This window comes from Mesorhizobium sangaii (genome assembly GCF_014207355.1).
Taxonomy (GTDB): domain Bacteria; phylum Pseudomonadota; class Alphaproteobacteria; order Rhizobiales; family Rhizobiaceae; genus Mesorhizobium; species Mesorhizobium sangaii.
The window spans coordinates 1-57154 of record NZ_JACHEF010000010.1; the positions used below are offsets into that span (position 1 = coordinate 1).

Consider the following 57154-nt stretch of genomic DNA (forward strand, 5'->3'; position numbering starts at 1 on the left):
CACACTAGGTACGACCGATGTGCTCACACCTTCCTGTCGGCGATCGCCTTCGCTGCAGCCTTCATCTTCTGGATCAATGAGTCCTGACCCTAGCTGACGCCCAACAGGCACTCTCATCGCGCATCAGCACCGTGGATGCGACATCTACTTTGTTGCCAGCGCGATATCGGAACTTGGTTGTGACGCAGGCTGTGCGCAAAGCGCACCGCTGTCAGCAGGTGGACGAAAGAACACTTGGAGAAGGTGAGAAGTCATGCCGCGTCAAGATTCCCCGCCCTTTGCGGCAACCACACTAATCCCTCTTCAGAACCCGGTCTTTCGTTCGATTTGGACAGCCACGCAGATATCCAGCCTTGGCTGGCTCGTACAGAGCGTTGCCATCAGCTGGCTCATGGCCACGATCTCAGCCTCCGATCTAATGGTTGCGCTGGTGCAGGCTGCATCGACACTGCCCGCCTTCTTCTTGTCGATTCTTGCTGGAGCGATTGCAGACAGCTTCAGCCGCCGCGGGGTGATGCTTGCCGGACATTGCCTGATCGCACTGGCATCCACAGCCCTGGCGCTCTCTGTGGGGCTGGGCTTTGTCAGCCCATGGCTGATCCTGGGACTGAGTTTCTTGGCCGGATGCGGCTTTGCCTTGAATGATCCAGCCTGGCACGCTTCCGTCGGCGATATCCTGGAAAAGTGCGAGATACCCGCTGCAGTGACGCTGATGTCGGTGGGGTACAACGTTGTTCGAAGCATAGGACCGGCGCTGGGCGGTGTAATTTTGGCGTTGCTGGGCCCCCTCACGGCATTCGCCTTTGCAGCGCTGAGCGACTTGGTCCCATTGAGCGCTGTCCTGCGCTCCAAATGGCAAGTTCGCTCTTCGCCTCTTCCGCGCGAGCGGATGACGACGGCCATTCATGATGGCATGCGCTTCACGGCGATCTCCTCGGAGATAAGAGTGGCGATTGTGCGGGCAACCCTGTTCGGGCTGTCAAGCATCTCGATCCTTGCTCTGCTCCCCCTCCTCGTTCGCGACCAACTGGCAGGTGGGCCAATTGTTTACGGGGTCCTGTTGGCCGGCTTCGGCACAGGCGCCTTCATCGCCGGCGTTGGCAATGGCTACTTGAGAGGCATCACGTCCCAAAATCGATTGATCACGCTCGCGTCCGTTGCCTGCGCAACGTGTTGCCTTTTACTGGCTATCACATCATCGGTGGCCGTGGCGGCGATCGCGCTTGCAATCGGTGGCGCTGGCTGGGTTGTCACCTGGACCGGAACCGACGTGTGTGTGCAGTTGGCAAGCCCAAGGTGGGTCGTTGGTCGCACTCTGTCGATCTACTACGCTTTGACCTACGGCGGCATGGCAGCCGGCAGCTGGATCTGGGGTACTGTCGCGCAGAACTATTCCCTGACGTGGGCTTTGGAAGGTGCTGCAGGGGCACTGTTGCTGGTTGCAGCTGCGGGAAAGCTATTGCCGATACGGCCGTGGGAAGAATCTGATCAAGGGGCCTTCGACTTCACGCCTCCAGAACTGGCCATCAATCCGAAGCCCAGGAGCGGCCCGATCATGATCAAGGTGGCGTATTCGATCCCCGAGGAGAATATCGCGGAATTTCTGAGCTGCATGCGCGAAAGGCGGCGCGTTCAGAGCCGTGCCGGTGCGCGGGACTGGACACTCCAGCGCGACCTTCAGAAGCCGACTCTTTGGACCGAGACATTCCGCACGCCGACATGGACGGACTATCTTCGTCTAAACCATCGACTAACTGTGACTGACAGGGAGGTAGGCGAGCGTCTTGCCGCTCTGCAGGTTGGTGGTTCTCCTCCTCATCTCGCACTTTCGATCGAGCGGTCGACAAATCCTGCCCCCGGCAGCCAAGTTCAGCCTGTGCCCTTTGTATCGCGCCCGTAAGGCGATCGGTAACTTTTCTGGAGTTGGACACGGGTTGTGAGGCTGGCGAAGCTGAATTGGACGGTACTAAAGGGGTCGCCGATCAGACGCTCTCGAATTTTGGTGCGAGAATAAAATCGAAAACGCACTCAGGTCGGTCAGCCACACTCCTGCCGAACAACCGGGCAAATTACGGCCGCTTCGGCATATTCTGCCAGCGCGAAAGAGGCATGCCTAGTGCGGTCAAATTCAAAGACCGTTGGAAGAAAGCCGGTCGCAAGCCGTGCCTGTGAGGTCATCAGGGGATGCCGAAAGCGGGGGCATACTTGCTGGTCGTCGAGCAACCACGTGATGCTGAGGGACAAGTGTGTTCTGCAGCTGAAAGGAACTGGTGTGGATCTGTCTCGGCATCTAGATTTCGATTTACACCGGGGATGCAGGCTCGCCAGTCTCAACGTCCACTCTATTCCAGACTGCCAATTATGCGACTTTTTCAGCACAAAGAGAGAACATCGATTTTGATAGCTAGGTTTCCACCGTGTGGAAACGCGGCCGTTCCACGAGCTCGGTGAGCCCTTGATTCTTTGAAGATCGAGGAACCCCGCACTAAGCGCCCGATCTTGTGAGATTGCAGCGGGGATGGGCAAGCGATCCAACGACGAGCTGGGGAGTTTTTCCATAGGTAGGCACGGAGGGCATCCACGCGGCGCGGAGGTAATCGTCTGGGTCTTGCCCACCACACAGCCAAAAACTTCGGATCGGCCAGCTTGACATCGTGCTCAACCGAAGGTCGTCCTACTGGAATTCGTGGTCTCGAAGGCCAAGAACTGCAGCCTGTTGATGACCAACTATCACAAGACCTTCGAGAAGGCGACCGTGCCAGGGATCGCCGCGCAAATCCTGATCGCCGCTACACTTGGGTATTACCTGGTTGACCGAGTTAAACGCTTGTTGACAACAACTTGGCGCGAACTCCTTATAGAAACATGGTGGGAGATTCAGAAATCTTGACTGCAAGCCGCGACGCTGATGCGCCGTCGATGGACGGCGCATCAGCGGATTTTGCCGAAATAGCGCCGCCGCTGCCGAGCCCGACGATGCTCTCACCAACGCAGGTGCAGAGCGGGCCGCCAATCGAGCCTCTGGTCCGCATCGTCATCTACGATCCGGCGCAATGGGAGACCTTCGTCGACGAGTGGGTCTCGTCCCTCAAAACCAAGTATCACAAGGTCCTGCGTTATACCGGCGCGAACGATCGCGGCATCGATGTGGCCGGGTTCGAAGACAAGAATTATCTGCAAGGCGTCTGGGACAACTACCAGTGCAAACACTATCGCGACGCCATCACACCCGGCACCGCGTGGCCCGAAATCGGCAAGATGCTCTGGTATTCATTTCGCGGCGAGTTTGCGCCGCCGCGTGCCTACTACTTCGTCGCGCCGCGCGGCACCGGAACGACGCTCACCCAGTACCTGACGAATAGTCCCGCGCTAAAGGCGGCGCTAATCGAGGCGTGGCCGAAAGCTGTCGCCGACAAGATCACCGCAACGCAGCTCATAAAGCTCGAAGGCAAGTTCGCCGAATATGTCGATGCCTTCGACTTCTCGATCTTCCAGCCAGTGTCGCCCCGCGAAATCATCGAGCAACATCGCACCACGCAGTATTTCATCGCACGTTTCGGCGGCGGCCTGCCGCCACGGCCCGTCGTTGGCGCACCGCCGTCCGATCTGGCGGAGCACGAGAGCGTCTATGTGGCGCGCCTGCTGGCAGCCTACGCCGACCACACCAAAACGGAAGTTCCCGGCCTGGCCGCGCTAAAGGCGTGGAAGCCGCTCGAAGATCACTTCAAACGGCAGCGTGAATGCTTTTACCACGCGGAAGCTTTACGCGTTTTTGTTCGGGACAAGGTGGAGCCCGGCACATTCGAGGGCTTGCAGGATGAAATCTATCATGGTGTAGCGGACACTGCGGATGGCGACCATGCTGACGGGTTTGAGCGCGTCAAGGCTGTAACACAGGCAGCGCAGGATGTTTTGCTCGACGCCCATCCGCTGGGTGGGAGCGCACTCGTGAAAGATAAGCGCGGTATCTGCCATCAGCTTGCCAATGAAGACCGTCTAAAATGGACGAAGTAGCGCGCGACCAGTTTTCGCTGACTTTCAACGGTCCCCTTGAGGCAGGCGTTCGCGCGGTCGCGGTTCTGGGCTTTGCATTTCCGCGCGCCTATGACATCCAGCGGCTGACAGCGTTCGACTATCTGCTGGTTCGAACGCATCAACTGGGTGGACCCGACGACCTTCATCCGGCAACGCCGATCCAGACGCCGGCAACGGAAGTCCGGCGCCGTGTGGTTCAGGACGCGCTACACTTGATGATGACCCGCGACCTGGTGGTGCGCGTCGTCGACGAGAACGGAATCTCCTATCGCGCCGGTGAGTCGGCCGCGATGTTCCTCGATTCTTTAGAGACTCCCTACCTGACTGCCCTGAAGAGCCGCGCGGACTGGCTTGTCTATCATCTCGCCGACTATACGGATTCTGCCCTTGATGCATTGATGCGCAAATTTTTCGATACCTGGGTCGTGGAGTTCCAGAACGTCGAACGAAGTCTGGGAGCACGCGCATGACAAAAGGTCTACGTCTGCGGCATCTCAGTTTTCACGGACCGGCGCGCGAACGCGCGACCATAGCCTTCGGTCCAGGCCTCAATGTCGTTCACGGCGCGTCGAACACCGGAAAATCCTTCATTGTCGACGCCATCGATTTCATGCTCGGCGGTAAGGGACCGCTGCGCGATATTCCAGAGCGGGTCGGCTACGACCAGATTCTGCTCGCAATGGAATCGCTGGACGGGCATCAGTTCACACTGGTGCGAAGCACCGAAGGCGGAGCCTTTCGCCTCTTCGAAGGTCTTTATTCCGACACGCTCCCCGAGGGCGAGGGCAAGACGCTCGCCGATATCCATAGTGACCGAAATGAGGAAAACCTCTCGGCCTACCTGCTCGCAAAGCTCGACCTCGCCCATAAACGCGTGAGAAGAAACAAACGCGGCGACACGAACAGCCTGAGCTTTCGCAATCTTGCCCGCCTTGTGATCATCAACGAGGAAGAGATTATCCAGCAGCGCTCGCCGCTCTCCGACGGCAACTATACGGCCGACACGACCAACACTGCCGTCTTCAAGCTTCTGCTCACCGGAGTCGACGACTCCACACTCGCGACCATGCAGCCGCGTACCCCGGAAGAACAAAGCCGCAGCGCCCAGCTCGACCTGCTCGACCAGTTGATTGAAAGCCACCGTCGCCAGGTCAAAGAACTGGCCGGTCCGCCCAATGAGCTGGAAGCCCAGCGCGAGCGGCTTGATGACTCCATGCGATCGCAAAGCGAGCTTCTTGCCGTCACCGAATCCGAGTTCAAGGACGCCGCCGGACGTCGCAGAGATATCGCGCGCCGCGTCGAAGAAGGAAGAGACCGGCTTACCGAAATAACCTCGCTCCTGGACCGCTTCACTTTGCTCGATGCGCACTATCGGTCCGATACGGACAGATTGCGCGGCATTGAAGAAGCGGGCAGCCTTTTTGCCGCCCTTGGTGCCGGCAACTGTCCGTTCTGCGGTTCGGCTCCGGAACATCATCGCAAGTCCGAATGCGATTTCGATGTCGACAAGGCGATCGCCGCCGCTCAGTCAGAGATACGAAAGATCGAACTGCGTCAAAGCGAGTTGACGCAGACGATTGGAACATTGCGCAAGGAAGCCGTGAGCTTCGAGCGCCGCCTTCCGGCTCTCGAGGAACAGCTTGCATCGGTGTCCGGCGAGATCGATCGCGTCGTCGCTCCCAATCTGCGCCAGCTCAGAACAGCCTACAAACAATTGGCCGACAAAGATGGTGAAGTGCGCGAAGCACTTGCGATTCATCGCGGCTTATCGGACCTTGAGCATAGAAAGGCCGCGCTGGAGCGAGAAGGCGATCAGTCCGGCGATGGTGGCAATAGCCTCAGCGATGTCGATCTGCCCAGCAGTACCGCCGACAAATTTGCGACGATCGTTCTATCCATACTGAAAGCCTGGCATTTCCCCGAGATCGACCGCGTTCACTTCGATGCCAAGACGCGCGACCTTGTCATCAACGGCAAAAACCGCACCTCGTTCGGCAAAGGCTTGCGCGCCATCACGCAGGCAGCGTTCACGATCAGCCTTCTCCAGTATTGCAGGCAATCCGACACCCCGCATCCCGGTTTCGTTGTCCTTGACTCTCCCCTGCTTTCATACCGGGAGCCGGAAGGAGACGGAGACGATCTCAGCGGCACCGACCTGAACTCACATTTTTTCGAGTTCCTTGCGAAACTGGAAGACGACAGGCAGGTGCTGGTCATCGAAAACACCGATCCACCAGCCGACATTCAAGCCTCAGAGCAGGCAGTGAAATTCACGAAGATCGAAGGCGTCGGTCGCTATGGGTTCTTCCCGGTCGATTCCGCGCCGCCGGCCCGTAGTCAAGGCTGGTCCTCAGAGCTGCCAGCATAATAGCCAGCGCGGCGATCATGCAGACCACTATAACCTTTGCAAGGTCAGTCCTTCTTGCGTAGTTTGTGATGGGGCTCGCTATGCAGTTCGAAGCAGCTTGGAGATTTGACTCGCCCGGAGAAATTCCGCGCGCCGTGGTGAACGAGTTCAACTCGCTCGTCGGCATCATCACGTCGCAACGTCCTTCGCGAACGTATCCTGGAGCATTTCAATAGCTATTTTTCCAACTCGTATGGAGCAACCGCATATTCGAGCTCGGATGTAAGTTGGGCAGAATCTGAGCTTTACAACAGCATGGTTTCTGCGAGGCAGAACGCACCGTTGTTCATTGATGCGTTCTACGAGGCATGCGAGGCTTGCAGCAACCCTGACATCGCTTTGCCGGACATAGCCCGCCTGAATCGGATACTCGCCGAACACAATGCCGGATCCCCGTTCCGGCGTGATATGAATCGCTCGACGAAAAGGCGCAGAAGATTATCAGCGAGTCCTTCAGGCGGTCGCAACTACTGCTTGCGGAAAACCGACCGGGGCAAGCGGTAGGGGAAATCCTATGGCCGATGGAATTAGTGATGACTGCCTTTCGCGGGCTGCAGGCACGCGAAGCAACCGTCGAAGGAAGATATTTCAACAAAATCGCGAATGAACTCAGGCGCCGCCAGAAGGGATGCTGGAGCAGGTTCTGAGCTCGCTTGGCGCAATTCACGGCTACCTTTCATCGCCAACGGGCGGCGGCGTCCGCCACGGCGCCGAACTCAAATCTAGCATCACCATCGGACCTGCCGATGGCAGGCTCTATTGCAATCTCATCCGCAGCTATATCATTTTCCTCATGTCCGAGCATGAGCGCCTTAGCCGCCGGTCGGGAGACCAGCGTTGAGCCAAACTGCCACCAGCGCCAGCGCTCGGTCCGAGTTTATCGCTCCGGGCAAAACAAAGGATGATTGGACGAAGTTTGCCAAGCAGCTCGGGCCCGGCGGCGACGGTGACATGTGGGCTGAAGCTTTCGACAAATTTCTGCTCGGCAGACTCCGTAGCGGCTATCTCCAGCCCATCGCGATGGTGCGGGATAAAGGTGAATGGGAGGGCGAGGGTTTCACCATCGTTTCGATTCAGTGCCCGCTAATAGAGCTTCTTGCGGCAACCCGCGCCGGCAAGAACTATCGTCACAGGAACGCGCAACCGCCGCACGAATATCAGAAGAGCGGCGAACTCTTTGTTGATTTCCTGCTTACGACGGCACCCTTCGACAAACTATTTTCAAAGGCACAGGCCGAGGATTTCTACACAAATATCCGCTGTGCGCTTTTGCATGAGGCCAGAACGAAGGATGGGTGGATTATCTGGGTGACCGGAGCCATCGCCGTCGATTGCCAAAGGAAGATCGTCTATCGCGACAGCTTCCAAGCCGTTGTCGAAGGCTACATCAACGATTGCGGTATCGCACTGACGGTCGACGTATCGCTAAAAGAGGCCTTCCTCAGAAAGTTCAATGATCTAGCTGCTTGACGGCGTCTTCCGCTGTTGCGGACCGGGCACCTCGCGCAGCTCTATTCGCATCATCAACAGCAAACCGTACAAGGCTCGTAATCAGTCAGCAATCTGTTCGCGCAGACTGGGTTCTATTGTGAGAGTTTCGTCAGAGAACCGGTGTTTCTCGATGTCATTCATAATATTTTAGCCGGTTTCAGCCGGCCAAACTTTGGATGCCATTCTCGATCCCGGCGGGATCTGATAGCAAGGTAGCGTCCAGACGCTGTCGTGGAGGATTGGATCGGGTCCCGGGTCTCTCCGGCCGAAGAGATTGACGCGCCAGCCCTTGTGGTCCGTCGAGGCGTCGTAACGCCGCTTCGGCACGAATTCCGCAACCCACCATTTCCAAGTCATGGAGTCGTGGATTGGAAGGTCGTACTTTTCGGCATCGGCCGCGATTTGTTGAAGCAGGTCGGCTTTGGCCGCGTCTTCTAGCAACAACCCATGCTTTTCCGCTTCCTCGAGCATCCAACCTAGTGCAATGCGTGACAGTCCGCTTTGACCTTCCCTATAACCGCCGCCGACGTCACCATGGGCGCCTGCAAACCATATCTGCCGAACGTCCTTACCCTCAGGCGTTGCGGCAAGGTTGGTGCGAAAAAATGCCCGCCTCTCGTCCAAAGCGACGGCATGACGCAGCACCGCGATATCCGGATTGTAGTGCGTGTATGGCAGAGCCGTGGGTGAACCGATCCATCCAACGGAACTGACCGTGTCCCAAACCCCGACGAAATGCGGCCGACAATCTGGGGTCGCAAGCTCTTGCCTGAAGTCGGCTGCAAGCTTGAAGTAGGCGTCACGGCGGTCTTTGTTTTCGCGTGCTTTACCGATTGCCCAAAACATATCCACCAAATAGGGAACCAGCGCGTCGTTGCCGGGCATCAGAAGGCCATACATCTTGATGAGGGCAACCAGCGCACGCGCAGTGTAGGCGCCGCGGCTGAAGCCGAAGACGAACAGATTATCCCCTGGGCGGAAATGCGTCATGATGAAAATATAGGCGTCGACGATGTCGCTCTTCAGCCCATAGCCGAAGGCAAGCCCGGCGACTTTCGCAAGCTTGGTGCCAAAACCCGTGACAAAGCCGGGTGGGGCCTTGGTGCCGACCCCAGGATGGTAATAGACGAGCTGGCGATCGCGATCCTTGCGGAGAATGCGGCACAGCTTGGCGACATTAGTACGGTCTTCGCTGAACTGGTTGGAGGTTCCGTCGCAGCAGATGACGAGGTTTCGACTGCTGGCCAGCGGACCTGCCGGAGGGAGGGCTGGCATCTCGCTCATGACAGATCCAAGGAGGTTTCGTGGAAGAGCTCGTTCTCATTCAGGCTTTGCGTTGTGAAGAGCGCGCTTTGGCGGTCAAGCGCCTGCACTAGTGTCTGGCGAGGAACCTCGGTGCGCCGTTCTTCGTCCCCATGCTTGTGAGCCATCGTCGACATCAAGGTCTGGAGCCGATCTGGATTGTCTTCGACAGACTTTCGGTCAAAGAGATCCCACAGCGATTTCGGTGTCGCGTTAAGGCTGCCGTGATGGCCGACTTTGTAGAGATCGACCTTTTTGAGTTTCTCCCGCACGGCAGCCTGGCCTAGCGCAAATGACCAATTTTCGATCTGCGCATCGCCCGGAAAAAGAAGGCTCTTCGATCCACAGCGAAACAGTAGGATCAGGCTCGTATTGTTCAACACATTGTCCAGGATGCGTACGAGTCTCAACATCTGGTCGGCGCGTAGGCGCTTCGCTTGACTGATGATCCAACGAGCATCTATCGGGAAACGGCCAGCGGTCCGGTCAACTGTAAAATCGGGAAAGAGTGGAGCAACCCTTTGCACTTTTGTTGGGCCGAGGGAGGACGCAGCATTAGCCATGAGGTGCCAGAATTCGTCCTGGTCACGGCTGCGCTGCTTGGTGATTTTTTCCGACTGCTCGATTGAGGGTGGTCCCAGGATGTCGATCTTGATCCCGGGCAGCAGGTCTTCAAGCGCAGTCTTATCGCCAGCTTTCGCATATTCTCGGGTGGCCGACATCGTCATCAGGTTTTCGACGGCATCGAGATTGGCGAGGTTGTTCTCGCCCATGAAAGAAAGCTCCTGGCGTAGCGAAGGCGACAGATAGCGTACGCGCTTGACCTCGCTGAAGATCGCGCCAGCGACCTGCTGCATGGCGGCCAGCGAGGAAACATGATGAGCGGAGAGCGATACTCCTGGCGGCAACGGACCCTTGGCATCGACGGCTAGTTTCGGATCCTCTGTCCACGGCTGCAAAACCAGTTCCGGTTTCAGGTCCGCGATCGTCTTTCCGGATGATGGTCGCTGCTTCTTCGTCGCAAAGCCGGAAATATGGTCCTTGTGGCGGTGGGTAGCGACGACCGCCAATCTCTGGTCTTTCGTCCGCTCGGCAATGTTATTGGCGATCAGCTCGAGCTGGTTTTTCGGGACGCCATCAGGCAACCCGGTCGAACCGAAATCAATCAGGACATGCCGCTGCTCGTTCGGGTATTCGAACGAGAGCAGGAAGCAGTCGCCAAAACCCACTTGGTAAGAAGTGATGACTACGCGGCTTGGCTTCATCCGGCCCTCTCCTGCACACCGCTTCGCGCGAGATGCAGAGCGGAGAAATTCCCTGCCCTGTCATTCTTCGTATCCATGAGGCCCTGCTTCCAGAGATAAGCGAGCCGGTCCCCTTGTCGCTTCTTGTCGCCTCGATCCTTCAACAGATGATTGGCGATCTGATACTTCAGCTGGCCATATTCGTCGAAGATCAGCGTTCCGCCGCCGAGCAGCCGCAAAGGACGCCAAAATCTTATGCCGTCTGGGACGTCGACGTTGAAATCCTGACGAAGCTCGCCGGCCGTGACTGTCAGGACCTGCACATATTCGGCGATCGTCTCGCGCAAAACGAAACCGTCGGGCGCGATGCGCACGCTCGGGCGCACCGATTGCACCTCGATGTAACCGATGTCGCCGATCTTTAGCGTTCTTCGGTTTTCCCACACGAAGCGGAACACCTCCTCGTTATCCCGTAGCATCGAGTCGAAATGCGTCCGGCTGTAGATCATTTCGTCGTCGCAACGCAGCCAAGTTCCGTCAGCGGCGGCCCGTTTGCTGGGAAAGATGCCGAAATCCTTGAAGTTCGCCAGCAACGCGCCCCGGTAGCCATAGCGGTCGTCGGGGACGACTTCACGGTCGACGGTTAAAAGAGCGGAGAGGTAGTCGGAAAATGAAAGATCGATGGGTGGGCAATAGTCGATGGCACGAATGGCCATGGTCAGAAGATGGTCTGCGGCACGCGCACCTTCCTCTATGACCAGGGACCGATCCTTTTGCCCGTCGACGATCGTACCGATGCGGCTCAGGCGACTGATCCAGATGTCGAGGAATGAGCGCAACATGGCTGCAACGAGCAGCTCCCCGCGTTTGTGAACCTCCTGATATTCTGGATCATCCATGTAATTCTTGCCGGGCGGCAGCTTGATCGAATGGCGCAGCGCGCAACCTCGGACGCCACTCATTTCTTGTCCCATTTCGTCTGCCAGGCGGAAGAGGACCGAATTGGCGAGCGTGTCCCTTTCGAGCAGCGCTTGGTCGATCAATGCTCCGCCGGCCATTCCATCGAGTGCAGCGCCGACGACATCAGGAAGCGCAAAAATGGAAAGCAGCGCGACGACGTCTGCAAGACCCTCATGAAAGGCGCCTTGATCCGGCGACGACGGTTCGAGATACCGCGAGCGCAGTCCATCTAGGATCGCGTGCGTCGTTTCGTGAGCGATGACATCGTGTGACAGACAGGAAAATACTGTGTGCGTGTTGTCCTGTTTGTCGGGAAAGCTTTCGAAATATCCGAAAAACAACGATCGATCATCGCGCGAGTAAAAAGCGTTTGGCTCGGCGAATGCGTGTGGCAAGATGTTGAGTTGATGGCCCTCGCATCCCCATTGCACCCGCCGGCCAAGGGCAAACTCGAAGCGAGCCAGAATACGCATAGCAATTGCATAGACGTTTTGAGCGTGAAACCGCGGATCAGAAAGAAGCGTTTCGTCCGGCGCTTCCTGAAAAGGGTCAGTGTACTCCCCTTCGAGCCCCGATGATAAGCTCGCCGGCTGATACAGGGCATTAGCCGTCGGATCATAGTCTACGACGACAACCCTGTAGCCGCGTGGACCCGGCAACAGTTCTTCGGCGGGAACATCAATCGATGCTCTAACAATCCGATCGTCAACTTTGACAGATGGATCCTGGGCAATGATTGACAGCTGCCGGCTACTACGAAGGCTATGTCGCGTCCCCTTCACATTGCGCATGCGCACCCCCCTTCCGCAAGACAAGATGGCGATAAACTTCTAAGAAAAGCAACTATCGGACTGCACATTGATCGCGATAAACTCCTCCCACTCGGAAAGCCTTGGAGGACACCGAGACGCTCCTTGCAGCCACTGTCGGTGATCCGACCGGCAACTTCGCAATCGACCGCAATTACCTTATTGCCGCATTGCCGCGTCGACCCAGCCGAATGGTTTCGACGGCACGGCATAGATCCTCTCCCGGGGCGCCGGAGCTGACTGCGGTTTTGGTACCGATGAGCGAACAGCGGGCGCCCAATTTCTGCAGCGGCGAGACAGCCCAGCAAAGGTGTGACCCTCGTGCCAATAGAGTTGTCTAGCAGGCGAATTCCATGATTTACTACCGCAGCCTGAAGTCGACTGCATATCCGAATGCAAAACACATATTTCTGTTCATAACCCTCAAAAGGGACCAAATTCATCCGTGCTGATTCGCCTTTTCAGCCTTCGTCATTATTAGATGCAGACTGCATATGGAAAGTACCGCTCAACTCTCTAAGACACTGCGACATGAGCCTATTCCCTACTTGGCGTGGCACCCTCAATTTCCCAGCACTGCCAGATCGCGGCCTGAAGGTTGGCGGCAATCGTATCGTTCAGCGCGTCTTTGGCGGCGCTTCCACGAAGGCACAAATCTCACCGTCACAGATCAAGGGGCACGATCTCATCACTACGGAGCTCCGTCCTCCGTACCGCGAGATTCTCTTTCGCCGAAAGGGGGCGCGCCGGGTATCCACGACGCTGCCAGTGGTCGTGGCACCAAGCGTCGACGACCCCGACAACCTTCCTGAGACCTTTGAGATCCAATGGGATTCCCAAGGCGAATTGGCGACATACGCCGACACGCCGGAAAAGGTCCTGCAGTCATGGATCAACAGATTCGATTTTCGGACCGAGGACGAGGAGCACGACCTCCCGGGCCTGCGCACTCCGCAGATCGGCGCGCTGCACGCGATCTCCGCCCACTTTGCAGTCGGCTCCAGTTTTGAACCAGCCTCCATCGTCCTTCCGACCGGCACCGGCAAAACAGAAACCATGCTGGCAACGCTCGTCTACCGACGGCTTGGACACACACTCGTCCTCGTTCCCAGCGATACACTGCGAAGCCAAATCGCCGGCAAGTTCATTAGCCTTGGCATCCTGCCCATGGCCCAGGTCATCACGCACGACCTCGCCAAGCCTCGTGTCGCAATCATCACCACTGGCATAAGGTCGGCGGATGAACTGGATTCGATCATCCAGAACGCAAATGTCATCGTTGCCCTTCCGAACGTCCTCGAGGCCTCGGACGCCGCGGTAGTCCGCCGTCTTGCAGACGCATGCTCCGACCTTATCGTCGATGAGGCCCACCACATCACTGCCAGGACGTGGCAGGGTGTTCGGGAGCACTTCGCTGCGAAGCGTATTCTCCAATTCACCGCGACGCCGTTCCGGCGCGACGGCAAGCGCGTCGATGGCAAAATCATCTTTAACTACAAGCTCGGTGATGCCCAGGCCGCCGGCTACTACCGCCCTATAAACCTCAAAACGATCGAAGAATACGGGGACGAGCAAGCCCGCGATGTCGCAATTGCCAATGAAGCCATTGCGACACTCCGCCATGACCGGGACGACCTGAAGCTCGATCACCTGCTGATGGCGCGGACGTCGTCAAAGGACCGGGCCGAAGCGGTGGGCCGCATCTACCAGCGCCTCGCTCCGGACCTCAAACCGGTCGTCGTATACTCTGGTCCCGGGCGCAGCTTGATCAATCGCGAGGCTATGGCCCAGCTCTTCGATCGAGGAGCCGATGGAGCCCGGATCGTCATCTGCGTTGACATGCTGGGCGAAGGATTCGACCTGCCATACCTCAAGGTCGCGGCCCTTCACGACACGCATAAGTCGCTTGCCGTAACACTGCAGTTCATCGGCCGCTTCACCCGCAAAGGTCCCGCCGACAAAATCGGCGAGGCCACGGTCGTGACCAATGTTGCCGACCCTAATGCAGAAGTAAAACTCGCCGACCTCTACGCAGAAGGAGCCGACTGGGATCTGCTCATCAAGCGCTTGAGCGAGGAGAGAATTTCGCAGGAGCTGCGGCTGCAGGACGTGGTGCTTGCCCTCAAGGAGTCTGGCGATCTCCATGCCAACCTTTCGCTTTGGAACCTCCGGCCGTCACTTTCAGCACAGCTCTTCCGGACGAGATGCGAGGATTGGAACCCCTTGGCCTTCGAGTCCGTGCTTCAGAAAGACTCAGAGAGTTGGTACGCGCTCAGTGAACAGGACAACGTTCTGGTCGCTGTGGTGTGCCGTAATAGCGATGTGGCCTGGGGCAACTACCAGAATGTGTACGACACGATCTACGACCTCTTGATTCTCAGGTGGGACAAGGTTGCTGGAGCGCTTTGCCTCTTTGCGAGCGACTACGACGCGTTACGGTCCGAGAAGCTCGCCAAGGCGGTCACGAATGACGAGACAATGCTGGTCTCGGGCACGCCCATCTTCAACATTCTCAACAATGTCGAGCTGCCACTTGTGAAGAGCCTTGGTTCGTCGCGTATCGGTGCGATCAGCTTCACCTCGTATTTCGGGCCTAACGTCACCGAAGGACTCGCCAGCATCGAAAAGGCCGAGTCCTCGCTCAACAACCTTGCCTGCCTTGGATACGAGAACGGAGAGCGCGTCCTCTGGGGAGGAACCCAGCGCCGCGGCAAGGTCTGGCAGCAAAAATCCGGGACGATATCGGACTGGATAGAGTGGACCGCCGCGACGTGGGCGAAGGTCTCGTCCGAAGTTGAGAGCGAGAGCAACATTGTCCGCGACTTCCTTCGTCCGGAGAAACTGGCGAAGCCGCATTCCGCATGGCCGATATCGGCCCAATGGGGCGAACAGGCGCAAATGCGCTTCAACGACCGGCAGTTCGTCATCTTTGGTTCGTCAGAAGTCCCAGTTTTCGCCGTCGATCTGAATCTCGGTGATGTAGGACCGAACGGCGAAATCGTTTTCCGTATCGAAAGCGACAGCGCGACATCCCAATACGCCCTCGTCATCAACGAGGAGATTCCAGGTGGCTACCGCCACGACCATATCTCCGGCCCCTCGCTCCGATTCCGTCACGGGACGCTGCCGGCGGTCCCGCTGGAGGAGTACCTCCAGAAGGATCCTTTCATCGTTCGCTATGCAGACGGGACTTACTCGTACAACTGCTACCACATTCCAGTGAGGCTGGACGCTGGTCTCTTTCAGCGCGACAAGCTGGAGGCGTGGAACTGGGATGGCATCGAGCTGAACAAGGAGTCGATGCACAAGACAGGCGACCAGAAGACTATTCAGTTCCGGACGTTCGAGCAGCTCAAGGGCGAGTTCGACGTCATCTTCAACGATGACGGTCACGGCGAGGCAGCTGACCTCGTGTGCTTGAAAGACGTAGACGAGAACACAATCCGGTTGTGCCTCGTCCACTGCAAGGGCGCTCATGAGGCGCGGGTGTCGCAGGATATCCGCAACTTTTACATCGTCTGCGGCCAGGCGCAGAAGAGCATCATCGCGAAGCATGCCGGGCTTCCGACACTCTATCACGACCTGAAAAGGCGGCAGGAAACCTGGGTTCGCGAAGGCTATAGTCGCTTCCTGAAGGGCGAGATGAAAGACCTTTCCTATTTCAAGGAAAAGTCGCGCCGCGCGAGACTTGAATTCGAGATGATTCTTGTCCAGCCAGGAGGTTCGGTTGCCTCCATCACCGATGACGTTCTGCGGCTGCTGGCAACGACCGAACTCTATCTGCTCAAGACCACCCAGGCGAAGTTCCGCGTCGTGCTCTCGCCCTAAGGGCGAGTCACCTATCGATCAAATGATGAAGGCGATGACCACGGAGCCTAGCTTCGAACAGCTGAACAAGCGCTGCGAGCGCAGCATCGCGAAGATGAGCGACGCTCAAGCGATCGTCCACATTGGAGAGTTGATCGACGACGCGTTGGACGCGTCTTTCGAGCGTGGCGCTAAGCGCGCGCTCTATCTGCTCGGCGACTTGTCCAATCGCGAACTCACTAACACTGATAGGGCACTGATCGAGTATTTCAGAGCCAATGCTTGGGCGGCGCTATCGCACATAGCGAACGTTCGACGATCCTGGTCGTGGGAGGCGCCGGAGCGGCAGGCGGAATTGCTTGCGTTGTCGCGAGCCTCAAACCATCCTGGCTTCGCGGGCCTCGACAAGGTCCGGCGGTGCCAAATTCTCACCAACCACGCGAACCTCCTCCACGAGGTCGGCCGCTCGATCGATGCGATCGCCATCTGGGATGCCGCTCTGAAGATCATCCCAAGCTTCGCAATGGCGATCGGCAATCGCGGCTCTGGACTCAAAAGCTATGCCGGCATGGTGGTCGATAGCCGCGAGCGCGCGATCCTGGCTCTGCACGCATTCGACGGCCTTCGTTCGACGGCGGTCGAGGGTGCAGTTTATGATTCAGCCGATCCACAACCCGCAATCGCCCATTTCGCCAATCTAGCGACGGAACTCGCTGCGGCTGTCAATATCGACGCGGTCCGGGCGATGCAGGACTTAGATCGTGGCGATGAAGGCCGGTCGAAGACCGAACGTGCCTATCGTCGCTGGTGCCTTAAGCACCGCCTCTTCCTGTGCCCCTTGAACGATATTGGACCGCATTTGGCCGCAGCGACCGACGACCTGATGCTGCCGGCCCTAACCGAAAAATTCGGCGAACGCCCCGACGGCCATCTACCTCCTCCGATCGTCGGCTTCTTCAGTCAGATGAAGCAGGAATATGCGTCCGCGCGCTTTATGCTATTCGAGGGGATGAGCAGCACGAGAGTCCATTTCTCTGACCGCGGCGTCGCGCTCACCGACACGCTTGACTATCCCCTATATTCATTGGCCAGTGAGCGGGTCCGCACGGCCTTCCGCACCGCCTATTCGCTACTCGACAAGATCGCCTTTCTCGTTGATCGCTACTGGGGTCTAGGCAAGGTGCCGGACAGGATCAGCTTCAAGAACGTGTGGATGGTCGAGAACAAGGCGCGCTTGCTGCCACAGTTCGAGAAGCTGGACAATCTGCCACTGCGCGGCCTCTTTTGGTTGTCGAAAGAGCTGTTTGACGATCAACTCAAGCAGACCACAGCGGCCGATGCCCGGGAGCTGCACGGCATCCGCAATGCGCTGGAGCACACCTATCTGCGGGTGAGCGAGGGGTGGGCCAAGCCATTTGTGATCAACGGGACGAGCAACAATGGCTTCGGCATCGCCATCGGAAGTGACGAACTCGAAGCCAAGGCGGTCCGCGTCATGCAGATGGCGCGATCCGCACTATTCTACATATCCTTCGCGATCGGCGTCGAAGAGCGGAAGAAGCAACTTGCGAAGCCCGGCCGGCTGGCTGGCTCGATGCCGCTCTATGGTCTCGACCACAGGCGGAAGCGGCGCGATTCATTCTAAGTCGGATTGAATAGTCGCTTAGAACGGCAGCTTTCGGTCGCCAGCACCAGACAGTCAGCTTTCGCGTTCACGAAAGAACTAAGCGGATTGGAGCGGTTCGGCGCCCAGTACTGAGGTCTCTGTCCCCTCGGGCACAAGAAGTTGGGTAAACGACCCCAATGGGAAATTGGATGGTATCTGTGAGCGAAGCGTCCCATCCTCCTCAAGCCAATGATGGGCGACGCCCGGTAGCAGCCGTGGGTCAAGAGGTTTCAGCGCGCGCGGGTTGTGAAAGATCGAGATGCCCTCTGCCCAACTTTCCCGGTACCTAGGGTCACGTATGTTTTGGCTCAGTAGCAGCGGCTCTGCTGCATTGGAGTCTGGGTTCATCCACATCCCCATGCGCACGATTTGCACCAGGTCGGAACCGAATCCAGCCAGCGCGCCCATTCGAGCGAACTTGGAAATGGTGCCGCTGTTGGAGAAGAGGACGGCTGAGACCTGTTCGGCATCCGGCAACCTGAAGAACCCCGACTCCACCTTCTTCTCGCCCCACACATGCCATTCCAGGGGTTGCGGGGTTACTACAAGTTTTCCGTTAGCGTCGTGGGCCCATTCATAGTCGTAACCGTAGAGGTAGCGCTGGAGCGCACTGCTGGTCCTGGTCATCGAAGCCGGAGACGAAAAGTCCTGAATCGCGAAGAGCAACGGTCGGTCTGCCACGTGCTCCTTCTCCCAGTACTTCTTCTTGAGCTTGCCGGTCAGCGGGCCAGCGAACTTGATCGGCATGTAGTCCTTCAGATGGGCGATCTGCTGCTCAGCTGTTTCCAGCGGCGGCTCGGGAACGACATTGCCTTGCTTGTCGCGAGTGGGATTGGCAGTCACTGCCTCTACGTTGAATTCGCCGAACGGACTCGCACAGCAGAAGTCGGGAACGGCATGGATGCGCCCAATCTCGTAGCTGAGCTCTGTGAACGCGGCGAACAGGTACAATTCCCAGATGCGTGCGTCGAACCCGGTCGTCTGGAATTGCTCGATGAAGTTGCCATCCGCGTCTTCGTACCAGCGCATCATTGGTTCGATGATGCCTCGGGCAGAGGAGTAGCCCAGCGCATCACTCAAGGAAACGAAGGCCGGGTTGAGGGAATGGACTTGCACGACGGGCGTGAAGAAATCCACGGGAGCGCCCCTCTCGTCAGCCTGGAAATACTCTTCGTCGGGTAAATGGGCTTGGCGCTCCATTTCGCGCCTCAAGTCGACGCGGCACCGATGAATGCTGTGGTGCCAGCCCGGAGTAGCCGATATCCAACGAAATCGACCACGCCGGTCTCGGCCGAACACCAAGCCGCCGAAATCGCCGTCGGCTTTGTCGCGAACGATCATCCCCAAGACGCGCTCGTCACTATGCTCATACCAAGCAACCTCATCGCCGATGAGGCGAGCCCTGGGGGCGCGGGCGTAGGAGGCCAGAGCATCGAATCGAAGGAGTGTTAGCGGCTTCATCTCAAAAGGGCGGGCAGATGTTGGAGTGATAGACTGGTCTTCTTCTGCAGGCGTAGTCGAGCATCATAGATGCCTGAACGCAACGCTGTGGCCTCACGCCGGTGGCACCAGCGAGAATCCTGATCCCGCGGGACAAGCGCGCCGGGTCACCCACGGCTTCACTGAAATCCTGAATGGCTAGGACTACGTCGCGACTCGAGGGAAGGTGCGCTGATACGCCGATCGACTTCTGCGGGCGAATTACCCTCGACTTAAGAGTTCCCTGATGTCGGCATCTGGCACGCGGCGAATCTGATCTCAACGTCCGACATGCGGCGCATTGCTGCCGCCAGCCGGCAACCGCTAAGAGGATGAGGAAGGACAAACAGGTCGCTGGGAGGCGCCAGGCCACTGTTCACTTGCTATGCGTTGGAATGTGCATATATTGTGCGCATGAGAGGTCGGAGATTTGTCATGGCCCACGCACAGCTCGCACATTCCACCGCGGTCTCAGGCTTTGTCGATAGCCTTCAGGAGCCGCGCACACCTTATATCTCGCCGAAGCGCCTGTCGCAGGCACTGGGCGTGAAGGTCGCCAATTTGGCACAGTTGACCGGGGTTCATCGCAACACGCTGCGCAACCCGTCATCGGAGCGCCTGCAGGGCCGGATGCGCGAGATGGTGAAGGTGATCTCGGCCGCGACGGAACTCACCGGCGACGTCGACAAGGCGATCTACTGGTACCGCAATGAACCAATCGCCGACTATGGCCATAGCACGGCTGCCGAACTCGTCGCAGACGGCCAGGTCGAAGCAGTCCTGGCCTTCATCCGGGATCTGGAGAACGGGGCGCGCGGGTGAAAGTCACCCGCGTCGGGCCGGACGAGATATTCCATCGCTATCTGACGCCCAAATGGGCCTTCCTACCCACCAGTGGTGCAGGCGCGGCGATCGACGGCGGCCGTTTCAACCGGTCCGGCGTCGAAGCGCTTTATCTTTCCCGTTCGACCCAGACGGCTCTTGACGAATACAAGCAGGGCGCCAGCATCGTCCCGCCGGCAACGCTTGCCGCCTACAAGATCACACTTGCCGAGGTGGTCGACCTTTCGCAGGGATTCGACCCGGACATCTGGGAGGGCGCTTGGCAGGAATGGGATTGTGCCTGGCGCCATATCGCTCGCATCGACAAGAAAATCCCGCCATCGTGGAAGCTCGCGGACCTGATCATCACGGCCGGGCTTCGCGGCATCCTGTTTCCCTCGCTGCGTCATGCCGGCGGCACCAATCTGGTAATCTTTCCGGCCAATCTTGTCGACGGCGACCATGTCGCGGTTCACGATCCGGATCACCGGCTGCCGCAGGACCAGTCGTCCTGGTCCTGAGTCATCGACTGTCCCTATGATCGCAACGCGACGACGCCGCTCACGGCACCTGGTCCCCACCGAGATCGTCCTCGCCCTCCCCGTTAGCCAAACCGACTGGAATATCGCCGGCCAGCAGCTTTTCCTTCGACAGCAGCCCTGCGTCCTCGAGCGCCTCGAAATCCGGCAGGTCGCGCAGCGTGTCGAGGCCGAAGTGGGACATGAACGTCCTGGTCGTTACATAAGTATAGGGGGCACCTTGAGTGGGACTGCGGGGGCCCGACGCGATGAAGTCTTGCGAGCGCAGCGCACCGATCAGATCGCGGCTGACTTCCTTGCCGAAGAAAGACGACAACTCGGCACGGGTAACCGGCTGGAAATAGGCGATACACATCAGCACCAGGCCCTCCGATTGCGATAGGGGCCTTTTTCCCCCACCGTCGGGACCCTGGCCGGTTGCGGTGCGGATGGCGTCGGCAAAACTCTTCCGGGTGCGGTGCTGCCAGCCGCCGGCGACGGAGACCAATTTGTAGGGACGTCCACGCAATTCGTCGCGGATGTCATCGATGATGAGATCTATGTTGCAGCTCTTTCCGACGACACGGGACAAAGTCTCGCGCGTCACCGGTTCGCTCGCGGCGAAGATGACGGCTTCAACCCGGCCCATCCATTCACGCCAGCGCAGCTCCGCCGGCAGATGCTCGAGATCGGTGTCGAGCAGACGGTCGTCTGAACGCCGCTGGGTATTTTCTGTCCTCCGGGCGGTCTGGTCAGCCATCGCTTAGAGGCCATACAGCCGGAATGTCGGCCGTCCGGACAGTTCGCGCACGGCGTCGAACGTCTGCAAGCGCTCGAACAGGCGGCGCGACGCAAATCGCGACAGATTTCCGGTTGCGAACGACCCGGAAACCGCATCTTCGTCGAGCAGTTTCTGGACAGCCTCGCCCGCTCCCTTGGTGCGCAGTTTTGGCGTCACCGCCACCAGTCGATCGGCGCGCCGACCGAGCTCTGCCCCCAGCTGGCAGGCCTCGGCGGCACCATGAGCCAACGCCAGGCACACCGCCCGTTCAAACCCGTCCCCGCCCGGCCGGAGTCTTGTTCCGCTCCCGCGCCCGCCCTCGGCGCGGAAGGCCGGTGTGAAAACCTGTGCCATCAGAAGCGGCACCGGCCTTTGCCAGCGCAGCTTTTGTGCCAGCACAAGATCGGCCAGCCACCAGCCAAGCGGCTCGGCGTCGGGACGCGCGGCATGGACGTGAGAAACAATCGCCGCGGCGGCATGCGGCGCCGGCGTGCCCGATCGCGCCAAGAGGCCATCCATTTCCTCACGAATGCCAGCAAAGGCGTCGCTCCAGCGCAGACCGAGCCTGTCAACGATGTCGGCGAGCGTATCAGCGTCTAGGCCGGAGGCCTTCGATGCCAGACGCCGCCAGGCAAGGAGAATACCGCCGGCGGGGCCGAGTGCGGACGGATCGGTTCCAAGTGCTCGCAGGGTCCAGACGTCGCGCAGCGCAGCCTCGTCCTCTGTGCGACCGGCAAGGCGCACCGCGGCGGCAGCACTTTTGAGCGCCAGGCGCTGCCGCCATGCTCCAGCCCATAGTGGATCGGAACGCAACAGCATATCCAGCGCATTCAGCGCCGCCCCCGCCATGAATGCAGCCTCGGCTTCGCCCGCAACCTGTCCACGCGGGATCGCTCAGCCAGGTACGATCAGCGGAGTGGAGGCGACAAGAGGGGATCCAGCAGCACGAATCATGCTCACGACGGTAAATCGCCTGTGCGCTTTTTACCATCCAGATGGCCGTCTTCCGCACAGGCTGTCGCGCATCTAAAACGAATGATAATCTTGCATTATCGTTCATTATTGACAAATCCCAAGACAATGGGTAGAAGCTGCCAGAAAGGTAGATTTTTGGAGCCTGTCGTGTCCCTCAACATCAAAAATCCGGCAACCGTCGCCCTCGCCGACGAGCTCGCACGCCGCCAGGGTATCAGCAAGACCGCGGCCATTCATCAGGCCCTAAGCGAGCGCCTGCATCGCATGGGCTTCGGTGACGCTGCGCAGGAGCGTCTGCTCGTGGAACTGCGCGCGATCCGGGAGAGACTGGCGCGGTTGCCTGAACTGGAGAACCGCACCGACGAGGAGATCATCGGGTACGACGAACACGGAATTCCGAACTGATGGTGATCGACACCTCGGCCATTGTGGCGATCCTGCGTAGTGAACCCGAGGCAGCAAGGCTCGAAAGAGCACTTGTCTCCGATCCAATCCGTCTGGTTCCGGCGACTTGTGTGCTCGAAGCACGCATGGTGCTGGTCAGCAGGCGCGGCGAACACGCATTGGCCGAGATCGATCTTTGGCTTCACAAGATCGCGGCCAACATCATTCCCGTTGACTCCGAATTGGTTGATCTGGCCACCCAAGCTTGGCTCTCCTACGGCAAGGGGCATCATCCGGCCGCCCTGAACTTTGCCGATTGCTTCTCCTACGCATTGGCAAAACGTTCGGACGAACCGCTGCTTTTCATAGGCAATGACTTTTCCAAGACAGATGTCGAGGCAGCATGACGATGGCTGATGACGCTCAGGAACCATCTGCAGGTTCGGGAAACGACAATCTCCCCGACATCATCGACCTGGTTATGGAAATGGGGCGGACACCAGACGAGCCGCAACACGCCCCTCCCCTGCCCGCGCATCTGGAAAGCCTCGCCGACCGCGCCCGCGACTATGTCAAGGCGGCGAGTTCAATCAACACCCGTCGCGCCTACGCATCCGACTGGAAGCACTTTGCCGCCTGGTTCAGGCGTCAGCATCTTGACCCCCTGCCACCGGATCCGCAGATCGTCGGCCTTTACATCACCGCCTGCGCGTCCGGTAAGGGAACAGGAGACAAGAAGCCGAACTCCGTCTCGACGATTGAGCGACGTCTCTCTTCGCTGACCTGGAATTTTTCGCAGCGTGGCCAGCCGTTGGACAGAAAAGACCGGCATATCGCGACTGTGCTGGCCGGAATTCGCAACAGCCACGCCTCCCCTCCCCGGCAGAAAGAAGCCATTCTCCCGGAAGACCTGATTGCCATGCTCGAGACCCTCGACCGCGGCACGCTGCGTGGCCTGCGCGACCGTGCCATGCTGTTGCTTGGCTTCGCTGGCGGCCTGCGCCGCTCCGAAATCGTCGGCCTCGACGTTGCCAGGGATCAAACCGAGGACGGCCGCGGCTGGATCGAGGTTTTGGACAAAGGTGTTCTCGTCACACTGCGCGGAAAGACCGGTTGGCGTGAGGTCGAGATCGGCCGCGGCTCGTCGGATGCTACCTGTCCGGTTGTCGCGATGCAGACCTGGCTCAAACTGGCGAGGATCGGTTACGGCCCCCTGTTCCGGCGTGTCACCGGGCAAGGCAAGGCCATCGGCGCCGAGAGATTGAATGACCAGGAGGTGGCACGGCTGGTCAAGCGCGCCGCACTTGCCGCAGGCGTCCGCGGCGACCTGCCAGAAGGCGAACGGAAGGTGAAGTTTGCTGGCCACTCATTGCGCGCCGGCCTTGCCTCGTCGGCCGAGGTCGACGAACGCTATGTGCAAAAGCAACTCGGCCACGCCTCCGCCGAAATGACCCGCCGCTATCAGCGCAGACGCGATCGTTTCCGTGTCAATCTCACCAAGGCGAGTGGACTGTAGGCCGGGAAAGCCCCTGCCCTGCCCGTCGGATGCCGAGAGTGCGTTATCGCCAAGACAGCTGGTCCTTCGGCAACCGGCCGTCGGGTCGAATACAGTTACCTTGTGCGGGAGACCCGGACCCCAGTCCCAAAGTACCAGGTTGCGATCCTCCATCTCGGCGCTCGGCGCGAAACTTGGGACCACAATGCCGGCAATATTTCGAGGCCGCAGCCGGTCATAGATGGGCCAGGACGCCGGACGCTCTCCGTCGCTGAGAGCCGTCGCCCAGGCGCAGGCCATGTCCTCGAGCGCGATAGAACATTCTCCCCTCGCCTCTTCCGTTGTCAGATCCGCGATGTCGTCGCAGTCGATCTCATAGGAACACAGCACGCAAGGATCGATCCGCTGCGCAAAGCCCTGGTTGGCTTCCTTGATCGCTGTCATCAGGGTCAACGCCAGATAGAGCGCCGGCACACCTTTGGGATTGAACCGTGCCCCTCTGATCGCCGCTCCTTCACCGGAAGTCGGCTTGAATGCCCAACGTGGATCGTGTGCTCGGTAGCAGGTTCTGACGAACCTCACGCAAAACCACCAACGGCCATGTGATCGAGATAATCACGCACCGCAGCGGCCTTGCCCTCCTTCACCAGCGCTTCAGCTGTGCGTCCGCCAAATGCTGGAAGCGGCTGAGCCCGATACCAGGCCATCGCCTGCTCCTTGCCGCCCGCCCAATCCGTCACGCGGCTGATGATCTCAAGCATCTCCCGCAAACGCCCCTGTGTCTTAACCGTGGCGCTGCGCTCTGACCGATAAAGGGTCTCGCGAGCAAGACCAGCGGTTTGGGCTAACTGGCCCTTGGACATGCCAAAACCGTCCGCGACCTGCTCGATCGCAATCTTCCCGTTCCGGTCCATATAGGACAAGATGAGAGGTCCATTCTGCCCGGGGATCTTGAGTGCATGGGCCACAGAAATCATCCTACCATATCGAGAGTCATATTTCCTGTGCAGAAGATATGGCACTTCTTGACAGCTTTCAAGCCAAGGATCGAACCAGCTAGTGTGCCGTCACAGTGATTATGACGGTTTAGTCGAGGCCGAGAATGGGCAGCCGCTGCGGTGGGACGAGGAGCTTGATGCTGCGAGCGACGCCGGGCTGCTTTTCGATCAAGCGCAACTGATCGAGCGTCTTGAGCATCTGGTGGACTGACGGGGCGGTGACCTTGAAGTAGCGCTGGAAGTCCGCCTCCGCTGGAGCGCGGCCGTCGATCTGCGAATAGGCCCATATGAAGGCAAGGTACTGGCCCTGTTTGGCGGTGAATTGCGCTGTCGCCGCCGTCGCCTCTCGGTCAAGCAATTGATTCATTGTCGTTTCACCCAGGGCCCTTCCCCACAGAAGGGCTTTGGGAATGAACATACGGTATCGGGTCGACCTCAGCCAATCCGAACGAGACGAACTCGGCGCTTTGGTGAGGAAGGCAAGCTGCCGGTGCGACGGCTCAAGCGGATGCAGATCCTGCTGGCCGCCGACGCCGGCGTCGGCGACGAGGCCATCGCCGTGGCGGTGCGGACCAGCGGCTCGACCATCTACCGCACAAAGAAACGTTTTGTGGAGATCAGCCTGGAGGCCGCCCTCAGTGAAGAGCCGCGGCCGGGGGCTGCCCGCAAGCTGAGCGGCACGCAGGAGGCGCAACTGGTGGCGCTGGCCTGCTCGGATCCGCCGCAGGGATGCGCCCGCTGGACCTTGAAGCTTCTGGCCAATGCCCTGGTCGAATTGATCGAACATTCGAGCGTCTCGCGCGAGACCGTGCGCCGCTGGTTGGATGATAACGATCTGAAGCCCTGGCAAAAGAAGATGTGGTGCATCGCCAACATCGACGGCGAGTAAATCGCCCGCATGGAGGATCTGCTCGATCTCTATGCCGAACCGCATGACCCCGCCCGACCGGTCGTCTGCTTTGACGAAAGTCCGATCCAGCTCATTGGCGAGGTCCGCGTACCCATCGTCGCGAAGCCCGGAAAGCGATACCGCTATGATACTGAGTACAAGCGTAACGGCACGGCCAACCTCTTCGTCATGGTCGACGCCAACCGGTCGTGGCGCAAGGTCAAGGTCACCGATCGGGGCGCCAACCAGGACTTCGCCGTCTGCATGCGCGACCTGGTCGATGTCGACTATCCCAACGCCGACAAGATCCGCGTCGTCATGGACAACCTATCGACCCACACGCCATCGGCCATTTATCAGACCTTCCCGGCCGCCGAAGCGCGTCGGATCCTGACACGTCTGCAGTTCCACTACACCCCCAGGCACGCCAGTTGGCTCAACATGGTCGAGATCGAGATCGGCGTCATGCGGCGCCAATGCCTCGACCGTCGCATCGAAAGCCGCACCAAGCTCGAAACCGAGGTCCGCGCCTGGGAACGCCACCGAACGCAAGCGGCGAGCGTATCCGCTGGATGTTCTCTACAGATCAGGCCCGCGTGAAGATGGCTAAATCCTATCCAACACCCTCGCTCAACGAGTCACAATCACTGTGACGGAACACTAGTGGCCGCATGGCAATTGCCGCGACACCTGGGCTGCATCACCCTGATCGGACGGATCACACCCCTGAGGCCGCGCGCCCCGCAAATCATGTATTCGCCCACGCTCATCCCGTCATTCGCGCTGTCACGCCATTGGCCTTCAGCGCGGCCATGAGCATGGGACCGACAGAAAATTGCCCTGCCTTGGCCTTTTCGGTCAGCACCCGCAGGTAACCGCCGGCCGAATTGATATGCTGGGCCCTTTGCAAGATGCAGGCAATCACGATGGCGGCGACTTCCTGGCCCATCACATGGCAGGCCTCCTCATACGCTGATGGCGAAACACCAAGGTAGCCCCGCACCTGGGCGGCCGTCATCATCAAGTCGCGCCAGGTTCCGATACCGTTGACGGCATAGTCCGCTATTTCGGGGCAGGCTTTCAGCACAAGTCCTATCGGGTAGCTTTTCGGTTTCTCGGCTGGAATAGATGTTGGCTCGACCGCCGCCCTGCTTTTTTCGAAAGCCGGTTCAAATACAAAAGTGGAGTCTGTGTTTGAATCAGATTGCTGCCGCTCATTTTGGGTCTCATTGCCGCTAGGATTCGTGGAATTTGTGAAGCTTTCCAGCATTCTATCCACTTCATCATGCAGCAAGGTCAGCTCTGCAACGATCCCTCCCAGTTCGGAGAGTTCGGCGCGACGCGGAATTGCATCCACGATCGCCCTAAAACGTCTCCAGATGGCTCCCCAGTCCCCAGGAACGCCCTCCTCGATCGCCGCCTCGACAAGCTTATGGATGTCACGGCGATGGAGTGTGATCCGCTCCCGCATCAATTTGAGCGCGCGGTTGTCGGCGCGAACCTGATCAGCTGCGTGCTGAAACTCCGCGGCTCGTGTCAGCAACGGCGCCAGCGAGAAGCCGAACGCTTCAACAAGAGTCCCCCCCTGCCCCTTGCGAGCGAACCTCTTGCCATTGGGGCTATCGCGGCGGATGATCAGGCCGCAATTGACCAGCTCAGCCAGGTTCCTTCGTAGTGTGGAATCGGCCATGCCGTGCGCGCGCAACGACAGCTGTGCGTTCGACGGAAAGACCATCAGGCCGTTTTCCTCGCTGATCTGGTCATCCGGGTAGAAGGTCAACAGCCCACTCAGCACGGCCAGGGCGCGATCGCCCACGCCGACAATCGACTTCCCCTCACAGAGCCAACGATAGACCTGCCATTTCTGAACGAGCGATCCTTCCGGTATCTCCCGCGCTGCCGTGTTCGCTTGCACTAGCGCAAGCGTCATCGGCCGCCGCCCGAAGGGCGTTGTCGCGTACCCACTCTCCATTTCCCTCACCTTTCAATCAGGCAAAAGAAATCTGCTCACCGAAACGGCGCCACGACTCTTGACAGTGATTCGGGGAAATGCGATTCTCAGCTTGCGACAGACGAGAAGGGCTTCCGCGACGGTGACGTTCGGGGGCCTTTTTCTTTTGCGGTTTCAGTCTCCTGTTGCTGTCTTCTCCGACTTCCTGAACGCCTCATAAAGGTCACCCAGATTATCGGAAATCCACGTTCCAAAGCGGCTGCCATCCCTCTCCTTCACGGCGATCGTGACGGCCTTGCCTGCCTTCTTGACGCTGACGCTAATTAATTTGTCCTCGGGAGCCCAGGATCGTGCCTCGGACTTCACACTTGCCTTGCGAACCGCCTTCCCCTTCGCATTCAAGGCCGCTATTAACTTTTCGAAGCGTTCGTTGCTTTCCAACTCAACGAATTCTGGTTCTGACAAGATCGCATCAACCATTTCGGATTTCTTGCCCGCGAGCAGGGACAGCTCCACCCAGCGCTCACGGCCGACAGACGCAGCTGATCCAATCCTGCCGATGACGGATGCAGGAATCCTGGTGACAACTGACACCATCTTCGAGACCGCAGCGGCGTTCGAGGCCAATGCCGACGAGATGACATCTCTGTCGTACCCTAAGTCCTCAAGGCGCTTTGCAAACATCGCCTTCTCAATGAAACTGAGATTTGCCCGAGCGGAATTCTCCTGACCCTGAGCAATGACATGGGTCTTGTCGTCGATCTCTTTGACGACCGCCCTCACCTTCCGCCCGAGTTCGCGGGCGACTCGGACTCGGCGATGGCCGAAAACGATCATGTAGCGGCCGTCGGAGCCCGGATGCGGGCGGACAAGTATGGGAGAATCCTGCCCCCTCTCCCGAATCGCTTCCAGCAGTTCTTGATACTGTTCCTTGTCGTCGCCCATGCGGTCGGAAACGAACGAGCCGTCGACTGCGTCTGGATCGAGTTCGACCACATGCTCGCCTTCAAGATACGCATCCGCTTGCTTTGCCAACTCGTTGACCGAGCGGATCATGGATTTCGAAGCGCCGCGGATTGGATATGCTGCAGTGGAGGTGGACGACACCTGGTCGCCGGTCTCCGCTTCTACGAGGCCTGCAAGAAGATTCTTACGTGCCATATTTTACCTCCAGATAGCGCATAGTCCGTTGAATGCGTTGGGGAAATATCTATTTTTGTCAGCGGACAAAGTCAGCGCCCCCATGCTTCATGAATCAAAGCTGCGATTTCGCCGTTTACGACGTCCAGGGCTTCCATTGCCCGCTCGTATGTGGAGCGGGTCATTGCATTCTTTTCGACTTCGTAGAGCGTCTGCTTGGTAATCCCCGCATCGGAAATCGCCGTTGATTTCAGCATCTGGTTCTTGAGAATGAATTCGCCGAACAGCGTATGCAGGAATGCCACCATCTGCGCTTGCGGCTGATCCGTGGGTTCAAATCGAGTAACAAGATAGCGATACCACTCCAGATTCACCTCGGCACCCGCCGCCCTGATCGGCTCCAGGATGTTCCCGAGCATGAGCAGAAACTGGCCCATGCTCATCACATCGAGCATCTGCGGATGGATCGTGATCAAGACTGACGTCGCTGCGGTGAGTGCGGTGATCGTCAGGTAGCCGAGCTGCGGCGGACAATCGATAACTATGACATCGTAGCGATCGTCGACCTCCATCAATGCCTTCGAGATGCGCGTGAAGAACGCCCTGCCCACATTCGAAGACTTGTCCGTCATAGCCAGAGGCGTGTCGTATTCGAATTCCTGCAGCTCCAGATTCGCAGGGACGATATCCAGGCCTGGGAAATTCGTCGGCTTGATGATGTCCGAGAGAGCCACCTTCTGGTCGTCATAGCGAATCGCGTCATAAAGCGATTTCGTCTGGTCGAGTTCGGGCTGAAACCCATGCAACGAGGAAAGCGACGCCTGCGGATCGAGATCGACAGCTAGGACACGGTGCCCCGTAAGCGCTAGATATTGGGCGAGGTGGGCAGCGGTGGTGGTCTTACCGCTGCCCCCCTTGAAATTAACCACAGCTAAGATCTGAAGCTTCTCACTCGGTCGACGATGGGGAACATACATTCGGGCGTCCGACCGCCCGTGCTGGTCAAGATACTGGCGCAGCGCAAGCATCTGTTCAGCAGTGTACGACCGCCTGCCCGACGTCGAGGTCTCAGGTACCGGGCCCTTGCCTTCCAGATGCAGTTTCTTCAAATGGCTCTGGGAAACCCCCAGATACGTGGCGACCTCAGCCAGCGAGAACGAACGAAGATTCTTCTTGGCGTGCGGAGGGAAGCGCTGCATCGACAGTAAGTGCAACTTCTTCGATATCTGGTCGCCCTGCTCAAGAATGCTTTTCTCGAACAGCAGCGGGATTTTCCTGGGAACGGTTGAACTCACGTTCATTCGATCGAGACTCTCTAAAAACGATTTTTAGCTTAAAGTCGCTACGCAAGCGTCATTATGTCCGATTCGCTCGATCCGACAAGAAGTTTAAAGTTAACAAAAGGTTAATGGTCGCAGCGTGAATTGCCGTGGCCTGATCCATGCGATTGAATATGCTACACAATTTGCCGATTTTGTCAGCGGACAACTCTGCTGAATGAGCCGCAACAGCTTCTCCCGGCCGCCGGGCCAACAATGCTGAGTCTGGACGTTTCCAATCCTGCTCAATGGCAAACCCTTGCCATGCCATTTAGGCATGATCGAAAGCTCCCGCTTTTGTGTGGACACGGAACTCGGCTGCAAGAATGCGGCGAGAGGTATTCACAAGGCGACGATGGCCTTGTTCGCGGCGTCCTCGAATGGTCCCACGCCAATGGCTATTCGGAGGTCGCGACCGTTACCGACCTTCGCTTCGAAAGGACCCTTGGCAGGCCAGGGCTGCCGTTCAGCCGGCTTGGCACGCCGCATCCGATGGAAACCACCACGGCGATCGTCGGTATCATTCCCGCCACAATCGAGAACGTCCTTCGCGTTCGGCCCAAGGGCTACGAACCATTCTTCGTCGACCGCGCCCCGCTTGCAGCGTGAGGATCGGCCATCACACATCGGATCCAGAAAACATCGCTTCATGATGCGCACGTCGCAATCACACCATCGCCTCGTCCGAAAGCTTCGTGAGGCCATGGGCAGTACGATCTGCAACACAGTCGATGATGCGCTCGTCGTCGAGATCATGCTCAATCCAGACGGTCAACTCTTTATCGAGCAGATCGGCGAGCCGATCACGCAGGCCGGAAAGTTGGCATCACAGGCGGCTGGAGACCATCATTGGCACGGTCGCATGCACTGGGAACGGAAGTGAACCGCAACCGGCCGATCATCTCGGGCGAACTACCAATCGGCGGCCATCGTTTCGAGGGGCTGCTGTCGCCGGTGGTCGCAGCACCGGTGTTTACGATCCGCAAGCGCGCCACCCAACTTTTCCAGCTCGACAGCTACGTGCCGGACAAGATCATGACCGAATACCAAGCGTCGGTGATCCGCAATGCCGTCGAGAACCGCATGAACATCATCGTGTCAGCAGCAAGGCGACGGGCAAAGCCACGCTGACCAACGCCGTGATCGGCGAGATCGTCAGCCTGACGCCGGAACACAGACTCGTCATCCTCGAGGACACCGCAGAGATCCAATGTGCGGCTGAAAACGCGGTCGCCGTTCATACGACCGACGCGGTGGATATGAGCCAGACTGGTCAAATCCACCATACGTTTGAGGCCAGACCGGATTATTTGGCGAGGTTCACGATGGGGCAACACTCGCACTTGTCAAGGCTTGGAACACGGGCCATCCCGGCGGCATTGCCACGATCCACGCAAACAGCTCTCCTTCAGCGTTGACGCGCTTCGAGCAACTGACGGCTGACGTCAGCTCAAACCCGATGCCAGACATCATGGCGAGGCGGTCAACATGGTCATCTCGATCGAACGCACGCCGAAGGGCCGCCGCGTTCGCGAGCTGATCGTCGTTGAAGGAATGGCCAATACCGCAACGAATCCTGTGGCAGCGAAAAGCGGCAACGCGCGCCGGCACGATCGCAATGGCGGCCGTGGCGGCTTCTCCGCAGCCAGCGCAGGGCGAAATGATGATGATGCATGGATCTGTGAGCCGCGCCAACCGGCCGTTTGCGTGGGGCAGCGAGTCGCTCCGGGCAGGGTGGGCTCATTCGTCGCCTGCGAGGCCATCGAACGCCTCAAGCAGCGCGTCGACGATCGCTTGGCCGAGCGCCTGTGCTGTCTCGCCGATCTGGGCTTCGTTTGCGTTGCGGACGGCGGTGGCGAGTTCCGAGGCCTGATCGGTCAGGATCGCATTGGCCCGATCTATCGCCCATTGCGCGAAATCGTCCCGGCTGTCGATGATCCTGGTTTCCATCAATGCGAGCTCCCGCGTTTAGCATTTGTTTAGCCTATTTGGGCTAAGATCAAGGTGCGCGATGAGTACTGCGTTCGCGCCACAACACTCCTCGAACCTTGCAGCGTCTGGCATCGCGGGCAAGCCTCCGCCTCAGTGGAGGCCACCTCGGCGGGCATGCCGTGTGCCCACATCCTTCTGGCGTTTGACGGGACCCCACAGGTGATGCGCGACGAACATTATTAAAAGCGGCTCCGGCGCTGGCCAGGAGAGAGAACAACCCACGGCGGCCTTGCAGCAGGCAACGAGGTAGGCGAGGTCGGAGGCAAGCGCGCACTGTGTTGTCGCGGATACCTTCCTTGGTGACGCAGCGCCTCGAAGCGCTAGGTTGAAATTTCGAACCACGGTTCCACCTTACGGCTTCAAACGGGGGAAGGGGAGGGGCTTTTCAGAGCCCTGTCGCCTTGGTCAGGTTGGTCCGGAATCTGTCGCGTCGCCGTTGACATTTGCGGGTCATCTCGGTCAAGGCATGGCCGAACTGCTTCTGCACGTACCGCTCCTCGATGTCGGCCGAGGAGGCAAGCCCGGCGCGCAGCGAGTGTCCGGCGAACAGCAGCGCGCGCTCCCCTTCGGGAAGATCGGCGCGGACGCCGGCGGCGAGCGCAGTCTGCTTGACCAGGCGAACCACATGCTTGTCGGAGAGCCGCTCGACATCGACGGTCTTGTTGTCACGAAAAATGCGGCGGAAGAGGGGGCCTCTGGCGATGCGGCCCAGCTGGATCCAGGTCTCCAGCGCGACGACGGGGCAGGAGAGGTCGCTGGAGCCACGGCCGACCTCAACCTCGCGGCAGCCGGTCTTTCCCCTGAGCGTGACGAGCACGCCCTTGTCCGGAAAGATTTCGATCCAGCCGGCGCCGTCGCTGTGGTCGTCGCGCACGACGTCTAGACCGACGATCTCGGAGCGGCGCAGGCCACCGGCGAAGCCGAGCAGCAGGATGGCGCGGTCCCGGAGGCCGCGCAGGTCATGGCCGAGCGTCGCAATCATGGCGATGAGATCGTCGCCGAGCACGGCTTCCTTCTGCCGCGGCGGCTTTGCGTGTTTTCTGCGGATGCCGGCGAGGACCGTGGCGATGTGGCGGTCGGAGCGATTCATTGGCACGCCGCGCTGGGTAAAGTTCCAGGCAAGGCCGGACAGCCGCCGCTCGATCGTCGCGACGGAGAGCGATGACAGGCCGCGTTTCGGATCACCGGCGGCGGTTCCTGTGGCACAGGCGCTGATATAGAGGCCGATGATTTGGCTCGAAGGCGGCAGCGAATCGAACCCTTCCCGGCGGCACCAGGAGGCAAAATGCCGCCAGTCCTTAGCGTAGGCATTTTGAGTGTTATCGGAACTGGCGGCCTTGGCGTAGGCCGTCGCGGTCTCGGCGAGGGCTTCCAAGCGAGCCGGGGGCGGCGCGGCGCCCATGTCCATCACCAAGTCGACGAGATCCGGCATCTCGCCATCGAGGTGGTCGACGGGCGGGAGGTCGGTTTTGGCGGGTTTCGATGGGGGATCTTCCATGATTTGGCAGGCTAGCGGCATATGTCCGATAAGGCAAGATTACCGGACATGATTGGCCTGCGACGCCCGGTGCGTTTTAATGCGTTGCAGATGGTATAAAGCGCACGCCTCATTTATCCTTGTCGCCATGATTCGCGCCGACCCGTTGCCCGCTGTCTCGCCCCTTCTGCCCCGCGTGCCGGCCTGGGCGCTGCCGGACGGGCCGGTCGAACACCAACCCGACGCCGCGTTCTATGCCGGCGCGGCGTTGACTTCGCTCGATCAGCTGGTGCGTAGTGATCCCCCTTGGGCCGGCGCCTGGCGCCAGCGGCTGGCGCTCAAATCCGCGGTTGCCGCAGTGCGCCTGGCCGCCCGCGGCGAGGACGAGGCGGCCCTGCGCGATGTCTGGCACCTGCGCCAGCCCGGCGCCGATCCCGGACCTGCCGGCACAATTTTGGACGCGTGGCGACGACTCGCTTCGCAGCCACCAGTGATCGATGGCGAGAGGCTGGTCAAAGTGATGGAACTGCTCGGCCTGCGCTGGGATGACGCCTTCGCCGATCTGCCTGGGATGATCAGAGACATGCTCGGCGAGCGCCGGCCGGCGCCGTTCGCCGCCGCGGCAATCGCCAGTCACGTTATTGCGCTGTCGCCGGGTTCGGAGGTGCTGGCCTGGTGGCTCGCCGACCTGGTGGTGGCGCAAAAGCTGCGCTGGCCACGGCCGGTGCCGCTGCTGATGGCCCAGGCTTTTGCGCCGGCATTGCGCTCCCAAGGGACGCGCGCGGCAGCGACAAAAATCCGGCCTGGTGAGCAAAAAGAATTCGAGCGCGCGGTGTGCCTGGCGGTGGCGCAAGGCGCCGCTGAGGCCTGCCGGTTGGGGACTGAGCTCGGCAGGCGCGCAGGTCGGTTGATGGCGGTAGCGCCAAAGCTGCGCGCCAAGGGCGCCGGCGAGGTGATTTTCTTGCTCCTCAATGAAGACGCCGTCTCAGGATCGCTGGCAACAAAAAACCTGTCGCGCTTTGGGGCACGCCGCCTGTTCGAGCGGCTGCAGAAGTTCGAGGCGGTGCGCGAGCTCTCCGGCCGCCCGACCTTCCGGCTGTTCGGGCTGTAGTGATGGCAGAACCGTCCGCCCGCCGAAAGCAAAGCGACCAGCTAGCGCTACTCGACACCGAGCTGGAAAATCTGCCGCCAGAACTGCGCTGGCGCGAATGGATGGGACGCGTCGAGGCGGTGATCTTTGCCGCCAGCGAACCGGTGACACGTAGTGTCCTCGCGCGGGTGGTTGGGGCCAGTTGCAACATCGACCTCCTCATCGACGACATTCGCGACGAGCTGCGCGGACGTCCCTACGAACTGGTCGCCGTCGCCGGCGGCTGGCAGCACCGGACCAAAAAGGCCTTTGCCGATGTCGTTCGCGCTGCACTCGGGGGTGCACAGCAAGGCAGCCAGGGCCAAAAAGACCTGTCGCAGGCGGAGGCTCTCGTGCTGATGTGCATCGCCTATTTCCAGCCGATCACGCGCGGCGAGCTTTCGAGCTTCTTCGGCAAGGAGGTGTCTCGCGATCTGATCGGTACGCTTCGCTCGCAGGATTTTATCGCGTCAGGGCCGCGTTCGCCGCAGCCCGGCGCCCCCTATACCTATGTGACCACGAAGACGTTTTTGTCCCAGTTTTGCTTCGACACGCTTCGCGACCTGCCGGATATGGAAGCACTCGAGGATGCAGGCCTGCTCAGCAAGGAAAAGCTGCTGGCGGGAAACATCATGCCGGGCTTCGCGAGCAACGCGGAAGAGGATGTCGGCATGATTGGTGAGGAATAGCACCACACTTGGCCGCGAGGAGCTATGCGCCGGCTCCCATACGCGAATTGGACAACCTGGGTAGGGCCGACCAAGTGGAATCGATCAACAAGATTCCGATCACGCATGGGACAGGCAGAGTGATCGAGAACCTCATCAAGAACGTGGAGCGAGATCGGGCTGGATCGACGCATCCTCGACAATGCCACGGGTCACGAAGTCATGAGCCTGGCGAAAATCGAAGAGCTGATTCATGAACAATGGGCGGTGATAAAAGGAAAGCTCCCCGCCGTGCTCCCTGAATGGCTCCGCGCTGGACGAAGCCGTCTTCAAGGACAAATTTAAGCGGGTTCGTGAAGCGCGAAACCAAGCCTATCACCACCGCGAGGTGGTCAAGCGGAACGAAATAGCCGGCGTTGCGGAAGAGCTGCTCGACCTGATTGACGTACGTCTCTGCTCGGCACTCGATTTCGTTACCCATGCCGGAGTGAAGGGCCCAAAGGCAATGGTCCAGCGCGCTGCGCGCCACATCAGCTTGGCCGATGGCCTAACACACTTCGAAGTCGAATGTATGCATGAAAAGCGCGATCCGACGCGCGTGCAATTGCAGGCGACATCTGGAGGAGACGCGATCGCAAGGAGTCTGGCTGCGCTAAGCGGCGATGACCGTCCCAAATTGACGGCCGTTTCGGTGGTTCTGAACACGGAATGACAATACGCTTTTCTGCGTCGGTAGTTGCTGATGTCCGGCATGCCCCGGGAATGCGCGGGTCCTTAGACCGTTCGACTTCCTGAACCTTCGGCAGCGCAGCATGTCCGGATTTCCGGACACGGCGGATCCTTGGGCTGTGGCTTTCCTTCACTTTATTTCCGGTTGGCACAGGCGTTGCAAAGCCCTTGGCAACGAGACTTCGCCAATGGGAGGAACGCATGGATCGTTGCAACAAGCTGGTCGACGTCGGCCGCCGCCAATTTCTAAGGGGAGGAGCATCTGCCGCAGCAGGAATGGCCACATCGGTGGCCTTGCCCGCGCAAACCAAGGCTGCTCCCGGTCTGGCTCTGGTAGAATACCCTTCGAATAAGCTGGCCAACGTTGCCGACCTCAAGGCAGACGAACCTCTCGATGTCAGCTATCCTGATGAAAACGCGTCCGGGGTGTTGCTGAAGCTTGGAACCAAAGTGGAAGGCGGCGCGGGTCCGGATGGCGACATCGTCGGGTTGTCGACCACGTGCCCACATAAGCGATTCCCGCTCGACTACAACGCCGAGGACCACTCCTTCAACTGTCCTGGCCACTACTCGCGCTTCGACGCGGAGGCCGGAGGGCAGGAGATTCTGGGGCAATGGACGGCCGAGGGTCTCGACGAGCTTCTTTATGGCCGCCTGAGCAGCGTACTCTAAGGGAGGATCGGATCATGGCTTACAAACGTCACATCGACCGCCGGCCGATCATCCCGGCCGACGCGAAGAAACACAACGTCACCTACCACTACTGCATCGTCGGATGCGGCTATCACGCCTACACTTGGACCAACAAGCAGGGCGGCACCGCCGCCGCTTCCAACGCTTTCGGGGGCGACCTTTCCCAGCAGCAGGCTGGGGAAACGGACGCCTGGTATGCGCCCTCCATGTACAACATCGTCAAGCAGGACGGCCAGGACCTGCACATCGTCATCAAGCCCGACCACGATTGCGTGGTGAATTCCGGGCTCGGGTCGGTCCGGGGCGCCCGCATGGGCGAACTGCGGTATTCGACGGCGCGCGGCTCGCAGCAGCAGCGTCTCACCAGTCCATGGTCTGGCGGTATCCCCAGATGCAACCCCCCTCGTGGGACGATGCCCCTCGATCTGGTTGCCCGCGTGCGAGCGGCTCCGCGTCATGGGCAACACGACTTCCAGGAACCGTCTACTGCCTTCGAAGGCGGCAAGATCGTCGGCACGAAACGGCTGTATACCGATGGCAAGTTTGGGACGAAGGACGGCAAGGACCTTCATGGAAGCCGCCTGGCGCTGCCTGCAGGGGCAAGGAGGATCAGAAGAAGAAGAAGTTCCTCATCAACAACGGCCGCGCCAATGGTCGACGGAATATCAGGCTGGCTGAGCCCGACGCATTCTGCCGCGTCTGATCCGGTCGCGACAGCTGCCTTGTCTTCAATCGTATGGAAAACGGAGAGTTCCCGCATGAAATACCTGTTCGTCGGCGCCACAATGGTTTTGGCGTTACTGCCTCCGGTCGCCCAGGCCCAGGATATCGAGGCCGGAAAGACAGTCTTCAAAAAGTGTGCCGCCTGCCACAACGCTGATACCGACACGAACAAAGTCGGGCCAACCTTGAAAGGCGTTGTAGGCCGGACAGCGGGAACCGTCCCTGGCTATTCGTATTCGAAAGCCATGAAGGATGCCGGTGCTGCGGGACTCGTCTGGGATGAGCCGAACCTGACGGAATATCTGGCCAATCCCAAGGCGAAAGTGCCGACGAATAAAATGGGATTCCCTGGCCTCAAGAATCCCGACGATATCAAAAACGTCATCGTCTATCTCAAGAGTGTGTCAGGTTAGAAAACCCTAGGCCCTTGCGTTTCGAGACCAACGCAAGGGAGGAGCGATCGTGTTTCACGCCCGCGAAGCCCGTTTTGAAAGCCGACTGCTCTGCCGGGCAGGGTGGCGAAGCTATCCCGTTCGATACGGCGGTGGCGAAAGCGGTCGCGCTCGCCAAACCTGTTCGATACAGGGAAACGGTCTCGCTTATGGATGGCAACTGAACCGCGCCACAGATTCGGCGACCGGGCGACGGGGCAATGAGACCCCGCGACGTTGCAATGGCGACCCTGCCTCCCGCGCTGTGGGCGATCGCCTACACGATCGCCAAGCTCGCCATGCTGACCTTCCCTCCCATTTCCTGATGGCGTTCGTCTATGCGGTCACGGCACTCGTGCTGTTCCGGCCATCGAGCAGGCGGCAGACGCCGCTATGGGCACTGGTCGCCGCGGCAAGCTTCGTGGAGTGCAGAGGCGTGTGTGTCGTCACCGTGAACTGGAACCGGCAATCGCCGCTGGAACATTGATAAAGACCCGGTCGGGCGCGACGCTTGCCGGTATCGCGACCGGCAAGCGCAATCGAGCGTTTGTATCCGCAGGCGGGGCAGATCCGGCCATCCGGCCACACCATGCTTTCCAGCAACCAACGGCAATGCTGCTCATCCCGGAAGGCCGCGATCATTTCTTCAACGGTCCGGATGCTGGAAAGCGCTGCGAGCATCGTTTCAGACATTCCCATCTCCTTCGGATTAGCCCGAAGAATCGCATGAAAAGCCTTTGATCACAAGGATATTGCGGTCTTTGGTTGATAAACGCCGCGTACGATCTTGAGCAGCTCTTGTTCCGACCCCTTGGATGACGAGCGGTAAGCAGCTGACGTTCGCCTTCATCACAACCGTCCAATTCATTCGTCGTCGTACCGACAGAATTTTCGACGCTGGAGGATCAGGGTTGAGCTGGCGATACCTTGCTTTTGTGTTGAACGATATCTATGTTACGTTCAACACAGGAGGCCAGTATGGTTGCCCAGGTCCGTTCTGCTAAAGAGAATGAGGAGCAGATTGCGCTAAAGCGCAACAAGCTTGTGCTTGAGCAGGCACGTGCTGTTGGCCTTCTCGGTGCTGCGAAGAATACACGTTTATCGGGCCGTGTGCCGTCGGAGTTGATCGACGCTGCCAAAAAGCGAGCTCACGTCACGTCCGACACTGAACTGCTGGAACTGGCGTTGTCGCGGCTGGCACTAGAGGACGACTTTGGCGCCCGCCTTGTTGGCCGGAAAGGCAGCATTCCGGCGGATATCGATCTTGGGGTTTGATCTTCGCGAAGCACTGCGATTACTAAAGTCCCAAAGCGGTGGGGAACGCTTGAACGCCGAGCCGATGAAGATTTACCCTGGGCAGACGACGAGCCCACGATCGGTGGGCCATTGTTTCTGGACACGAGCGTCTATTTGGATGTCCTGCAGGGACGATCGCCGGCAGCGGTGGACGCCCTGCTGAGGTATCGGCTCTGTCACCACTCGGCTGTTTGTCTTTCCGAGCTGACCCACGCGTTTGGCCGCCTCGATCCGAACCATGCGTCGACAAAATCGGTCCTGGAAATTATCCAGCAGACGGTGGAAGACGTACCGGGGCACAGACTTCACGCGCCTGACGCGATGGCTTGGGGGCAAGCCGGCATCATTGCTGGCTTGCTTTTGCGGCTGAGCAAGATGCCGAAAGGCAAGGGCCACGAGCGACGCTTTATCAATGATGCCTTGATCTTCCTGCAGGCAAGGCAATTGGGTGCGAACGTCCTGACCGGAAACATCCGGGATTTCGATTATCTCTCTCAGATCATTCCGACTGGACGCATCATTTTGTACCGACTTCTGGCAAAGCCACTGTGATCCAGTGCCTGAGAGATCGGGCGCGGGTTGCGGCACGCAATACGGCCTGCGGAGGCATTCGCATGGCGGGGAGAGCCCGACGTCGAAAGACTCGAGGAATGCGGGCCTGCTGTCGATGGAGAACCTGCTGGCAGCCAACATCATGCCGGGGTTTTCCAATGACAGGCAAGAGGATGTGGACGTTGCCGGGATGAATAGCACTGCTGCTCGCATGCGTGGTGGCGCATCCGCACATAGCAGCCATATCGAGGAAGGCAGATATCTAGCTTGTGAGGTATCTGTCATTGAAACGTTGCAGCACTGCCCTATAGCCCTCTGCGAGCCCTGCGCGGGGGTTGAGAGCAAGCGTCGATTGATGATTACATCGCACCTTCTGGTGGCGGAGGACGATGGCCCATTGGGTGCCCTCCTGCATTACAATCTCGAAGCCGAAGGCTATCAGGTCGAGGTCGTGACGCGTGGCGACGAGGCCGAAACGCGGTTTATGGAAAACGTTCCCGACCTTCTGGTGCTCGATTGGATGATGCCCGGTGATGAAGCGGCAATGGCCGTACGACGTGAGCGCGACGAGGCTTGGAAAGGGCATCGAGGCAAGCTGCTCGCCAAGACGGCGGACATTTTCGAGGTGGCGTTGGCTCGTGACCATGATGTTGCGGCAACTTCTGGTCCATGCGCGCGAACTCGCTGAAATCCGGACAACGCAGCGAGGCCTTCATATCCATCCCATCAGGAGTGTAGTCGATGGCGTTGCAACACAATCAGCGTCGCTTGCTCCCAGGTGGTGTCATCCGATAAAGCTCTGCGCCACAGAGGAAGCGTCAGGACGTTCAATCCTCGCATTAGCAACTTTCAGTGCAATTCCCGTCCAACAAGGAAGCAATCATGAGGCGGCCGACCCGACCGTTCACTGTGGAGATCAAACAGAAGCGCAGCGCTCAAAGACGGGGTCACTCGATTTGGGGTGACGTTGATTTGTCAGCAGCCATGGCCGAGACAACAAGAGAGCTCAAGGAGATGGAGCTGCCAAATCGGCATCTTGTTGACTCTAATGTCGTGGCCCTTGATGCTGCACACGTGCATCAACCCGGAGCGGAGCCTCTCATGGCAGATCCTAAAGCAACTGAATCAGGAGAAATGGCAACCGAGCCTGCAACCACGGTTGCGACGCCTGATGGGAAGAATCAAACCTCACGATCGCGAAAGGCAAAGGCTGAGCCGAGGCCGCGAACTCGGAAGAATGGCGCCGATGCGGGACCGCCAGCGGGGGAAGCTCCAGCAGCGGCCGTGCCTTCTGGCCGGAAGGTCCACTCCGAAAAGGCGCGCGGCCAGAAGCTTAGTCAGATCGCGAAGTCGACGAGTGGCGGCGCCACTCTCAAGAGCGCCGTGAAGCAGGTCGGCATTTCGGAACAGACCTACTATCACTGGAAGAAGGCTGCGGCGCTCCCGGCAGCTAGTGACGAACTAATGGATCTGGTCGCGCTCGAAAAAGAAAACAAGCGACTGAAGAGCCTGCTTGCGGGACGCCTGCGCGAGGAGAACGCCGAGCTGAAGAGGAAACTGGGGCTGCAATAGCGCTTCGGAAGTAGCTGAATCTCAGTTCAGAACGGCGGCATAGCCGAAGCAATTTTTGCCGCGACCAGGCCAAGTATTGTCGATGAGTTTCGGAAGCAGGTGGATTGGCTCCAGGCCGATATGGCTGGCGGGGCGATCCTGCTCATGCCGACGCCGTTCGATCCCAAGAGAGACCGCTTGACCCTCGTAACCGAAGCGATGTCGTACACGTTGACGGCATTTCAGGACGATGGCGTCTCGGTCTGGGATATCGCGTCTGCAGTAATGCCGAGCCGCGTGGTGGCGCAATCGGTGTCGGCAATTTTTTTGAACACCCAATCCTTCAACCCATTGCAGTTGCTGGCATCCGTCGGGCGCGAGAACTCCGTGCAGCAATGGGACCCGATGTTCTCGACTGGAGTGCCTTCGCTGATTCTAAGGACGGTGCAGAAATTGGGCGTACCGAGGCGATTCAGTCTGCGCTCGTACTGGTTCAAATCGTCGAGTCCGTGGTGAAGGCATTTGAGATCTATCCAATCGAGATCCTTGAATCGACCAGTGACCGCGGACGCCGTTATGTGACAATCCGTGGATTGCCGAACAATGACCGTGACCGGATTGCAAAGCGCATCAGCCTATGGCCGGTTCATTGAGCCGGCTTAGCCTAGCAGGCGTCGAAACAGAAAGCGCGATCGCTCGCCAAGTGCCACAATTGCGAAAACATGGATCACGTTAGGTCGGCGATGTGCTAAGGGAGCATCGCGTTTTTCGCTACCTTCGAATTTCCGAAGCCCTCGGTTCCCAACTGGGCTGTCCAATTTTTGCGGTTGAAATTTACTTTTTCCGAAGTGTTCGATGCTAGGGGACCAACACGCAGCTACTACTCTAGCGTGGGGGAGTGAAAGAGTGATGCAGCGTCTGTATGCCGCAAGGTTTGGTGATCTTCTGGCGGGAGACCTGCGAGTTTTTGGCGGGCCGTCGACAGTCGAACCACTTGCCGGCCGAATCAGGGCGCAGCAGGTCAGTATCGTGCTTCGCAACACGCCTCTTGGCATGGTTGCAAACATACTCAATGCGGCCACTTTTATTATGGCGGTTTGGGGCTCGCCCGGCCAAACGAAAGCCATCCTCTGGGCGAGTGTCATCATCGCCGCCGCTGGGTTCGTAGGCCTAAGAGCGAGATCATCGTTTCAGTCAGTCAAACCAAGGTCAGTGTCTCGCCGAACAACGCAAAACCTGGTGCGGAACGCCTTCTTGTTCGGCACTTGGTGGGGAGCACTTCCCGTTCTGTTCTTCAGTGGGGCAACAGGCGCAGCTCAGGTCGTCATTACCTGCCTGAGCGCGGGGATGATCGCAGGCGGTGCCGCTTCCTTTTACACCATTCCTATTGCGGCCATCGCGTATACGCTGCCGATCTTCATCGGTTCGGCGGTGGCGATTGTGTGGCTGGATGGCGCCGTCAATCTGCCCGTCGCAATCCTGTTAGTGAGCTACGCCATCACGCTGTTTCGTGCAGTGCTTGCTCACGCGTTCGAATTTACCCAACGGTTCATTCTGCAAGCGGAAAGCGAAAATGCCATTCGCAGGGATGTTCTGACGAGTTTGCCAAACCGGTTCAGCTTCAACGAGCAGTTGGAGAACGCGCTGGTGGACGCAAAGCAGTTTGACCGGCATTTTGCGCTACTTTTGTTCGACCTTAACAATTTCGACGAGATGAATGATCGCTTTGGCCGAGCAATGGCGGATGCCCTGTTGGTCGAGGTGGCTGCGCGACTTCGCAAATCGACGCGGGAGAGCGATGACATTGCCAGGTTGGAGGGCGGCGAATTTGCAATAATCGCTGCACGCGATATCAGGCCAGACCAAATCAGGTCCTTGGCCAAACTGATCATAGATGTCATGCGCGGCCCTTTCTTGATCGAAGGGCGCGAAATATATTGCAGGGCCTCTATCGGCGTCGCTTTGGCGCCCACTGACGGTTTGGATGCCAACCAACTCCTGCGGTGCGTCGACACCGCGCTATACAGGGCTAAGACGCCGGGGGCGGGCTCCATCCAGTTTTTCAGCGCAAGCGACGATGAAGCTGCTGCAAGGCGCCATGCCCTTGAACGCGATCTGGCATCTGCGCTCGCCAATGACCAGCTTTCGCTCGCATTTCAACCCTTTCTCGACCTCGGGAGCGATCGCATCCGAGGTTTTGAAGCGCTTCTGCGGTGGCAGCATCCGACCCTTGGCGCGATCCCTCCGTCGGAGTTCATATCTATCGCTGAAGAAACGGGTTTGATTCACTCAATCGGACACTGGGTCGTCAAAACGGCTTGCTTGGCCGCGGCGCAATGGCCGTGCGACTTGCGGGTCTCCGTCAACTTGTCGGTAGTGCAGCTTAAGAATAAAGCCTTGCTGGATGGAATTGTGGTGGCCTTGGCTGAAGCTGGTTTGGAGCCCCGAAGACTGGAGGTCGAGATCACCGAATCTGTGCTGATTTCGAATTTTGAAGAAACGATTTCATTATTACAATCGTTAATTTCTCTATCCGTAACAGTTGCTCTTGACGATTTTGGCACCGGCTATTCATCACTCACTTATCTTCGTAAATTGCCTCTTTCGCGGCTCAAGATCGACCGATCTTTTGTCCAGGATATGCTTACCGATGCGGACTGCGCCGCGATTGTAAGATCCTTGGTTGAGTTGGCGCATGAGCTTCGAATTGAGGTAACGGCCGAAGGCGTTGAAACTCCCGAACAGCTCGACTATCTGCGTCGCGTCAGATGTGATGAAGCTCAAGGCTATTTAATCGGGAAACCTGTCGGGATCGGCGACATTCCTGGCATTGCCGCGAAGCCGTTTGGTCAGGAGCTAGGTGTTTGAATAGCAGAACCGGCACTTTGGGGCGATGGTCTGGTTGTCTCGCATCCCGACGAGAAGCGCCGAAGCTGGTCTCGAGAGGATAGGGGACGGTTGGTCGCAGCGACGTCGAGGCCGGGGCCAGTGCTTGGAGGTTGCGCGATCGACCGGCATTCATATGAGCCAGCTTTCCGGAGAGGGCGGAGCCGCTTCCTGGTGGCGGGTCAAGGCCGGAAGATGCATCAAGCGTTTCGTACGCATGGTCGGAACGATGTAGATTCTTTGCCACCTGGTAAGCCGCTCTTGCAGCAGTATGTTTGGACTCGGCCTGCTGGCCTACCGGGGGGCATCGCCGCGGAAGCGAACGGATAAAGAAATTAGCAGCCTAATGCGCCCGGGCGATCACGCATACGGGACGTGCCGGGCTTTCACGCACGAACGCCTACATCGAATGAGACGGGTCACCTGGGGCAGCCGCATGCGGACGGCAAGGTCCAGCCCTCGTCAAAGCGAGTTGCCATTCGGGGGTTGAATGGGGGACATAGCGGGCCTTATGACGCGCTGGCAATCCTGCTGGTGCGATGATATTCCAGTGCGCTTTTCCCCGCCGAGTCTAAGCCAACAGGCAGCTCATCAGAGAAGTTACGCTCTCAGGAGAGAGAAACCCGTCGTAGCCAGGCTTGAAAATGCCGCAAGGCTTGTACAAACGTGCGTCGTCAACATGACCCAGACAAATAGCCGTAGCAGGGAGTGGATATGGTCTTTCGATTGAAGGAGCGCCTCGGCAGGAAGTTTGAAGAGGAAGTGCAATTCTTCAAGGGCTGGCAGAAGGATAAGAAACGTGTGGGCGCGCTCATGCCAACGTCTGTGCATGCCGCGCGCCGGATGGCAAGCGTGATTAACCCAGCATCGGGAATGCCGGTTCTTGAACTTGGCGCCGGAACAGGCGTCATCACCAAGGCTATCCTGGAAAGAGGCATCAAGCCGCATCAGCTGATTTCGGTCGAATATTCGAAAGATTTCTATCATCGCTTGACGCGAGGCTTTCCAGGCGTGGATTTTCGATTGGGCGATGCGTTCGCGCTGGGGGAAGTGCTTGCCGAGCGGAGCGGGGAGCAATTCGACTGTGTCATAAGTGCGGTGCCGATGTTGAGCTTTCCGATGGAACAGCGCATTGCCTTGCTCGAGGATTTGCTGGCCCGCATTCCTGCTGGGCGACCTGTGATTCAAATCACCTATGGGCCTTTGTCGCCGGTGATCAAAATGCCCGACCGCTACGTCGTGTCTCACTATGATTTCGTCGTCCGCAACATCCCGCCCGCACAGCTCTGGACTTATCGACGAGCAGTCTGACGGCGCCCGACGCGCGGAAAATCATGCTAAAGGACAGGACGGTGGTCGTCATAGCTTCGCATCAAGCGCGCCTTTGTCACTGCCACCTGTTTTGAGGAGGCCCTATGCCCTTTGGGCGGGGAGGTGCTCACTCCCCGAAGAAATCGCGCTACTCGGGCGCGTATTTGATCAATGTTTCGGACGAAACCGAGGCGATCGCGAGCAGCATGCATCCGAAATCATCTATCACTAGGGGGTCGGCGTCACGGATGAGGGAGAGCTCGACAAGCTCGCTCGCAAGACGGTGGTCGCCCGCACCACGCTTTCGGCATCGCTGCCAAATTCGGCACCCTCAGCCGATGTCAGCGCCGAGCCTCTCAAATCCACCAAGGCGCTTGAGATGGTGTCGCACAGCTGGCCTTTCGGCCAACCGGCCGCGATCGACCGCCCTACGCTACATCGAGCCGACGTAGCGCCTCGAACAACGGTTGGCCGTCCCGCTGGAGATCCTCATAGAGAGCGGCAAAGATCGCGGTTCTCGCCGCGCACGGTTCGGGCGCATTGAGCCCCCGGCAGGTCCCTCATCGGCTGCGAGCTTCGCCCTGCGGGCAACAGACAGCGAAGCCACCAGGGCCGCGAAAATCCCGCGATGGCGTCTCTATGTCGGAACCGGCCCGCCATTTTTGGGAGGTGATCCGTGCAGGTGACTGGCGGAAACAATGCATCCCGTCCCTGACCATATCATAGCCATCGCCCTCTTTCAGCCGCCCGAGCCTCCCGACAGCCGGATCAATGATGACAATCCCCTGGAGAATATTCTTGCTTGAAGAGCGTGGCGGTCTACGCCGTCTTGCCGTGCTTGGCATGGCATTCTGCCATTCCTTGCCGCGCGCGGCGAAGCGCCGTCACTCTACCGTGCGATGGCCTTGGGAAATACGACAGGAGGACCACAATTGTCAGGTTTTGGCTGAAGACTTTTCAGCGGAGTCCGAAAAAAGGAAACGGGAGCTCTTCCGGTTTTTGCAAAGCGCTTGAACTCGCTTTCGTTGGAGAACGGCCAGCCCAGCCGTTGCGAGTGATCGGCAAACCACTGCAAAACGATCATTTCGCTGTAATGTGGCTGCATTCTTCGGGAGCTTCTCGAATACAAACAGCTTGGCTTCGCGCACGGCGCAACGCGCCGGCAACCTCTCCGAATTTGATAAAGCCCTTCCAGTTCGCCCGCGCCGCCATCTTCGCACGCGCCTCCAGCACAGCCTATGCGAGTCAATAAATCGACTCGCCGGCACTATTGTTTCAGGTGAAATGAATCTAGTTTCAAAGGGTTCGACCGATAGGCCGGGCACAGCTGCGGCCATCACGGCCATTTAACATAAACGCGTCGCCCGATTGAGATTATCTTGACGGTAGCGTAGTTCGCCATCCATGCCAGTCGAGATGATCATGGGCAAATATCGAGACCATCGCGGGCCACGCGGGCATCGCCATGACGATGACCCCGTTTCCTTTTCGGAACGGACCTCCGAGCCAAGCTACTTTCAGCGCCCGGCGACCGTGACTGCGCACCCCGTCGACGCCGAGGTCTTGTGGTTCACAGTCAGCAAGGGTTTTGGCTTCGTCAAACTGTCGGACGGCAAGGAGGCCTATCTGCACGTCCGAGTGTTGGAGGCGGCCGGAAGCCGAGATGTTGCCGAGGGAACGCTTCTGAAGGTCACGGTCGAAAAAAGTCCAAAAGGTCATCAAGTCGCGCAGGTGCTGGAGATCGGCGATCAGATCGCGAAAACTCCGTCACATACGCGCCTCGCTGGAGGGACCATCGTCGAGACGGGTGCGCAGCTAGAGAGCGCGGGCACGGTCAAGTGGTACAAACCCGAAAAGGGTTTTGGCTTCATTGCTCCTGACAACGGTGAGAAGGACGTCTTCGTTCATGCCAGCACCCTGACCCGCTCAGGGCTCAGCGTGCTGGTGGAGGGACAAAAGGTGCTTGTCGAATGCGGGCAAGGCAAGAAAGGCTTGGAAGTCCGGAGCATCCGCCTCGCCTAGACGGCGCATTGGCACGGTCCGTACGAAGATATTGCACTACACAATTTACGGGCTGGTCTCGACGCCGAACGCCCGCGAGCGGTCGCAAAATCGCTCGAGGATGTGTCGCGCTGTGTTTCCATACGTCCACGGGCACCAATCTGCCCGTTGCCGATCCGAAAGACTGAGCTTCCGCGATCGTGCGCATTGTCTCGACGGGATTGTCGTGGGCCCTGACCCATTTCGAGCGCGTCGAGCAGCTCTTGCTCTCAGTCGCCGGCAAGACGGTGCTTTTAGGCGGAGGCGCGCCTGTTGACTATGAAAAAGGCCGTGTAGGTGGCTGGTATGTGGATAATCAGCGTTGGCGTCTTGCCGATTGCGCCAGCCGGCGCGCACTCTCGCAGCCATGGTGGCGGAGCATGTTGAATTGGCCTTGTTTGAGCAGTCACTCGGCAATATCGAGGGCCTCAATCGACCGTTCTGTGATCGTGTGGCTGACGCCGCAGAAAAAACCGCAGGGTCGGTTCTGTTCGATGTTCGCGTCGACGGCGACACCTGGGTCCAGCGGATGGCTGCGATTGGCTATGGCGAAACCGGCACGGCGATAATCGTGATGGAGAAGAACGGACACCTTAGATGCGCATCGATAAACGGAGACACCGCACTTCTGGTAGCAGAATTGGCTGCCTGGAATGCGTCTCCGCTGCGTGAGCAAGCGAGGCTTGACCACTGCGGAACGGCCAGCACCCTGCTAGCGAAGCTTCGGCGCTCAGGTCACTTCGGCCGTCTCTAGCCGACCCGGCGCTGCTCTTACCTGGCGGCCAAATTCCTGCTCGGCTCCAATAGGGCGCGATGGAGGTAAAATCGACCAAACTGCGACTTAATCTCCACCTGCGTGCCGCAAGTTTTCGTGCTCGCTGACCACGTCACCGCTTCGATCACTCGCAGCTAAGCGTCAGGAGGGAGCGCCGCGGAGATAGGTCCTGTGGAACGGGCGCGCGCAGCTATCCCATCAGATTCCATGCGACATGAATTGCCATCGACGTGGCTTTCATGATTGCTGGGTCTATGTCACGTTCTCGCTTGCTGCCCGAAAAGAATTTCCCCAGCTACGCATACCTGCCTGGCAAACATCCGCATCCGGTGCGCGACCCCTTGGGTCACAGTTACCAAAGCGACCCGGTGACCGTTGCCATTGACGAAGCACTCAGCTCAAACGAGTTTCGATGGGGTATCGACCTTTTCAACCACGGCTATTACTGGGAAGCTCACGAGGCTTGGGAGCCCATTTGGCACGCTGCGAAACAAAGCACTCAGCATCGCTTGCTCTTCAAGGGATTGATCCTGTTAGCGGCGGCCGGGGTGAAACTCCGCGAGGGAAAGCGGGTCGCTGCCGCGCGCCATGCGACAAGGGCTGCGACGCTTTTTCGCCAGGTGATGGATCTGCCGAACCGGGGCTTTGAGGCCGCACTCGGAATGAAAACTGCTGCGCTTGCAGTATATGCCGAAGCGGCCATAACTTCCCCGGCTGTTTTGCGGGAGTCGATGCCTGGCCAGCCTGAGCCAGTTTTCGATTTCATTCTCGCACCAAAATCCGAGAGCGGCTGATAGGCAACCCCTACCGTACCCTTCAAGGCCTTCCTTATTTCATTGTGGCACTCCAGCTGTCATAGGCAGTTCGATAAAGGGAGCTTCAATCCTGACGCAGTCGATCCTAGCGCTAACGCCGGCGCTGGGGTGGCACCCATGGCAGGCGCCGCTTCCATCGTTCACCTCGCGGCAAAGGCACATCGTCCTGCCACCGCTTCTTCCTGCGGGTCTGTCTGTCTCCAGCCGGTGCATTCGATGCCTCTGGCACCGACGCTTCCTCAACCGTTGGCGGCTCGGGAAGCGACGCGTCGGGCGTGATCACGCGCTTAACGTCGGGTTCTGCTTCACCGATGGCGAGCATGGGCTCAGAACGAACATCTTCACCAGGGAAAATCGGCTGCGGCGTCGCTTCAGCGATCGCATCCCGACCATCGCCGGCACCGCCGTTTGGGTTGCTACGATGGATGGCTCTTCAGGTCGAGTTCGTTTTCGGGTGGCGAGCGGAAGCTCGACGCACGAAGTTTGAACGGCTGCCAGGGGACTCTGCTGCCGTTGCTGAGTGCGTCCCCGCAGCGCCATTGGGAAGGGAAATCATGGCTTTCATGAAGGTCACGGCATTCCCGACGAGAAAGACTCGATCTTCGGTCAATTCGCAATCAAGCCATCCGCCTCGTACCGATGCCTGAAAAGCCATCAGCCTCTCGCGACCCAGCCGCTCGGCCCAGTAAGGAACCAACGTGGCATGAATTGACCCGGTGACTGGATCCTCGGGAATACCCGCTCCGGGGGCAAAGTAACGGGACACGAAATGCGCTCGCCCGTTGTCGGCTTCCTGCCCCGTCACGACAAGGCCGACAGACCCGAGGCGGGCAATCGAGGCAAGGGCAGGGACAAAGCTACGCACAGCTTCCGCGCTGCCGAGATCGGCGAAGATGTTCTCGAAGTTTCGGAAGATGCGGACAGGTGGATTGTCGAAAACACGTGCGATTTCTGCGGGAAGCCTCTCCAATGGCTCCGGGGGCAGACGGGGAATGTCCAGTCGGTAGCCATGCGGGCCTTGTGTAACTCGCAGCTCGCCGACGCGCGTGTGAAAGACAAGCGGAGCTTCCGCCTTGGCCTCGGTCAGTAACACATGCGCGGTCGCCAGGGTGGCATGGCCGCAGAAATCGACCTCATGCGCCGGAGCAAACCACCGCAAATCCCACGCGCCATCCGACCGCGCTTTGACGAAAGCAGTTTCGGCAAGATTGTTCTCTTGGGTGATCGCAAGCATCAGGTCATCCGGCAGCCAATGGTCGAGCACGAGAACAGCAGCAGGGTTCCCGGCAAAAAGCCGGTCGGTAAAGGCATCTACCTGATACATGCGCATGGGACATCTCGTTTCAGAAGGCCGACCTTTAACTTGACGGACGCTCATCTGCCTGCCGGTCAATGGCAGCTGTGGATCCATCGCGTCGTCCATCGTATTGCTTATCAAGGGCCGCAAGGGGTCCGAAAGCTGATTTAGGCTTCCGGCCGGTCGGGGTCGTGGTAGCCGCTTCGCCTCTTGCTGCGCTCGAGGCGGATCAGCGCGCTGTCCGCCTCCTTGGATCTTACAGGTCGAGCCCGCGCCGCGGCGGGCACTTCTCTACGACCTTCCCCGCTCGGCGAGGGCTCGTGCCAAGAGCTCGCCTGGATGACCGGCGGTCTCAAGCCCCAGGCGTGTGCCGCCCAGGTCGGCGGCGTTCTCTTCCTCATTGAGTTTCCATGCTCCCTCGAGGCGCTCGACGCGAAATTCCAGACCGACAATGCCCCGCATCATGCTGTCGATATATTCTTGCGGCGCATCCGACACGCTCCAGGGTGCTGTGCGTGTGGCCTCGTGCCTGTCGGTCAGATCTTCAACCTGGCGCCGCAGCCAGGCCCTATCCTCAATCGCCGTCAGGCTTCCGTGCGCGTGTATGGCGATATAGAGCCATGTGGGAACGACCTTTCCCGTCTCGCGCTTGGTCGCATACCACTGCGGCGACATGTAAGTGTGAGGGCCCTGAAAAATCGCGAGACTGGCGCTGCCCTCTGATACCCGCCAATGCGCGTTGGCACGCGCGACGTGGGCCGCGAGGATCAGGCGTCCATCCGGAGCCTGCCGCGCGATGGTCGGCACATGCGTGGCCTCGATGCCTGCAGGCGTCGGCGTCACGATCGTGGCGAAACCGATCTCGCGGACCGCGGCCAAAAGCACATCGGGGCGGTCTTCAACAGATCGACGGGGCCGGTACATTTAGTTCCTCTTCCACTGCGTGGCTCAAGCAGCCGGTTGACGTATTCAACCCAGCGTTTCGATCTGGGCATTTGGGCATAGTGCCTCAATCACTCCGGTCAGTTGCGCCCCAGCGGCCCTCAGCCGCTCCGAAGGCATGGGCTCGAGCGCCTCGAGTACAAGCCAAAGGGAACGCGAATCGGCCGTCACCATAGTCCGCCGCCCCTGGCGCCAGTTCCAGCGGCGGCAGGTGACTCCGGCGTCATCGCACCAGACGACCTCGCCCGGCTCAGGATGCTCGGTGACCGGTTCGCCTTGCTGGACGGTGTCGAACGGCTCGGCGCCCGTCGCGATCAGAAGTCTCGGAAGACCCAGATAGTGATCCAGGTCTTCACCCCCAACCGGAATGCCGTAGAGCACGCTGACGGCGTTGTAGGCATCCACCAGCGGGGAAATCCGTGGCAATGAGCCATCCTTGCGTATCCGCTTGAGAAGCGCCGCAGCCGAGCAGGGTGTTCGATTAGCGTTGGTACCGAAGGCCCGGTAGGCTTCGGCCCAGGCCGCAAGATGCGCATCCCTTTGGGCATCGTCGCCAAGCGCGGCCTGCTCCGCGGCCGCGATCACGTCAGCGAGCGCCGGGTTCTGAGGCACGCCGACTTCCGCGTTTCGCACGACGATGCTCAGCAAGTGAAAGTTCGAGTGCCGGGCGTAAATCTCGGGGGCGATCATGGGCGTGAAGGACATGGCTGCTCCGTCCTGCGGGAAGGCTCTGCGTTACGGTTCATTAGGGCGATATCGAACATCGCGGGTAAGACGGACGCCCCGGACTTGTGGGAGACCGGTCGTGCCTGTCGCACAAAGCCGCCTAGTCATCCGGCCACCGACAAAGCCTGATCGAGGTCGTCAATGATGTCCTGGGGATGCTCGAGCCCGATGGAGAGCCGCAAGAGCCCCGACGGAGCCATCGACTTCGGCCCTTCGACGGAGGCGCGGTGCTCGATCAGCGAGTGCGTGCCCCCGAGGCTCGTGGCCCGCACCACGAGTTTGAGCCGGCCAGCAACCGCCATGGCGGCCTCGGCACCGCCGCCGACGATGAAGGAAAGCATGGCGCCATAGCCCGACATCTGCCGGCCGGCCAACGCATGCCCCGGGTCGCCCGGTAGGCCAGGAAAGAGGACAGCTTCGACAGCGGGATGCCTTCGCAACGCTTCGGCCACCCTTTGAGCACCCTCGCAATGGGCTCGCATACGAACCGGCAAGGTCTGCAGCCCGCGCAGCGCCAGCCAGCAGTCGAAGGGGGCCGCGACGCTTCCCTTGTGATGTTGAATCATGCGCAAGGGGCGTTCGAGCGCCGATGCCTCCGGCAAGACGACGACCCCAGCCATCAGGTCGGAATGGCCGCCGATGTATTTCGTTGCCGAATGCACGACAGCATCGGCCCCGAGATCGAACGGGCGCTGCAGGATCGGTGTCGCCCAGGTATTGTCCACCACCGCGAGCGCACCGACCTCGTGCGCGAGGTCACAAGTCGCCCGGATGTCCACGACGCGGATAAGCGGGTTGGAGGGGGTCTCGATCCAGACGAGGCCGGTGGGTGCGGCACCGACAGCCGCGCGCACGGCGTCCATGTCGCGCATGTCAACGGCGACGAAGTCGAACCTGTGCCCGATGTCGGTTTCATCGATCAGCGACCGGATGCCGAAATACATGTCGTCGGGGACGACGATGCGATTGCCCTTGCTAGCATGCCCCTCGAACACCGCGGTGATCGCGGCCATGCCGGACGAGAAGGCGACAGCGGCCTGGCCGCCTTCGAGCGCGGCCATCGCCGTCTCGAACGCCTGCCGCGTCGGGTTGTCATCCCGGATATATTCGTAGCCCGACGGGAAGGAGCCGTCCGCGCTTCGCTCGAAGGTCGTGCTGGGATGGAACGGAAGGGTGACGGCCCCGGTGGAAGGGTCGACGCGCCGACCCGCATGTATTGCCGTGGTTTCTATGTGCATCGAGAAGCTCCTTAGGTGGATTTGAGAAGGAAGATTGCAGGGATGACCAGAAGCAGCCCGATTGCCTGGGATCTCGATGGCCGCTCCCGCAAAACGGCGATGGCCAGAACAATCGTGGCTACGGGATATAGCGAGGCGATGGCCGAGGTTTCCGCCAGCCCTCCCGTGGCGAATGCCATCATGAGCAGCAGGTTTGCCGTTCCATCGAGAACACCGGCCCCGGCGGCAATACCCAGTGAGCGCGGATGCAACGCCCCACCTCGGCATCTCAGCGTCACGGCGGCCGTCGCCACAAACGCCGTAGCGCGGACGAGCAGGAGGCCCCTGATACCTCCCCCAGCGACCTCGACCCTGTCGAGGCCAATGTAGAACAGGGCCAGGCCGAGTCCGGCCCCGAGGGCGACCATGAGGGTCGAACGGTTCCGCAAGCCATCGCGCCAGCCGCCGACCAAGCCTGAAAGAAAAGCTGCGCTGAAGCCAGCCGCAACCAGCCCCAGGACCAGAGGACCGGTCACCGCCTTGCCCGCCAGAATATCCACGAACGCCGGCACGGCTATGGCGACGGCGGCGGTGAGCGGCGCGACCTGCGTCATCTGCCCCTCGGCCAATGCGCGATAGAGGAGGGAGACGCGCGCGAACCCAGTGCCTGCCGACAGGCACCACGCCATGGGGAGCGTGCCAGCAGGTCCACCGCCGAAGCATGCCGCTGCGCCGAGCACGAGCAGGCCAACGCCGAGCGCCACCGAGACAACCTGCCGCCAATCCGAGTCGCGCGCGGCGACACCGCCTAGAAAATCGCCAGCGCCGAAAGTGGCTGCGGCCAAGCTTGCGGCCAGGATGCTCATGTGGGGACCACGGAGCCAAGCGGGAGCTCGCATGGCAGATACAGGGTCGGCCGCCCGCGAGCGGCAAAACCTTGTCGGCGATCAGAATGGCCACGGGCAACGATCCTGGAGTTTGAGACAGCGCGGTTGAACTTTTCACGCCGGTCATTATACTGACCGTATGCAATGTGTCAGCGGAAGTCAATATAATGACCGACGAAGAAACGGCAGAGGCAACGGAGAGACAACTTGGGACCGCACTATCATTGAGGGTGCAGCATCTGCGCCGGGCCCAGACTTTGAGCCTGGATGGACTTGCTGCGCTCTCCGGTCTGTCGAAGGGCACCGTCGTGGCCATCGAACAGGGAAAGGCCAATCCGAGCATTGGAGTGTTGTGCCGTCTGGCGGTCGCCTTCTCTCTGTCAGTTACCGATCTGTTGGGCGTGTCATCCGAGGAGGTTTCGGGTGGTCCGATTGAGCGCACCAACCCAGCTACGCTTTGGAAAACACCGCGAGGAAGCAAGGCGAAATTAGACGCCTCGACCTCAGGCCGGACGATGTTCGAGATCTGGTCCTGGACAATTGTGCCCGGCGACGTTCATCGCTCGGACGCTCACAGCCGGGGCACCCGTGAGCTTCTTTCGGTCGTGCGAGGAAGCCTCAACATCACCGTCGGCTCGGAGACTATGACATTGCAGGCCGGCGAAGCCGCGCGGCTCGTCACCGATCAGCCGCACTCCTATGCTGCCGCGGACGATCAGCCTGTTTTGTTTTCAATGGCTGTGCTCGAACGCGCAGAAGAGTCATGACCCATCCGTCGTGATCGGCTTCGGATGGATCTGGCTCTTGCGCAACCGACATCGTGGGAACCGCGCAAGGCACCCGGCGGCTGCTCAAGGGAGCCACAAAGTTTTCGAGTTTCTCGCGCGTCTGATCCCCCGACAGGTACTGAATCGCGTGGAAGATCGGTGCGGCATGGGGCCTGACCGCCACCCGGTCCTGCGGACGACAATGCGGCGTGATAAAGCGCGGTCATGATCGTGCGGAGAGAGGCGAAGGAGGCCTGGTGGCCATCGCCTTCCCGCACGTGGTTGGCATTATGTATCGTCCAGGCGACACGCCGCTCGATTTGGTTCAAATAGGCAGTTTTCGATGTCATCCAATTCTGCGCAAGTGATGCGTCACATCGGTGTTTCCAGATAGGGGCTGTCTTCACAGATCGAGTCTCAGCACTCCGGTTGCGCGCAATACGCATGGAATGAACCGATGAGTCCGAGCGTCCTTGGACAGGACAGCATCCCGATGGATCGGCTGCCCTTCCAGAATTCCGCATTCGCAGGTCCCGCAAACCCCGTTCTCACACGACGCCATGAGCAGCACGCCGGCGGCGCGCAGCGCTGCGAGTGCCGAGGTATCGGCCGCGACAGGAACCACTGTCCCGTCACGAAGGGTGATCGTGAAAGGTTCGGGTGGCGCATCGTCGTGTTCCGGCGGCTGAAAAGCCGAAATGCACGGTTCTTTCCGGCCAGTGCGCGGTTGCCCGATCCACGGCCGCCATGAAACCTGGTGGACCGCAATAATAGAGCTGTGCGTCGGAGGAACGCGTCGATAGCAAGGATTCAAGATCCTCCCGGGTCTCCGGTTCGTCGTCGAAATGCAGCCACACGGTGTTGCAGTCGAGCTCCCGCTCGATGACCGACAACAGAGGCGCGAGTGCTCGGCTGCGGGTGAAGTAGTGCAGCTGGTACGGGCTTGCCCTCCCGCTCCAGGGCGCGCGCCATTGCCAAGATCGGGGTGATTCCGATGCCTCCTGCCAGCAGCACGGTTGGCCCTTCGCGTTGGGCAAGCGAGAAATGATTGCGAGGAGCAGAAACCGGGTGGGTGCATCCGACGGCCACTGCGTCATGGATCCACGCCGAGCCGCCGCGACCAACCTCTTCGCGCTTGACGGCGATTGTGTAGCGGCTCAGACCTGTCGGATCGCCGCAGAGCGAATACTGGCGCACTTTCCCATCAGGCAGATGAACATCGACGTGTGAGCCCGGTTCGAAGGCTGGCAGCATTCATGATGATGCGGGGCGAGGCCATATCGATTACCCGTCAATTGGTAGAATCGGATCACCGGGGCGGATCACGCCGCCAACCTCGATCGCGCAGTTTAGGCCAGAGCGGTTCAGAAGGCCCTCGTAGAGACCGGGAATGCCGAGCAGTTGCTCGATATACTTGCAGGGAAAATTCATCCGCGCCGCCCGCAGGACGGTTTCCCCGATCCGAAAGCGCGTGCCGACCAGGTGCCCCAAGGGAACGCCGCGCGTGGTAAGGTTCCGCCGATGATCTTCGGGCGCGACCTTGGCCTTGAAACCCGGAATCCTGGGCTCGCCCTGTGCCATGGCTTCCAGGACTTCGACCTCGATCAGTCACTTCGCGCACGTCGGGTTTCGGAGAGTAGGTCCCCGTACCCAGATAGTACCGATCCCCGACAATGCCGCGCCCGGCAACGAGTTGTGCTTCCGTCAACTCTTCCATCTCGTAGGACGCCGCGGGTGCAACGTGGATGTGAAGCAGCGTTCCCCGCCAAGTCATGCAT

48 protein-coding genes and 11 pseudogenes are annotated in these 57154 nt (G+C 59.4%); 33 read left to right on the forward strand and 26 right to left on the reverse strand.

The features are described from left to right. The first annotated feature begins 253 nt into the window (after positions 1–253). The 7 genes from HNQ71_RS31615 to HNQ71_RS31645 all read left to right on the forward strand — a co-directional run bounded on the left by HNQ71_RS31615 (position 254) and on the right by HNQ71_RS31645 (position 7912). A complete protein-coding gene (locus HNQ71_RS31615) occupies positions 254–1900 on the forward strand; it encodes an MFS transporter (RefSeq protein WP_184877926.1) in 1647 nt (548 codons plus the stop codon). An 819-nt stretch (positions 1901–2719) separates the two neighbouring features. Beyond that, positions 2720–2890 (forward strand): hypothetical protein, encoded by a 171-nt coding sequence (locus HNQ71_RS31620; protein ID WP_184877927.1) that lies wholly within the window; start codon positions 2720–2722, stop codon positions 2888–2890. Beyond that, on the forward strand, positions 2887–4014 hold the full coding sequence (locus tag HNQ71_RS31625; protein ID WP_246462225.1) for an ABC-three component system protein: 1128 nt from the start codon (positions 2887–2889) through the stop codon (positions 4012–4014). The genes HNQ71_RS31620 and HNQ71_RS31625 overlap by 4 nt, the downstream gene beginning before the upstream one ends. After that, on the forward strand, positions 4002–4505 hold the full coding sequence (locus HNQ71_RS31630) for an ABC-three component system middle component 2 (RefSeq protein WP_008877498.1): 504 nt from the start codon (positions 4002–4004) through the stop codon (positions 4503–4505). Before HNQ71_RS31625 ends, HNQ71_RS31630 begins: the two co-directional genes overlap by 13 nt. After that, on the forward strand, positions 4502–6403 hold the full coding sequence (locus HNQ71_RS31635) for an AAA family ATPase (protein WP_184877929.1): 1902 nt from the start codon (positions 4502–4504) through the stop codon (positions 6401–6403). Before HNQ71_RS31630 ends, HNQ71_RS31635 begins: the two co-directional genes overlap by 4 nt. Positions 6404–7070: 667 nt before the next feature. Further along, the gene (locus HNQ71_RS35120; RefSeq protein ID WP_246462226.1) at positions 7071–7283 is read left to right on the forward strand and encodes a hypothetical protein; all 213 of its coding nucleotides are present in this window, start codon (positions 7071–7073) and stop codon (positions 7281–7283) included. Next, positions 7280–7912, forward strand: coding sequence for a hypothetical protein (locus HNQ71_RS31645; protein ID WP_184877931.1), 633 nt, complete (start codon positions 7280–7282; stop codon positions 7910–7912). Before HNQ71_RS35120 ends, HNQ71_RS31645 begins: the two co-directional genes overlap by 4 nt. A gap of 168 nt (positions 7913–8080) precedes the next feature. Here HNQ71_RS31645 and HNQ71_RS31650 read toward each other — a convergent pair whose 3' ends face one another. From HNQ71_RS31650 to HNQ71_RS31660, 3 genes are read right to left on the reverse strand one after another with little or no spacing between them, the layout of a single operon-like run. Continuing rightward, positions 8081–9217 carry a T6SS phospholipase effector Tle1-like catalytic domain-containing protein gene (locus HNQ71_RS31650; RefSeq protein ID WP_184877932.1) on the reverse strand — a complete coding sequence of 379 codons (1137 nt, stop codon included), beginning with the start codon at positions 9215–9217 and terminating at the stop codon, positions 8081–8083. Then, positions 9214–10500: a ComEC/Rec2 family competence protein gene (locus HNQ71_RS31655; RefSeq protein WP_184877934.1), complete on the reverse strand. Its 1287-nt coding sequence runs from the start codon at positions 10498–10500 to the stop codon at positions 9214–9216. The genes HNQ71_RS31650 and HNQ71_RS31655 overlap by 4 nt, the downstream gene beginning before the upstream one ends. Then, positions 10497–12230, reverse strand: coding sequence for a gluzincin family metallopeptidase (locus tag HNQ71_RS31660; protein ID WP_184877936.1), 1734 nt, complete (start codon positions 12228–12230; stop codon positions 10497–10499). The genes HNQ71_RS31655 and HNQ71_RS31660 overlap by 4 nt, the downstream gene beginning before the upstream one ends. A 549-nt stretch (positions 12231–12779) precedes the next feature. Here HNQ71_RS31660 and HNQ71_RS31665 point away from each other — a divergent pair. Beyond that, positions 12780–16076, forward strand: coding sequence for a DEAD/DEAH box helicase (locus HNQ71_RS31665; RefSeq protein ID WP_184877937.1), 3297 nt, complete (start codon positions 12780–12782; stop codon positions 16074–16076). A gap of 25 nt (positions 16077–16101) precedes the next feature. Then, complete coding sequence (locus HNQ71_RS31670) at positions 16102–17700, forward strand: LA2681 family HEPN domain-containing protein (protein WP_246462227.1); 1599 nt, start codon at positions 16102–16104, stop codon at positions 17698–17700. 78 nt (positions 17701–17778) lie between these two features. Here the strand turns inward: HNQ71_RS31670 and HNQ71_RS31675 are convergent, their stop codons facing one another. Beyond that, on the reverse strand, positions 17779–19062 hold the full coding sequence (locus tag HNQ71_RS31675; protein WP_184877942.1) for a hypothetical protein: 1284 nt from the start codon (positions 19060–19062) through the stop codon (positions 17779–17781). Positions 19063–19635: 573 nt separating this feature from the next. On the opposite strand from HNQ71_RS31675, the gene HNQ71_RS31680 reads away from it, so the two are divergent. Both HNQ71_RS31680 and HNQ71_RS31685 read left to right on the forward strand, forming a co-directional pair. After that, positions 19636–20022 (forward strand): hypothetical protein, encoded by a 387-nt coding sequence (locus tag HNQ71_RS31680; protein WP_184877944.1) that lies wholly within the window; start codon positions 19636–19638, stop codon positions 20020–20022. Next, positions 20019–20543 (forward strand): RES domain-containing protein, encoded by a 525-nt coding sequence (locus HNQ71_RS31685; protein ID WP_184877946.1) that lies wholly within the window; start codon positions 20019–20021, stop codon positions 20541–20543. The genes HNQ71_RS31680 and HNQ71_RS31685 overlap by 4 nt, the downstream gene beginning before the upstream one ends. A 40-nt stretch (positions 20544–20583) precedes the next feature. Here the strand turns inward: HNQ71_RS31685 and scpB (HNQ71_RS31690) are convergent, their stop codons facing one another. Both scpB (HNQ71_RS31690) and HNQ71_RS31695 read right to left on the reverse strand, forming a co-directional pair. Then, positions 20584–21300, reverse strand: coding sequence for an SMC-Scp complex subunit ScpB (gene scpB / locus HNQ71_RS31690; RefSeq protein WP_184877948.1), 717 nt, complete (start codon positions 21298–21300; stop codon positions 20584–20586). 3 nt (positions 21301–21303) lie between these two features. Continuing rightward, on the reverse strand, positions 21304–22212 hold the full coding sequence (locus HNQ71_RS31695; RefSeq protein ID WP_343068301.1) for a DUF1403 family protein: 909 nt from the start codon (positions 22210–22212) through the stop codon (positions 21304–21306). A 231-nt stretch (positions 22213–22443) separates the two neighbouring features. Between HNQ71_RS31695 and HNQ71_RS31700 the strand changes: the two genes are divergently transcribed. Genes HNQ71_RS31700 through HNQ71_RS31710 form a run of 3 tightly spaced genes read left to right on the forward strand, consistent with a single transcriptional unit; the run spans position 22444 to position 24196 of the window. Then, a complete protein-coding gene (locus HNQ71_RS31700; protein WP_184877950.1) occupies positions 22444–22701 on the forward strand; it encodes a type II toxin-antitoxin system VapB family antitoxin in 258 nt (85 codons plus the stop codon). Beyond that, complete coding sequence (locus HNQ71_RS31705; protein WP_184877952.1) at positions 22701–23087, forward strand: type II toxin-antitoxin system VapC family toxin; 387 nt, start codon at positions 22701–22703, stop codon at positions 23085–23087. The genes HNQ71_RS31700 and HNQ71_RS31705 overlap by 1 nt, the downstream gene beginning before the upstream one ends. Positions 23088–23089: 2 nt before the next feature. Further along, positions 23090–24196, forward strand: a complete 1107-nt coding sequence (locus HNQ71_RS31710) for a site-specific integrase (protein WP_184877954.1) — start codon at positions 23090–23092, stop codon at positions 24194–24196. 43 nt (positions 24197–24239) lie between these two features. Here the strand turns inward: HNQ71_RS31710 and HNQ71_RS31715 are convergent. From HNQ71_RS31715 to HNQ71_RS31725, 3 genes and pseudogenes are all read right to left on the reverse strand, one after another. Next, positions 24240–24757, reverse strand: a pseudogene (locus HNQ71_RS31715) (RES family NAD+ phosphorylase). Further along, the gene (locus HNQ71_RS31720; protein WP_425492293.1) at positions 24754–25143 is read right to left on the reverse strand and encodes an MbcA/ParS/Xre antitoxin family protein; all 390 of its coding nucleotides are present in this window, start codon (positions 25141–25143) and stop codon (positions 24754–24756) included. The pseudogene HNQ71_RS31715 and the gene HNQ71_RS31720 overlap by 4 nt, the downstream one beginning before the upstream one ends. A gap of 118 nt (positions 25144–25261) precedes the next feature. Then, on the reverse strand, positions 25262–25540 hold the full coding sequence (locus HNQ71_RS31725; RefSeq protein WP_184877955.1) for a LexA family protein: 279 nt from the start codon (positions 25538–25540) through the stop codon (positions 25262–25264). Positions 25541–25583: 43 nt separating this feature from the next. Here HNQ71_RS31725 and HNQ71_RS31730 point away from each other — a divergent pair. Further along, positions 25584–26715 (forward strand): annotated as a pseudogene (locus HNQ71_RS31730) (IS630 family transposase). Between the two features lie 113 nt (positions 26716–26828). Here HNQ71_RS31730 and repC read toward each other — a convergent pair. The 3 genes from repC to repA all read right to left on the reverse strand — a co-directional run bounded on the left by repC (position 26829) and on the right by repA (position 30454). Beyond that, positions 26829–28034 (reverse strand): plasmid replication protein RepC, encoded by a 1206-nt coding sequence (gene repC, locus HNQ71_RS31735; RefSeq protein WP_184877957.1) that lies wholly within the window; start codon positions 28032–28034, stop codon positions 26829–26831. Between the two features lie 153 nt (positions 28035–28187). Beyond that, complete coding sequence (repB, locus tag HNQ71_RS31740; protein WP_184877959.1) at positions 28188–29174, reverse strand: plasmid partitioning protein RepB; 987 nt, start codon at positions 29172–29174, stop codon at positions 28188–28190. A 71-nt stretch (positions 29175–29245) separates the two neighbouring features. After that, on the reverse strand, positions 29246–30454 hold the full coding sequence (gene repA, locus HNQ71_RS31745) for a plasmid partitioning protein RepA (RefSeq protein WP_184877961.1): 1209 nt from the start codon (positions 30452–30454) through the stop codon (positions 29246–29248). A 295-nt stretch (positions 30455–30749) separates the two neighbouring features. On the opposite strand from repA, the pseudogene HNQ71_RS35935 reads away from it, so the two are divergent. Further along, positions 30750–31081, forward strand: a pseudogene (locus tag HNQ71_RS35935) (acyl-homoserine-lactone synthase). A gap of 43 nt (positions 31082–31124) precedes the next feature. Beyond that, positions 31125–32035 (forward strand): annotated as a pseudogene (gene trbB / locus HNQ71_RS31760) (P-type conjugative transfer ATPase TrbB); the annotation flags it as partial. Between the two features lie 177 nt (positions 32036–32212). Here the strand turns inward: trbB and HNQ71_RS31765 are convergent. From HNQ71_RS31765 to HNQ71_RS31770, 3 genes and pseudogenes are all read right to left on the reverse strand, one after another. Next, positions 32213–32422, reverse strand: a complete 210-nt coding sequence (locus tag HNQ71_RS31765; RefSeq protein ID WP_184877963.1) for a hypothetical protein — start codon at positions 32420–32422, stop codon at positions 32213–32215. 143 nt (positions 32423–32565) lie between these two features. Continuing rightward, positions 32566–32759 (reverse strand): annotated as a pseudogene (locus HNQ71_RS35125) (integrase); the annotation flags it as partial. Positions 32760–32849: 90 nt separating this feature from the next. Next, positions 32850–33962 carry a tyrosine-type recombinase/integrase gene (locus tag HNQ71_RS31770; RefSeq protein ID WP_184877965.1) on the reverse strand — a complete coding sequence of 371 codons (1113 nt, stop codon included), beginning with the start codon at positions 33960–33962 and terminating at the stop codon, positions 32850–32852. Positions 33963–34089: 127 nt separating this feature from the next. On the opposite strand from HNQ71_RS31770, the gene HNQ71_RS31775 reads away from it, so the two are divergent. Both HNQ71_RS31775 and scpB (HNQ71_RS31780) read left to right on the forward strand, forming a co-directional pair. Further along, a complete protein-coding gene (locus tag HNQ71_RS31775) occupies positions 34090–35052 on the forward strand; it encodes a DUF1403 family protein (RefSeq protein ID WP_184878043.1) in 963 nt (320 codons plus the stop codon). 2 nt (positions 35053–35054) lie between these two features. Next, positions 35055–35759, forward strand: a complete 705-nt coding sequence (gene scpB / locus HNQ71_RS31780) for an SMC-Scp complex subunit ScpB (protein ID WP_184877967.1) — start codon at positions 35055–35057, stop codon at positions 35757–35759. A 199-nt stretch (positions 35760–35958) separates the two neighbouring features. On the opposite strand, the gene HNQ71_RS31785 is transcribed toward scpB (HNQ71_RS31780), so the two are convergent. After that, complete coding sequence (locus HNQ71_RS31785; RefSeq protein WP_184877969.1) at positions 35959–36219, reverse strand: hypothetical protein; 261 nt, start codon at positions 36217–36219, stop codon at positions 35959–35961. Positions 36220–36668: 449 nt separating this feature from the next. On the opposite strand from HNQ71_RS31785, the gene HNQ71_RS31790 reads away from it, so the two are divergent. From HNQ71_RS31790 to HNQ71_RS31800, 3 genes and pseudogenes are all read left to right on the forward strand, one after another. Further along, positions 36669–37139 carry an arsenate reductase (azurin) small subunit gene (locus tag HNQ71_RS31790; protein WP_184877970.1) on the forward strand — a complete coding sequence of 157 codons (471 nt, stop codon included), beginning with the start codon at positions 36669–36671 and terminating at the stop codon, positions 37137–37139. A gap of 14 nt (positions 37140–37153) precedes the next feature. Then, positions 37154–37606, forward strand: a pseudogene (locus HNQ71_RS31795) (arsenate reductase (azurin) large subunit); the annotation flags it as partial. Positions 37607–37918: 312 nt separating this feature from the next. Continuing rightward, positions 37919–38296 carry a c-type cytochrome gene (locus tag HNQ71_RS31800; protein WP_184878045.1) on the forward strand — a complete coding sequence of 126 codons (378 nt, stop codon included), beginning with the start codon at positions 37919–37921 and terminating at the stop codon, positions 38294–38296. A 432-nt stretch (positions 38297–38728) separates the two neighbouring features. Here the strand turns inward: HNQ71_RS31800 and HNQ71_RS31805 are convergent. After that, a pseudogene (locus tag HNQ71_RS31805) lies at positions 38729–39007 on the reverse strand (transposase); the annotation flags it as partial. 285 nt (positions 39008–39292) lie between these two features. On the opposite strand from HNQ71_RS31805, the gene HNQ71_RS31810 reads away from it, so the two are divergent. The 10 genes and pseudogenes from HNQ71_RS31810 (at position 39293) to HNQ71_RS31855 (ending at position 49519) form a co-directional block, all read left to right on the forward strand. Next, a complete protein-coding gene (locus HNQ71_RS31810) occupies positions 39293–39589 on the forward strand; it encodes a hypothetical protein (protein WP_184877972.1) in 297 nt (98 codons plus the stop codon). After that, positions 39579–40162 (forward strand): annotated as a pseudogene (locus HNQ71_RS31815) (type II toxin-antitoxin system VapC family toxin). The gene HNQ71_RS31810 and the pseudogene HNQ71_RS31815 overlap by 11 nt, the downstream one beginning before the upstream one ends. A gap of 355 nt (positions 40163–40517) precedes the next feature. Then, positions 40518–40727, forward strand: a pseudogene (locus HNQ71_RS31820) (response regulator); the annotation flags it as partial. 317 nt (positions 40728–41044) lie between these two features. After that, a complete protein-coding gene (locus tag HNQ71_RS31825; RefSeq protein WP_184877974.1) occupies positions 41045–41734 on the forward strand; it encodes a transposase in 690 nt (229 codons plus the stop codon). Positions 41735–41833: 99 nt separating this feature from the next. Then, positions 41834–42229: a hypothetical protein gene (locus HNQ71_RS31830; protein WP_184877976.1), complete on the forward strand. Its 396-nt coding sequence runs from the start codon at positions 41834–41836 to the stop codon at positions 42227–42229. A gap of 393 nt (positions 42230–42622) precedes the next feature. Next, positions 42623–44581, forward strand: coding sequence for a putative bifunctional diguanylate cyclase/phosphodiesterase (locus tag HNQ71_RS31835; RefSeq protein ID WP_184878047.1), 1959 nt, complete (start codon positions 42623–42625; stop codon positions 44579–44581). 732 nt (positions 44582–45313) lie between these two features. Further along, positions 45314–45910 carry a phospholipid N-methyltransferase PmtA gene (gene pmtA, locus HNQ71_RS31840; RefSeq protein WP_184877978.1) on the forward strand — a complete coding sequence of 199 codons (597 nt, stop codon included), beginning with the start codon at positions 45314–45316 and terminating at the stop codon, positions 45908–45910. A 1422-nt stretch (positions 45911–47332) separates the two neighbouring features. Beyond that, a complete protein-coding gene (locus HNQ71_RS35585; protein WP_184877980.1) occupies positions 47333–47932 on the forward strand; it encodes a cold-shock protein in 600 nt (199 codons plus the stop codon). A gap of 385 nt (positions 47933–48317) precedes the next feature. Beyond that, positions 48318–48704 (forward strand): hypothetical protein, encoded by a 387-nt coding sequence (locus tag HNQ71_RS31850; RefSeq protein WP_184878049.1) that lies wholly within the window; start codon positions 48318–48320, stop codon positions 48702–48704. Between the two features lie 260 nt (positions 48705–48964). Then, on the forward strand, positions 48965–49519 hold the full coding sequence (locus HNQ71_RS31855) for a DUF309 domain-containing protein (protein WP_246462237.1): 555 nt from the start codon (positions 48965–48967) through the stop codon (positions 49517–49519). Between the two features lie 454 nt (positions 49520–49973). On the opposite strand, the gene HNQ71_RS31860 is transcribed toward HNQ71_RS31855, so the two are convergent. From HNQ71_RS31860 to HNQ71_RS31880, 5 genes are all read right to left on the reverse strand, one after another. Then, positions 49974–50870: a PhzF family phenazine biosynthesis protein gene (locus tag HNQ71_RS31860; protein ID WP_184877982.1), complete on the reverse strand. Its 897-nt coding sequence runs from the start codon at positions 50868–50870 to the stop codon at positions 49974–49976. Positions 50871–51128: 258 nt separating this feature from the next. Then, complete coding sequence (locus tag HNQ71_RS31865) at positions 51129–51761, reverse strand: FMN-binding negative transcriptional regulator (RefSeq protein ID WP_184877984.1); 633 nt, start codon at positions 51759–51761, stop codon at positions 51129–51131. Between the two features lie 45 nt (positions 51762–51806). Next, positions 51807–52484: a B3/B4 domain-containing protein gene (locus HNQ71_RS31870; RefSeq protein ID WP_184877986.1), complete on the reverse strand. Its 678-nt coding sequence runs from the start codon at positions 52482–52484 to the stop codon at positions 51807–51809. A gap of 125 nt (positions 52485–52609) precedes the next feature. Beyond that, positions 52610–53743, reverse strand: coding sequence for a trans-sulfuration enzyme family protein (locus HNQ71_RS31875; RefSeq protein WP_184877988.1), 1134 nt, complete (start codon positions 53741–53743; stop codon positions 52610–52612). A gap of 11 nt (positions 53744–53754) precedes the next feature. Then, on the reverse strand, positions 53755–54588 hold the full coding sequence (locus tag HNQ71_RS31880) for an EamA family transporter (RefSeq protein WP_184877990.1): 834 nt from the start codon (positions 54586–54588) through the stop codon (positions 53755–53757). 188 nt (positions 54589–54776) lie between these two features. On the opposite strand from HNQ71_RS31880, the gene HNQ71_RS31885 reads away from it, so the two are divergent. Then, positions 54777–55376, forward strand: a complete 600-nt coding sequence (locus tag HNQ71_RS31885; protein ID WP_184877992.1) for a helix-turn-helix domain-containing protein — start codon at positions 54777–54779, stop codon at positions 55374–55376. Positions 55377–55473: 97 nt separating this feature from the next. On the opposite strand, the pseudogene HNQ71_RS35140 reads toward HNQ71_RS31885, so the two are convergent. The 4 genes and pseudogenes from HNQ71_RS35140 to HNQ71_RS31895 all read right to left on the reverse strand — a co-directional run. Then, positions 55474–55726: pseudogene (locus tag HNQ71_RS35140) on the reverse strand (transketolase); the annotation flags it as partial. A gap of 53 nt (positions 55727–55779) precedes the next feature. Beyond that, positions 55780–56001, reverse strand: a complete 222-nt coding sequence (locus HNQ71_RS35145; protein ID WP_343068299.1) for a 2Fe-2S iron-sulfur cluster-binding protein — start codon at positions 55999–56001, stop codon at positions 55780–55782. 7 nt (positions 56002–56008) lie between these two features. Next, entirely contained in the window at positions 56009–56269 is a 261-nt protein-coding gene (locus HNQ71_RS35150; RefSeq protein ID WP_246462231.1) for a ferredoxin reductase domain-containing protein, read from the reverse strand. A gap of 391 nt (positions 56270–56660) precedes the next feature. After that, positions 56661–57150 (reverse strand): annotated as a pseudogene (locus HNQ71_RS31895) (MOSC domain-containing protein). Positions 57151–57154 lie beyond the last annotated feature (4 nt).

Coding starts and splice junctions, on each gene's coding strand:
- HNQ71_RS31860 (WP_184877982.1), bottom strand. CDS start 50,870: ATGCGCATGTATCAGGTAGATGCCTTTACCGACCGGCTTTTTGCCGGG.
- HNQ71_RS31675 (WP_184877942.1), bottom strand. CDS start 19,062: ATGATCGTTCGCGACAAAGCCGACGGCGATTTCGGCGGCTTGGTGTTC.
- HNQ71_RS31770 (WP_184877965.1), bottom strand. CDS start 33,962: ATGGAAGATCCCCCATCGAAACCCGCCAAAACCGACCTCCCGCCCGTC.
- HNQ71_RS31725 (WP_184877955.1), bottom strand. CDS start 25,540: ATGAATCAATTGCTTGACCGAGAGGCGACGGCGGCGACAGCGCAATTC.
- HNQ71_RS31835 (WP_184878047.1), top strand. CDS start 42,623: ATGCAGCGTCTGTATGCCGCAAGGTTTGGTGATCTTCTGGCGGGAGAC.
- scpB (WP_184877967.1), top strand. CDS start 35,055: ATGGCAGAACCGTCCGCCCGCCGAAAGCAAAGCGACCAGCTAGCGCTA.
- HNQ71_RS31855 (WP_246462237.1), top strand. CDS start 48,965: ATGATTGCTGGGTCTATGTCACGTTCTCGCTTGCTGCCCGAAAAGAAT.
- repC (WP_184877957.1), bottom strand. CDS start 28,034: ATGGAGAGTGGGTACGCGACAACGCCCTTCGGGCGGCGGCCGATGACG.
- HNQ71_RS31850 (WP_184878049.1), top strand. CDS start 48,318: ATGGTGGCGGAGCATGTTGAATTGGCCTTGTTTGAGCAGTCACTCGGC.
- HNQ71_RS31885 (WP_184877992.1), top strand. CDS start 54,777: ATGACCGACGAAGAAACGGCAGAGGCAACGGAGAGACAACTTGGGACC.
- pmtA (WP_184877978.1), top strand. CDS start 45,314: ATGGTCTTTCGATTGAAGGAGCGCCTCGGCAGGAAGTTTGAAGAGGAA.
- HNQ71_RS31630 (WP_008877498.1), top strand. CDS start 4,002: ATGGACGAAGTAGCGCGCGACCAGTTTTCGCTGACTTTCAACGGTCCC.
- repA (WP_184877961.1), bottom strand. CDS start 30,454: ATGAACGTGAGTTCAACCGTTCCCAGGAAAATCCCGCTGCTGTTCGAG.
- HNQ71_RS35120 (WP_246462226.1), top strand. CDS start 7,071: ATGCTGGAGCAGGTTCTGAGCTCGCTTGGCGCAATTCACGGCTACCTT.
- HNQ71_RS31765 (WP_184877963.1), bottom strand. CDS start 32,422: ATGGAAACCAGGATCATCGACAGCCGGGACGATTTCGCGCAATGGGCG.
- HNQ71_RS31670 (WP_246462227.1), top strand. CDS start 16,102: ATGAAGGCGATGACCACGGAGCCTAGCTTCGAACAGCTGAACAAGCGC.
- HNQ71_RS31800 (WP_184878045.1), top strand. CDS start 37,919: ATGAAATACCTGTTCGTCGGCGCCACAATGGTTTTGGCGTTACTGCCT.
- HNQ71_RS31635 (WP_184877929.1), top strand. CDS start 4,502: ATGACAAAAGGTCTACGTCTGCGGCATCTCAGTTTTCACGGACCGGCG.
- HNQ71_RS31775 (WP_184878043.1), top strand. CDS start 34,090: ATGATTCGCGCCGACCCGTTGCCCGCTGTCTCGCCCCTTCTGCCCCGC.
- HNQ71_RS31705 (WP_184877952.1), top strand. CDS start 22,701: ATGGTGATCGACACCTCGGCCATTGTGGCGATCCTGCGTAGTGAACCC.
- HNQ71_RS31615 (WP_184877926.1), top strand. CDS start 254: ATGCCGCGTCAAGATTCCCCGCCCTTTGCGGCAACCACACTAATCCCT.
- HNQ71_RS31785 (WP_184877969.1), bottom strand. CDS start 36,219: ATGGGTAACGAAATCGAGTGCCGAGCAGAGACGTACGTCAATCAGGTC.
- HNQ71_RS31655 (WP_184877934.1), bottom strand. CDS start 10,500: ATGAAGCCAAGCCGCGTAGTCATCACTTCTTACCAAGTGGGTTTTGGC.
- HNQ71_RS31875 (WP_184877988.1), bottom strand. CDS start 53,743: ATGCACATAGAAACCACGGCAATACATGCGGGTCGGCGCGTCGACCCT.
- HNQ71_RS31710 (WP_184877954.1), top strand. CDS start 23,090: ATGGCTGATGACGCTCAGGAACCATCTGCAGGTTCGGGAAACGACAAT.
- HNQ71_RS31650 (WP_184877932.1), bottom strand. CDS start 9,217: ATGAGCGAGATGCCAGCCCTCCCTCCGGCAGGTCCGCTGGCCAGCAGT.
- HNQ71_RS31810 (WP_184877972.1), top strand. CDS start 39,293: ATGGTTGCCCAGGTCCGTTCTGCTAAAGAGAATGAGGAGCAGATTGCG.
- HNQ71_RS31790 (WP_184877970.1), top strand. CDS start 36,669: ATGGATCGTTGCAACAAGCTGGTCGACGTCGGCCGCCGCCAATTTCTA.
- HNQ71_RS31825 (WP_184877974.1), top strand. CDS start 41,045: ATGAGGCGGCCGACCCGACCGTTCACTGTGGAGATCAAACAGAAGCGC.
- repB (WP_184877959.1), bottom strand. CDS start 29,174: ATGGCACGTAAGAATCTTCTTGCAGGCCTCGTAGAAGCGGAGACCGGC.
- HNQ71_RS31665 (WP_184877937.1), top strand. CDS start 12,780: ATGAGCCTATTCCCTACTTGGCGTGGCACCCTCAATTTCCCAGCACTG.
- HNQ71_RS35585 (WP_184877980.1), top strand. CDS start 47,333: ATGGGCAAATATCGAGACCATCGCGGGCCACGCGGGCATCGCCATGAC.
- scpB (WP_184877948.1), bottom strand. CDS start 21,300: ATGGCTGACCAGACCGCCCGGAGGACAGAAAATACCCAGCGGCGTTCA.
- HNQ71_RS31660 (WP_184877936.1), bottom strand. CDS start 12,230: ATGCGCAATGTGAAGGGGACGCGACATAGCCTTCGTAGTAGCCGGCAG.
- HNQ71_RS31880 (WP_184877990.1), bottom strand. CDS start 54,588: ATGAGCATCCTGGCCGCAAGCTTGGCCGCAGCCACTTTCGGCGCTGGC.
- HNQ71_RS31865 (WP_184877984.1), bottom strand. CDS start 51,761: ATGTACCGGCCCCGTCGATCTGTTGAAGACCGCCCCGATGTGCTTTTG.
- HNQ71_RS31680 (WP_184877944.1), top strand. CDS start 19,636: ATGGCCCACGCACAGCTCGCACATTCCACCGCGGTCTCAGGCTTTGTC.
- HNQ71_RS31870 (WP_184877986.1), bottom strand. CDS start 52,484: ATGTCCTTCACGCCCATGATCGCCCCCGAGATTTACGCCCGGCACTCG.
- HNQ71_RS31620 (WP_184877927.1), top strand. CDS start 2,720: ATGACCAACTATCACAAGACCTTCGAGAAGGCGACCGTGCCAGGGATC.